Genomic DNA, 57,671 nt, shown 5'->3' with positions numbered 1-57,671 from the left:
CCTGACCTTCAACTTCATCTTGTCGGTGGAGCACGTGCTCAAGATTGACCTGCCGGCGGGCGGCAATCGCATCGAGCTGTTACCCGAAGGCGGCTGGCAAGCCTGGCTCAACCAGGGGCGGCGCCCGTCGCGGCTATGGCGTGACCAGACCTTCGCAATCTCCGCCAGCTCACGTTTCAAGATGACCCTGGAGTGCGGACTGGTGATCGGCAACACCTGTGGCCTGCGCAACAACGACGGTGACGAAGTGCCGCTTCAAGTCGCCGTGAGCCTGCCCTATGGCTTGCGTGATCAGCATGACCAGGGTGTGAACAAACTGCCCCTGCGCCTCGACGGCGTCGGCACCGAACTGTTCCAGCCGTTGCAGTACGTGAACAACCGCGAGGGCAAGTTGCATTTCGAGGTAGGCAAGGATGACGTCGCCGACATGCTCAAGAAGCCCGGCAGCACCTATTCCGGCGTGGCCACGGTGATCTGGGATTCGGAAGTCTAGGCGAGCCCGGCTCGCATATCGGCTCCCTGTGGTGGGCCGCGTTCAATCAATAAGGCGTAATCAAACATGAAACATGCAGTGTTAGGGGCTGGGCTGTTGCTGATGTCGTTGGCGGCGCAGGCCGGGCCGGCGATCAATGTCGGCGTGGTGTACGACTACCTGGAGGGCGACCGCAGTTCTTACCTCAAGCGGGTATTCAACGGCGGCACCAGCACCGCCTTTATCAAGGTCAATGTGCTGGAAATTGTCTATAACGCCGACGGCACATCCAGGGAAATCCCGGTGGCCTCCCTGACGGATGACAAGGGCGCCGCCACCAGCCGCGACGGCCTGATGGCCAGCCCGGCGCGGTTGATCGTTCCGGCGGGCGGGCGCCAGGGGACGCGCTTGCTGTACATGGGTGAGCGCGACAAGGAGCGTTACTTCCGGGTGCGCTTCATCCCGGTGGTGCCGGAGAAGGAAGACGACTTCGCCGTGACCGACGCCGAGCGCGACGAGTACAAAAAAGATCTCGCCGCCGGCGTTAACGTCATGGCCGGTTACGGCACGGTGTTTTTCGTGCGGCCCAAGGACACCCGCTTCGATACGAAGGTCGTCGAGGCCGCCGACCAGTACACCCTGCGCAACGCCGGCAACAGCGTGGTGGTGCTCGATGAGTTCCGGGACTGTTCAGCGGCGAAAAAAACCGACTGCGAAGCCACCACCAAGCACCACATTCTGCCGGGGCGCCAATGGCAGCTTGAGAAGAAGCCCGGGCGTGAATATCGCTTCCAGATGATCGAAGGCCGCGACAAAACACCGATGACGGTCAACAGCAACGGGTGATGACAATGTTCAAGCAACTGACGGTATGGGCGGGGCTGGTCGCAACGTTGTTCATCGGCGCGCCGGTACAGGCGTTTCAGGAGCGCCAGAGTTTTGATGTGTCGGTCACCATTCCGATCCACGAAGCCTATGTGCTGCCCTCCGAACCTGACTGGATGGCGCAGGACCAACTGCTGGCCTGGGACCTGGCGACCTCCAGGCTCGGGCGCCTGCGCAAGAACTTCGACGTGAAAAACCTCAATGGCGGCGTAGCTGCGCGGCTGGGGGACGTGCCCTATCTGTTGAGCGGCCGCGACCGTATTGATTTGCGCGTGCTGTTCAACCGGGTGCCCCTGACCCTGGACTCGACCCAGATACTCAGCGCTGACGAGGCGGGCATGGGCCGGCGCGTCGAGCTGGAGATTGCTCCGATCGAGCCGCAGGGTGGATACCAGGGCGGGTCCTACTACGGCACGGTGCACCTGATGTTTGATTTTCTGGCGCCTTGACCGTTTGCGCTCATTTCATCGAGCTGCTGGTACTTCAGGTCGAAGGTGTTGCCGTTGTTCCATTTGGCGGTGGGGTTCTGCTGCTCAAGGTAACGCTCCCAACCTTCTCAACCGGGCTACCAGCGTACTGCGATAGGCCAGATGAATACCGGCCTCGTCGTCCGATGTGAGCCGGTGCTGGTCCAGCTGCGTGCGGGTAGCGGGGCTCGAATAACAGGGTTGGGTAGTCTGTAAGTCAGATGACTTACCCTAATCACGTCCATGAAAGCATGGGTATCTACACAACTCTTTGGTGCTACGCCGGACTTGTGGGAGGGGGCTTGCCCCCGATGGCGGCCTGGCAGCCGGTCAGGATGTTGGATCAGATCGAGTAGTACATATCCGTTGTTTGGGTAACGGCCACTATTGGTTCCGCTTTTACAGCGGGTCACTTTTGGAAAAGAGCCCCAAAAGTAACCAAAAGGGCTCTTGCCCCACCACTCGGCACCTCGCTTAGGCTCGGTGTGCCCGTAATCCGCCAGGGATTTGGGGGGCCGCCGCCACGCGCCATCCATGGCGCGGGGCGGCTAAACCGGCATCCCTGCCGGTTTACCCCCCAAATCCCTGTCGAATTCCGGCCAGCGTGGTTTGACGGGGCGCCTAAGATCAAAAGCAGAGCAAGAGCAAGAGCAAGAGCAAGAGCAAGAGCAAGAGCAAGAGCGGCTCGCTTCGCATCGTGGTTACGGTTGGTAGTGGCTACAAAAGTTGTGTAGATACCCGTGCCCATGAAAGGCCAGGCATACATAACCACTGCATCGCACTTTGCGCTGCACGCTTATTTACCGGTGCTGCTCACACAGGCGTTCTGCTCGTTGCCTTGCAGGTATGGCATCAACAGGGGCGCCATGCCTTTGAGCACCTGCACCGGCAGCGCCGAGGTGAAGGTGAAACCCTGCGCCGAACTGCCGGGCACGAAGGCGGTGAGCGTGCCGAAGTGGCGCTCGCCGATATAAAACACGAAGGTGGCGGTGCGGTTGATTGCTTTGGAGCTGAGAATGCGCCCGCCGGCACCGATGGCTTCGATACGGTTATCGCCGGTGCCGGTCTTGCCGCCCATGGCCAACGGTGTGCCGTCGGCGTGTTTGAAACTGCCGGCGACGCGTTTGGCGGTGCCGGCATCGACCACCTGGGAGAGCGCGCCGCGCAGGGCCGTTGCCACCTCGGAAGGCATCACTCGGCGGGCGCGGTCGGGGGCGTTGATCAGGCGGGTGTCATAGGGCGTACCGGCGGCAAAGTGCAGGCTGTCGATGCGCAGCACCGGAATGCGTACGCCGTCATTGAGGATGATGCCCATCAACTCGGCCAGTGCTGCCGGGCGGTCGCCGGAGCTGCCAATCGCGGTCGCCAACGATGGCACCAGATGATCAAACGGATAGCCCACCGCCTTCCAGCGCTGATGAATCTCCAGAAACGCTTCGATCTCCAGCATGGTGCGGATACGCCCGTCGCGGGCGCTCTGATGGCGGCTTTTGAACAGCCAGCTGTAGACCTCTTGGCGCTCGAACTGACTGGCTTTGACGATCTCGCTGAACGTCGCGTCCGGATGGTTGAGCAGGTAGCCCATCAGCCACAGGTCCAGCGGGTGCACCTTGGCGATGTAGCCCTGGTCGGGCAAGTCATAGGCGCCTGGGCCGTAGCTGTCGTACAGTGTGTCGAGGCGTTTGTCGGTGAGTGTCTGCTGGCCTTTGGTTCCCGCCAGGCGCGCGCGCAGGAAGCTGTTGAAACTCTCGCGGCTGGCGTCGGGCAGCAGGTATCTGTGCACGGCAGCCAGGCGGATCGGGGTGGGGTGCAGACTGTCGAGGAAGGTTTCCAGGCGCGCCTGGGTGTCTTTTTTCTGGTACTTCTTCCAGAACTTGAGCAAAAAAGCGGTGCCTTCACGGTCGGCGAATTGCGCCAGGTATTCCTGGCGGCGGGGCTCGCTGTCGTCCTTGAGCAACTGCGCGCTGTTGTTGGCGCTGGTGTAGGTGACGTAGCGCACCAGGTCGCGCATCAGGCGGATGAACGGCAGGTTGATCGACTCGCGCAGGGCATCGCGCAGGCTCGGGTTGCGGCCGTTGTCCTGGTTGCGAAAGTTGTGGAAGCGGTGCAGGCCGCCACCGGTGAAAAAGCTCTCGCCGGGGCTGGCCGAATAGGTGCGGTCCAGGGCCGCGTCGAGCATGTCTGCCAGGGATTTTCCTGGATTTTGCAGCAGGTAGTCCACGGCCCAACGGCTGAGACGGTCCTGTTCGGCGACCTCGACTTTTTTCAACGCCGCTGGCGCCAATGCGCCGTAGCGCTCATGGAGCTCGGCGATGATTTGCAGGTAGGTGGTCAGCACGCGCAACTTGGCGGTAGAACCCAACTCAAGCTTGCTGCCCTCGTTGATGTCGAACGGCTGGTCGGTGTTGTCGGTCTGCACCCGCACGCGCGCGCTGTCGGCGGTGCGCTCGAACAAGGTAAAGCTGTAGCGCACCTGCGGTGTGCTGGTGGGGGTGAGCAAGCGCTCGCCCAGCAGCCCGATCTCTTTGGCATAGGCCGGGTCGGCCAGTTGTTTGAGGTAGGCGGTGATCTGCTCCTGCAGTTGGCCTTGCAAGGTGCTGGTGGCGGACAGGTCCAGGCGGTCGAGGTCGTACAGCGGGCGATCGAGCAGCGCGGCCAGGCGGCTGCGGGCCACGCTGATGCCTTTGTTGGCCTCGATCTTCTGGGTGGTCGGTTGTTGCTGCCAGTCGCGGTAGGTGACCTGGCTGGCCAGCGCTGCCTTTAATAATCCCGGCTCGATCACGCCCTGTTGCGCCAGCAGTCGCAGGTGGCTGTCGGTCAACTGCGCCAGCTCATCGCGGCCCTTGGTCAGGTAATGGGACGGGCGGCGCTGGGCGATCATCAGCGACAACACCTGGCGCAACGCCAGGCCACGGGCCGCCAGGCTGGGCGCGGTGTTTGTGGTGTCGGCCAGGGCCCGGTTGACCTGGTTGAAGTCGGCGCCGTACCACACCCGCAAACCTTCGGCCATGCCGTGCACTTCACCGTGGCCGGGCACTGCCGAAAGCGGCACGCTGTTGAGGTAGTCGCGCACCACGTTCTGCCGGGCGACAAGGGTGTCGGGGCCGTGCTGATAGGCGCGCACACTGGCCGAGAGCATTTGGCGCAGTTTTTCGCTGCCCGACAGGGTCAGGCCGTCCGGCGAATGGCGGTACTTTTCCAACTGCGTGGCCAGGGTGCTGCCGCCTGCCGTCTGCCCCGGCAGGTGCAACTGGCGCGCAACCTGCGACCACGCGGCCTTGGCAAAGCGCGGCCAGTCCACCGCCGGGTTGGCCTGGGCCGGCTGTGGGTCGAGCAACTCGCGGTTTTCGATAAACAGCAGGCTGCGCACCATCAACGGTGGCACGTCGCTGAACTGCGCATATAACTGCGTCGGGTAATTGAACTGATACAGCGGCGCGGCGCGGCAATCGGTGATGCTCAGCCCGGCCTGGATTTTTTCTGCGTAGGGAATAAACAGGCCGTGACGGCTGTAGTTCATCAGCGCCGCGGAGAAGCGCGCCTGGGACTCGATCACGTAATTACGCTTGAGCAGGCGCGGCAGGAAGTCGCCCAGGGCGCTGTAGCCCAGGCGCTGATCGAAGGGCCCGGCGCCGGGGTACAGGATCGCATCGCTGGCTCCGGGTTCGACGCGGTAGGTCAACTGCGCGGCCCATTGGCTGAGGGTGCGAGCTTGCCAGCGAGCGCTGTGCATCTCGCGCAACGCGGCAAAACCCAGGGCGAGCAGCACCAGCAACAGGATCAACCAGAACAGCCGGCGCCATGGCCGGGGCGGTCTGGATTTTTTCGGCAATGGGGCGGGTGACGGGCTGTCGGCTTCAGCCTGGTGCGAGTCGGTTTGCCACAGTGCGCCCATAGTCGATTGATCCATTCATACAGATTGATCGGACTTGTCTGAAGCGTAGACGCGAATTGCCTTGCCTACGAAGTTTGTCGACGGGGCAGCACACAGCGCGTCACGGCAGGCGTTAATTGTCTAGGCCAGCGGGTCGCGCGGCGGCGGTTAGCGTTTGATTTTAACTGCCCTCAGAGTGTCAACATGACCGCTTCCACCCCTCCAGCCGACTCACAGCACCTCATCACGAGCGAGCAAATCGAAACGTTGTTTCGCCTGCCGCCGTCATTGCTGGCGGTCGCGCAAGAAAGCGCCCAAGCCTACCTTGACCAGCATTTTGCTGAACACAAATGGCAGGCCGGTCTGATTTATATCGCCACGCCCGCCGACAGTGACGGTAGCCTCGTTTACCAGGCCTTGTCCGAGTGGCTGCTGCAACGCCTGGCCCTGGCCGGCCCGGTGTTGCTGGTGGCGGACTATCACGTGGTCGCCCAACGGGTGCGCGAGGTGTTTGTGGAAGGTGGCCCGAGCCTGGTTGAACTGGAACGGCTCATCAACCGCTGCGGCGCGCTGTTGTGGAGGACCTATGTGCAACGCCTGCAAGCCTGGTGGTGTGAAGAGTTGCCGGTGAACATGACGCGCTGGGGCTACCTGTCGGATGACCTGCTGACACTGCTGTATGACTCACCCAAGCCGCCGGGATACAGCGAAGAGCAATTCGCCACACTGTTCCCCAAAACCCTGCTGCATCCGATTCGCCCGGATAACGAGTGGAGCGCCCACGGCGATGCATTGCGGGTGCAGGCGGTTTACCTGGCGGGGCCGCCCGTCGAGATGCTGCCGGTGCTGGTCCTTATTCACGGGCAACAGCGCTTGCTGTTCAGCCCGGCCAGTGGCCTGCACCCGCTGCGCGACGAGGACGAAATCGCTGCGTGGTTGCCGGCTTTTGCTGAGGGCGCGCGCGTAGAGCAATGGTTTGCCAAAGACGTTGACAGCGATCCGTTCGACGCCCTGGCCGCGAGCTACCTGGCACGTCAACTGCGCGACATCGACCGGATCGACCGCAACCTGGCGCTTGCACCGGGGCAGCATCAGGCGTTGCTCGACTACATCACCGATCCGCGACGCTGGTTCGTCGCCAGCCTGGGCGCACGTCAGCAAGCGCTGCGCAGCGCCATGCCGCTGTGGCTGGCCCACGCCGACGAGCAAGACAGCATCGCCTATGCGCGCCTGCTCCAGGCGCTGGTGCTGGCCCGCGAGCAAAATGGCGGCAAACAGTTTCTCGACGGTATCGACTCGATCCGTCAGTTTGCCGATGACGCGCTCAAAACGTGCCTGCACGCTCAACCCGCGGCGCGCAAAGTGCGGCCTGCCGATGTCCGGCTGACCTTTAAACGGGTGATTGCCGCCGCAGTGCCGGTGCCGGGAGGTTTCATCGCGGGTGAAGTCGAGCTGATCACCGTAAGCCTGACCGAACTGGCGCTGGAAAACCTGGCTGGGTTCCCGCACACCGTCACCAGCATCACGTTGAACGACGCCCCGGCGCCCGGTTGGTTGACTTACGACCTGCTGAGCGGGTGTGTGCAAACGGCTGACGTCGGCCAGGCTTACCCGGCTTTGTTGAAAAGAAAGCTGTTGGATGATCCAACCGAAAACGCTCGGCGCTTGCAGTTGTTCAAGCGCCAATTGCGCGTGCAGTTGCCGATGCTGGCATTGGAACTGAAGATCAAGGCCGAGCACGGCCTGACGCTGGATGGCTTCAGGCGCGTGCAGGCTGCGCTGCAATCGCGCGTGGCCGATCGTACGGTACAGGGCCAGGCAATGGCGCTGTGGCCGCTGGCGTTCAAGGCTTCGGCGGCTGCTGAGGCCGATGAGGTCACCGCGCACTTCATCATTGGCCCACGGGCAGGGCAGGCGGGCGCGCATCTGCTGTACCGGCCATTGCTCGAACCGATGTTGCAGGAGTACGCGTCGATCCAGGCGTTGTTCGAGGCCATCAAGGCGCCAGGCCCCTTGCAAGACAGCGTGCTGACCTGGATCGCCCCGGCACGCCAGGCGGTCTACGCCAACGGCGGCTTTAATGAGCCGCATATCCGTCGCTTTTTGCCTGGCGATGAGTTCGGCGTGTATGACAAACCGCCGGCGGCGCAACTGCACAAACAGTTGGGCGCGCAAGGCCCCTGCACGCTGGTGTTCAACGGCACGGCGAAGGCTTTGGTTGCCCTGGCTGACCGGCAATCGGTATCGAACGCCGAACAACGCTGGGCCCATATGAAAGAGGTAGGTTGGCTGTTGTTTGCCAGTGTCCTGCCGTTGACCAGCGGGCCGTTGCAATTGGGCGGATGGCTGGTGCAATTGGTCGACAGCCTGCAGCAGGATATTCAGGACCTGGCCAGCGACGATGAACAGGCCAGGAACAAAGCCGTTACGGATGTACTGAGCAACCTGATGGCAATTGTTGCGCACCAGGCCACGCCCCACGTGCCCCATCAGGCGCTGCAACTGGAGCACCCCGTCTTTGCGCCGTTGGCACACGCCGAGTCCGCCGCGTCGGTGCCCGTTCGTGTGCCCGTGCCTGCGATGTTCCATACCCCGATCCGTTGGAGTAATGCGCGTAAAGACCTGAGCACCGCGCAGAATGCTCGGGCACGCCGCCTGAGCCTCAGGGTTTTCTCCGGAGAATGGAGCAACGCCGAGCAAAGCGGCCCGCGCCAGGGTTTGGTTTATGACACTTCATTTTCACCACCGCAATGGCATGCCTTGGTACGCGGGCACGTGTACCGGGTGGTGGACGAGGCCAATGCAGTGCGGGTCGTCAGCGCCGATGGCCGCGAGAAAGGTCCCTGGTTGAAACCCTTGGGTGACGGGTATTGGGATTTTGATGCGCGATTGCACTTGCCAGGGGGGAATGCCGATTCCGCGCTCGAAGCCGAGCTGCAGGCACTTGAAGTGTCCGAGCCCAGCCTTGAACAACAATACCGTAATGCCGGGCGCGCACGTGACAAGGCCGGTGCAGCCATGATCGTGGCGCGTAAGCTGGCGCGCGAATCAAAGGGCAAGGTTACCGAGGCGCAGTTGGCGCAACTTGAGGAGCGCTACCGCAAGGAAATGCAGAATAAGGTGACGTCCTCGCAACAGGAGCTGCAATTGCTGATGCGTTTGCGTGCGATCAAGCCACGGCCTCGGTATGAAGAAGAACTTTGTGAAGTGCTGGAGTCGCTGATTCTGGGCGTGCAATTACTGGATGCCGACACGCGTGAGCAGATGCTGCAGATCAATGCGCGCATCCGCCCTCTGCTCGATGTCCTGCAAGATGAGAGTGAGGACGAAGCCGGCTCCGATCTTAATCGCCAGGCCCATGCTGACCTGGACCGCAACATGCGTGAGCAAGTGGCAGCCGAGGAGGCGGCGATTCGCTGGCGCACGCTGGAAAAAACCTATATTGACCAACTCAAGGCGGTGCCGCGCCTTGGACGCAACAAGGCCCGCGAGCTGCAAAACGACTTGGCTGCGCGGCCTTCGATCCTGGATTTGCAAGCGTTGCAAGTGACCACACTGTGGGGCATCACCATTGATATCGAAGGCCCACCGCTGGAAGCGGAATTTTTTGACAGCTTGAACCAGGTGATCACGCGTGCCCGCTGGGCCAGCCGCTCCCTGGCGGACCTGCAGCATCTTTCCATCGCGCGAGAAGAACGTGTAGAAGTGCTCAAAAGCCTGGGGCGCATCTATGCGCTCACCGACGACCATATTCAGTTCTGGCGCGCCATGGCGCCGGACACCTTTGACTTGGCCAATCTGCAAAAACTCCAGACGTTGCTGTCTGGCCTGCACCGTCAGGTCGAGGAGCAACTGGCTGACCTGCTGGACCCGGCCCCCGGTGTGGTATCGGTCAGGACTGACGCGGCAGGCTCGCGGCAAAAAAAGATCATCCGCACGCGCAACCGCGATGTGTATGTGGCCCGGGTCAAAGGCCCGACCGGCACCGCAGAGCTGGTGGACGACAAGGGCAGTGTGATCGCCACCTTCACCGAGGCCGACGACGGCGTATGGGAAGCGGTGGAACCGCCGGCCAGACCCCGTACGGCCGACCCGCAACTGGGAGCGCTGGTGAACAAGGGCCAGCGGCTGTTGGCAGGCGTCGAAAACGCGATTGCGAAGGTGCAAGGCATGTCTGACAGGTGTGAGCCCGAATCCCTGCAAGCCCTGTTGGTGGCGCAAGCCAACAGTCGGCGCATGGTGGCGGCGGATATCGACAGAAAATTACGCAGCCTGGACGTCTCACGGCTGGCCGCCACCCAGCAGGCCAACGCCAGGGTGCGGGCCAGCGACTTGCGGGCCGCGGCGACGCGCCTGGAGGCAGCGGGTGTCGAGGCCCGCGTCCGGGCCAGCAAACTCAAGCTGACGCGGGCCGAAGATGTCGACTTCCTGCACGCGCTCAATGAGGTGCGCATTCAGCGACAAGGTGCCCGCGTACGCCTCAAGGGCAAAACCGTGGATTTTCTGCAAGTCTATGTTGTGCAGGATGCGCAAACGGCGCAGCCGCTGTGTTATGCGCATTTTCACTATGGAACCCGCCTGGGCCCGGACGATCACTACACCGCCGCCCACATCAAAAGCCCCGAACAGCAGCGCCTGGGGCGCCAGGCCCAGGCCGAAGCTGAAGCCCAGGCGTTCGCCCGAATACGCAGCGGCCAGACCGGGCGGGTGCAGCAAACCCTGGACATCGACCGTGCGAGCATTTCCCGGCTGCTGGCCAGACGCTTGTTTTTCAGTGTGGACTGAACGGCACGCCGGCTCCCACATTTGAGCGGCCTCGTAGTCCAAACCCGCGCCTTCATGTGCTTGCCCCCAGGTGTCCCGATCCTGACCGGTTATGCAATACTCTGCGCCGTTTTGCGCCGGGAAGGCCGATCTAGACGCTTGGTGCTTGCACCGCCCAAGCGGTTTTTCTCGGGGCTTATCGCCAAATTTCCCCGTTTATTGAGTGAAAAGACCTGACGTTAGCTTTTTATACTGCACGCCCGCTGACCTGTGCGCGTGAGACGCGCCAGGCGGATTTGCCCATGAGGCGAGTCCGGTCCAGCCGGTGTATCAGCCCATCCGCGGATACGCCCAGGCTCGGTGGCTAAATCCAATAACAAAATGAGGTTGTATTCCTATGCCTGTCGGCAAACCACTGCCCCCTGGCGAGACCGCTCAAGGCGGCCCGCTCAAACGCGAACTCGGCGAACGGCATATCCGCCTGATGGCGCTCGGCGCGTGTATCGGTGTGGGTCTGTTCCTGGGGTCGGCCAAGGCCATCGAAATGGCCGGCCCGGCGATCATGCTCTCCTACATCATTGGCGGCCTGGCGATCCTGGTGATCATGCGCGCCCTCGGAGAGATGGCCGTGCACAACCCGGTGGCCGGTTCGTTCAGCCGCTATGCGCAGGATTACCTCGGTCCATTGGCAGGCTTTCTCACCGGTTGGAACTACTGGTTCCTGTGGCTGGTGACCTGCGTCGCAGAAATTACCGCGGTGGCGGTGTACATGGGGGTCTGGTTCCCCGACACGCCACGCTGGATCTGGGCACTGGCGGCGCTGATCAGCATGGGCACCATCAACCTGATCGCGGTCAAGGCGTTCGGTGAGTTCGAGTTCTGGTTCGCGCTGATCAAGATCGTCACCATCATTGCCATGGTGATTGGTGGCGTCGGTATCATCGCCTTCGGTTTCGGCAATGACGGCGTGGCGTTGGGTATCTCCAACCTGTGGACCCATGGCGGCTTCATGCCCAATGGTGTGCAGGGCGTGTTGATGTCCCTGCAAATGGTGATGTTCGCCTACCTGGGCGTCGAGATGATCGGCCTTACCGCCGGTGAAGCGCGTAACCCGCAGAAGACCATTCCCAGCGCCATCGGCTCGGTGTTCTGGCGCATCCTGCTGTTCTACGTGGGCGCGCTGTTCGTGATCCTGTCGATCTACCCGTGGAATGAAATCGGCACCCAGGGCAGCCCGTTCGTGATGACCTTCGAGCGTCTGGGCATCAAGACTGCCGCGGGTATCATCAACTTCGTGGTGATCACCGCCGCGCTGTCGTCCTGCAACGGCGGCATCTTCAGCACCGGGCGTATGCTTTACAGCCTGGCGCAGAACGGCCAGGCGCCGGCGACGTTCGGCACCACCTCCAGTAACGGCGTGCCACGCAAGGCTTTGCTGTTGTCGATCTTTGCCTTGTTGCTGGGCGTACTGCTCAACTACCTGGTGCCGGACCAGGTGTTCGTATGGGTGACCTCCATCGCCACCTTCGGCGCGATCTGGACCTGGTTGATGATCCTGCTGGCCCAGCTCAAGTTCCGTAAGGGCTTGAGCCCGGCGGAGCAAGCGGCCCTCAAGTACCGCATGTGGCTGTACCCGGTCAGCTCCTACCTGGCGCTGGCGTTCCTGGTGCTGGTGGTGGGCCTGATGGCGTACTTCCCGGAGACCCGTGTGGCGCTGTATGTCGGGCCTGCGTTCCTGGTGCTGTTGACGGTGTTGTACTCTGTATTCAAGTTGCAACCCGCCGTCGCCAATAGCAGCGCGACCCGCTCCGTTTAAAGGTGCGGGGTTGCCTGCGATAGCGGTGGTGCAGTTAAAAATTCAGTGACTGACACTCCGCTTTCGCGGGCAAGCCCGCTCCCACAGGGGATCTGTGCCGAGCGTTGATCCTGTGAGCAATACATTACCAATGTGGCAGGCTTGCCTGCGAAAGCGGTGGTTCAGTTGCCATTCCGGTGTCCGGCGGCGTCGCTAACTATTTAGTCGCGATGACGGCGCGGCTGGCGTAGCGTTGGTCCAGGCGCTTGTTCAGGTCCAGCCATGCCGCCAATACGCCCATCAACACAGCGCCCGCCAAGGCCGTGGATAACTTGATCGCCAAGCTGTCGCCGGCCATGGCATTGAGCATGTCGGCCAGTGGCGCCAGCACCACGCCCAGGCAAAACACTTCCAGGGAGTAACGCCCCATCCGCGCCAATTGCAGGGCCAGCCACTGCTGCGTCCAGCCGACGTCGGGGAGCAATTTGGCGGTGACGTAGGCCAATGCCAGGAAGTGCAGCAGGCGTACCGGGGACAGGTCGGTCTTGCTGATGGGGTACAGCCATTCGCCAATCACGCGTGGCATCCAGGCGTCATGCACCTCGGGCCAGCGCCAAGACAAGGTGATCACACAGGTCACCAACACGTAGAGCGCAGCGGCCACGAACAAGGGTTGGCGCAGCAACGGCCGCGGTTCGGCGCGGCTGGGTGAGCGCAACGCAGCTGCGCCGCCGAGGATGAACAAGCACTGCCAGGTGATGGGGTTGAAGTACCACACCCCGCCGTTGCTCGCGGGCAAATTCCAGCCCTGCCAGGGCGCCAGCAGGTACACCGTCAGGGACGCCGCCACGGTGACTTTGGGCGCACGCAACAGCAACGGTAACGTGATGGGCAGGCTGAGAATCAGCACGATATACAACGGCAGCGGGTCGGTAAGGTTGGGTTTGAATCGCAGCAGCAGCTCATCGAGCAGGGCTTGCTGGGTGTGGGTGAGGAAGTATTCCAGGCCCATTTCCTGCACCAGGTCGCGGGTTTCGATATGGCTGTTGGCAAAAATCACCATGCCCATCAACAACGCCAACAGGAAAATGTGCACCACGTAAAGCGTCCACACCCGGCGCAGGATTTTCAGGCAGGCGATGAAGTAACCGTCGCGCTGCAGGATCTTGCCGTAGGCCAGCACCGCCGCATAGCCGGCCAGGAACACGAAAATTTCGGCGGCATCACTGAACCCGAAGTTCTGCACGGTGACATTGGCCAGGGGGTTGTGGGGCACGTGATCCCAGAAAATAAAGATCAACGCCAGGCCCCGAAAAAAATCGATGCGCGGGTCGCGTCCGTTCAGCATGGCAGCGGGCTCTTGAACAAGTTGTTGAGTGGCGATAGGTGAGCGCGCGCGTTGTCGTACGCCGCACATCGGGCGGGCGCAGGGTGGCGGTATTTGTAAGCAAATGCAAAGGCTGGGTATTACTGAATGTCTCAGTCGTAGGAGCGGGGGGCTGTCAACTCTGACAGTAGACGCAACACGAACACCGTGGCTTGCTAAAGCGTAACTGCAAAGGATGACGGTATGGCTCGGTTATGGAAAGGATTCACTCTTTATACAGTAGTCGGTGTCGCCAATACGGTGATCCATTGGCAGCTGTTTTTCATGCTGCGGGCAGGGTTTGAGCTCAGCCAGGCGCTGAGCAATCTTCTGGCATTCTGTGTGGCGGCATCCTTTTCGTTCTATGTAAATGCCCTGTTCACCTTTGACATGCCGGTTTCCCTGGGCCGCTATCTGCTGTTCATGACCTGTATGGGAGCGTTAAGCCTGGGGGTAGGTTGGCTGGGTGATCATCTGCACATGCCAGGGCTGATCACTGTGCTGGTGTTTTCACTGGTCAGCCTGCTGTTCGGGTTCCTGCTGTCGCGGTGGGTGGTGTTTCGCGAGGGTAGCCGATGAAGATCTCACTGATAGTGCCTCTGTTCAACGAGGAGCAAACGGTGGGCGTGTTTTACCTCGCGGTCCGGCAAGACCCGTTGTTGCAGGCCTACACCGTTGAAATGGTATTCATCAACGATGGTAGCAATGACCGCACCGCCCAGACCGCCGAGGTGGTGTTGGCCAAACGGCGCGATCGCTCCAGCGACGGCTACCTCAAGCGCCACAGTGCGTCGTTGTTCTACCGCCTATCAACCTGATCGTCAGACAAGCGGCGCGTATCGCTCACCTCGAAATGCGCCTGGTTGGCAGTAGTCGAATCCGGCCCGACGAAGACGGTGAAACCGCCGGCTTCGACCTTCGGTGAAAAATGCTCGTCGAGTAAGGCAAAGTCCTGTTGGCTCAGAAAAAAGCTGACGCTGCGACTTTCGCCCGGTGCCAAATGAATTTTGCGAAAACCCCGTAACCGGCGCACTGGGCGGGTGACGCTGGCAACGTCATCGCGCAGGTACAACTGGACGATTTCATCACCGGCGCGTTTGCCGGTATTGGTGACGGTGACTTCAACCTCCAGCGTTTGGGTGGAGGCCAGTCGAGTAGTGCTCAGGCGAGGTGAGGAATAGCTGAACGAGGTGTAGCTCAGGCCGAAGCCAAACGGATACAGCGGTGTCCAGGGCACATCGATGTAGGCGGATGCGAAGCTGCCATCCCCGCTGGGTGGGCGCCCGGTATTTTTATGCGCGTAGTAAATCGGTATCTGCCCCACATGGCGGGGAAAGGTCATTGGCAGCTTGCCGCTGGGGTTAATGTCACCGAACAGCACATCAGCCACGGCATTTCCGGTCTCGCTGCCCAGGAACCAGGTTTCGAGCAAGGCAGGGGCTTGCTGGACTGAAGCGTCGAGGACCAGCGGGCGGCCATTCATGAGGAGGATAACCAGTGGTTTTCCGGTGTTCAGCAGGGTGTGCAGCAGTGCGGCCTGTCCGCCTGGCAGTCCGAGTTCGGCGCGGCTGTGGGCTTCACCGCTCTGTTCAGCCGTTTCGCCAAGGACGGCGATCAGTACATCGCTACTGCGAGCGGTCTGTTCCACCTGGGTGATGTTCGGAGTGGCTGGGCTGGTGGGTGAAGCGCCAGGCAGGTAAACGATCTCGGTGCCTGGGGCAACTGCATTGCGGATGCCTTGCAAGACTGTGACGGAGTCTTCGGGATTTGCGGCCCCGGACCACGGGCCGATGGTGGCGCTGGCGTCCGAAGCGAGGCTGCCGACTACCAGAACCTTGCCCGGTTGTTTGGAAAGTGGCAGCAGCGCACTGTCGTTTTTTAATAAGACGATAGATTTCTGCGCCGCTTCCCGAGCCAGTGCACGATGCTGCGGCGTGAGTTGGCTGGCCCGCTCGCGGGCTTCATCGCTGTAACGATAGGGGTCATCGAACAGTCCCAAGCGTTGTTTGGCCTTGAGGACGCGGCGAACGGCGTCATCCACATTTTTGCGGGACACCTGGCCTTTACGCACCAACGTTGCCAAGTGTTGGCGATAGGATTGACTGGCCATCTCGATATCCACCCCGGCATTGAAAGCCAGTCGTGCTGCGTCGGCCTGCGTGCTGGCGATGCCTTGTTGGGCCAGTTCCCAGACAGCATTGAAGTCACTGACCAGCAAGCCTGCGAACCCCCACTGCTCGCGCAACAGAGCGGTCAGCAGCTTAGTATGGCTGTGCATCGGAACTGCGGCCACTTCATTGAAGGACGGCATGATTGCACCAACGCCGGCCGCAACGGCTGCCTCGAAGGGCGGCAAGTACACCTCTCTCAAGGTACGTTCCGACAGATCGGCAACGTTGTAGTCTCGACCGCCTTCGGCCGCGCCGTAGGCCACGAAATGTTTTGCCGTCGCGAGCATGGACGAGACGTCAGGGGCGCCTGCGCCCTGAAAGCCATGTACGAGGGCGGTGGCCAGCGCAGAACCCAGAAACGGATCTTCTCCTGCGCCCTCCACGACACGACCCCAGCGCGGGTCACGGGCAATATCAACCATGGGCGCGAAGGTCCAATGCACGCCACTGGCAGTGGCTTCGACGGCTGCGGCGCGTGCAGTTCGTTGCGCAAGATCCGGATCCCAGGCTGAGGCTAGTGCCAATGGCACCGGGAATACTGTGCGGAAACCGTGCAATACATCGTAGGCAAATAATAAGGGAATATGCAGCCGGGAGCCGTTGACCACCTGCTCCTGCAATTGACGCGTCTGTTGGGCCGTGTCGGCGCCAAGTACCGAGCCCAGGAGGGTCACAGGCATCTGTGTGTGCTCGCCTTGATCAATGACGGGGCCGGTAGGCGTAGATTGGATAGTCAGCTGGCTGAGCTGACCAATCTTCTCTTCAAGGGTCATTTGCGCAAGCAAGCGCTCAACCGGATCGTCTTGGGCTACCGCCAGCAGCGGCAGGCAGGCGAGCAGTAATACAGGTAGGCGCTTGGGCATCGTTCAGCCGTCCATGGGCAGGGGATATGCCTTAGTCTTTTGCATCCGAGCAAAATCATCTACTGTCAGAATTGACAGTCAGGGGCTGTTTTCAGATAGATGGGGCGCCTGTTCGGGCATCCTGGGTTCGTACCGGAACAGGGCTTATCCAAAAGCGTCCATCAACAATATCCTGCACGGCTTGGCCTGATACGCATTGATCTGCGGCACCAGCCGTTTGAAGTGCTCGGTCTGGCAGTGCGCATCCAGTGCTGCCTGATCGGGCCATTGTTCGATAAAAATAAAATGGCCCGGGTCTTTTTGATCGACAAACAGATCGTAGGCCATGCACAGCGGTTCCTGGCGGGTTTTTTCCACCAGTTCGGCGTACCACGGGCGCACGGTTTCCAGGTGCTCGGGCTTGATAAAGTCTTCAGCGATGACTTTCAACATGGCAGGCGTCCGTCAGGCTGCAGCGGTTTCGTGGGGCTCAAAACTGTCCGCCCGCGCCATCTGCCACATGCGCGAATAGAACTCGCCGTTCACGTCTCCGGTGAGCAATTCGCCGGGTTTCAAGAACACATGCAACTGCGAAAACAGTTTGATCTCGGTGGCCGACATGCGTCGCACCAAGTGCTTGGCCGACAACTGCGACGGATGATCGAGCCCGGCGGCGGCGAGCATTTCGGCCAGGGCGTGCAGCGTGTTGCGGTGGAAGTTGAACACACGCTGGGCCTTGTCCGGCACCACCAGAGCCCGTTGGCGCAGTGGGTCTTGTGTCGCTACGCCAGTCGGGCATTTGTTGGTGTGGCATGACTGGGACTGGATGCAGCCAATGGCGAACATGAAGCCGCGCGCCGAGTTGGCCCAGTCGGCGCCGATGGCCAGGACGCTGGCAATATCGAACGCGCTGACAATCTTGCCGCTGGCGCCGAGTTTGATTTTGTCGCGCAGGTTCAGGCCCACCAGGGTGTTGTGCACAAACAGCAAACCCTCACGCAGCGGCACGCCAATATGGTCGGTGAACTCCACGGGGGCTGCGCCGGTGCCACCTTCCTTGCCGTCCACCACGATAAAGTCGGGGAGGATGCCGGTTTCGAGCATGGCCTTGGCGATGCCCATAAATTCCCATGGGTGGCCCAGGCAGAACTTGAAGCCCACTGGTTTGCCGCCGGACAGTTCACGCAACTGGGCGATGAACTGCATCAGCTCAATGGGCGTGGAAAACGCACTGTGACGCGACGGCGAGATGCAGTCTTCACCCATCATGATGCCGCGGGTGTCGGCGATCTCCTGGGTGACCTTATGCTTGGGCAGGATCCCGCCATGGCCCGGCTTGGCGCCCTGGCTCATCTTGATTTCAATCATGCGTACTTGCGGGTTCTGCGCCTGCGCGGCAAAGCGTTCCGGGTCGAAACGACCGTCGCTGGTGCGGCAGCCGAAGTAGCCGCTGCCCAGTTCCCAGGTCAGGTCGCCACCGTTTTCGCGGTGATAGGGGCTGATGCTGCCTTCACCGGTGTCGTGGGCAAAGTTGCCGAGCTTGGCGCCCTGGTTGAGGGCGCGAATCGCGTTGGCGCTCAACGAGCCGAAGCTCATCGCCGAGATGTTGAACACCGACGCCGAGTAGGGTTGCGTGCACTGCGGGCCGCCGACCATCACGCGAAAGGCGCTGGGGTCGCTCAACGGTGCCGGGCGCATGGAGTGGCCGATAAATTCGAAGCCCGACTGGTATACGTCGATCAAGGTGCCGAAGGGCTTGTCTGCGGTTTCGTTCTTGGCACGCGAGTACACCAGCGAGCGCTGGGCCCGGGAGAAGGGCAGGGCGTCGCTGTCGGATTCGAGCAGGTATTGGCGGATTTCCGGGCGAATGCCTTCCACCAGGTAACGGATATTGCCCAGGATCGGGTAGTTGCGGCGCACGGCGTGGGGGCTTTGCAGCAGGTCGAAAATGCCGATCAGGCTGAGGATGCCGGTGACCAGGGTGATGGGCCACAGCCATTCATGTTCGATAAAGGGCAGGCTGGCGAGGGTGAAAATGACGCACACAGCAAAGAAGGCGTAGCGGCTTAACAAGGACAGGCTCATACGGTTTCCTTGGGTTCGGACTCTTCAGGTCGATCACCCATTCTGCGCCTCTGAGGAAACCATAGACAACCTGTGGGAATAATCAGTTTGACCTCATCACTGGGACAGACTGGCCCGCAATAGACGACTGGCGACCTGCTGGGACCTCTCGGAGGAGAACGGATCGGCCTGTAGTTATTGCAATCTGTTCTCGTTTGGCTGCATTATTAGTGTTACTGTATAACGCATGTATTGCACTCAAACGCCCCGGAGGCCTCATGAAAGCTGGTATCCATCCCGACTACCGCACCGTACTGTTCCACGACACCGCCGCTGACGTGTATTTCCTTATCGGCTCCACTGCCGACAGCGACCGCACCCACACACACAGTGACGGCAACACCTATCCCTATATCCCGTTGGACGTGTCCAGCGCATCGCACCCGGTGTACACCGGCCAGCAGCGCAAGACCCAGGCCGAAGGCCGCATCGCCGGCTTCAACAAGCGCTTTGCATCGTTTGGGTCGAACCCGAAAAAAGTCGAGGCATGAGGATGATTCGGCGGCGTGCCCTACGCCGCCGTCTGACGAATTGGCAACACCACGCGAAATGTCGTGCCCCTGCCCAGTTCGCTGCTGACGCAAATGTCCCCGCCGTGTTTCTTGACGATGCCGTAAGACAGTGACAACCCCAGCCCGGTCCCTTCGCCCACCGGCTTGGTGGTAAAGAACGGATCGAAAATCTTCGGTACGCTTTCAGGGGCAATCCCGCAGCCGTCATCGGCCACTTCCAGCCAGATATTCTCGCCTTCCACGCCATTGCTGATGGTGATGGTGCCGCGCTGGGGCCCCATGGCCTGGGCCGCATTGATCACCAGGTTCATCACGACTTGATTGAGTTGCGAGGCCAGGCATTCAATGTCCGGCAGGGGCGTGTAGTGCTTGACCACGTCGGCCTTGTACTTGAGTTCGCTGGCGACGATATTCAGGGTCGAGTCGATGCCTTGCTGCAGATTAGCCAACTGCCAGGTCTGGTCGTTGTCCACCCGTGAGAAGTTCTTCAGGTCTTTGACGATCTGCACCACGCGGCCAATGCCTTCCTGGGATTCGCGGATCAGGATCGGTATGTCTTCCTTGAGAAAGTCCAGTTCCAGGTCGGTGCGCAATACCTTCAGCAGATCGCGCTGTTCTGGCGCCGCGAGGTGTTCCTCACTGCGTTGATAGGCATCGAGCATTTGCTGCAGCTGCTTGAAGTAGCTATCGAGGGTGCTGAGGTTGGAGGAAATAAAACCCACCGGATTGTTGATTTCATGGGCGACGCCAGCGGCGAGCTGCCCAAGGGAGGCGAGCTTTTCCGACTGCACCAGTTGGCTTTCCAGGTGCTTGCGCTCGTTGATTTCCAATTGCAGCGCCTGGGTGCGTTGTTCCACCAGTTGTTCCAGGTGTGAGGTTTGCAGGGACGCACGCCGGGCCATGTCCCATTTATTGGCCAGGGTATTGGCCATTTGCTGCACTTCAATATTGTCGAACGGCTTTTTCAGGATCAGCAAGCGGTCATGGGCCTGCAGGCGAAACAGCAGGTCTTCCCAGGAGTAATCCGAGTACGCGGTGCACACCACCACTTGCAACTCGGGCGCGACCTTCCATAACGCTTCGATCGTTTTCGCACCGTCCCAGCCCTGGGGCATGCGCATGTCAACGAATGCCAGCGCATACGGACGCTGTTGCGCCATGGCGCTGGTGAGCAAGCCCAGACCCTCTTCGCCGCCATAAGCCGAATGCAGTTCGAACGCCTGGGCCTGAGGCTTGGCCGCTTCGCCAAACAGCGCCGACTCCATGTCATCCAGCGCCTGGCTGGACACAGCCTCCGGCATCAGGATCTTGCGGAAATCCTCATGAATGGACGGTGTGTCGTCGATCAGCAGGATGCGCCGGTTGGGAGGTTGGTTCATGAGCGGCTTCCGGCAAGAGTCAGGGGGATGGTCAAGGTGAATACCGCGCCCAGGCCTGGCCCGTCGCTGTGAGCGCTGAGCTGGCCGTTCATTTCCACCGCGGCGAGGGCGCAGCTGTGCAGGCCGAAGCCATGGCCTTCTTTACGCGTGGTAAAACCGTGGGTGAAGATCCGTGTCATGTTTTCAGGCGGTATGCCTTCGCCATCGTCTTTCACGCTGATCTTCAAAGTGTCCTCGCCCACCGGTTCGACCGCGAGGGTGATTTGCCGTGGCCGATCAGACAGTTTGTCCATGGCGTACTTGGCGTTGCTGATCAGGTTGACCATGATCAGCAGCAGGCGGTGCTTGTCGCCGAGGATCTGCGGGACCTGTGCGTACTCCTTGATCACCGTGACGTGGTGGCGGCTCAGCGAGCCGGCGTTCATGCGCAGGGCGTCATCCATCAAAGCGCCAATATCGATAGGCTCCAGCAACGTGGCGGCGCCGGCATAGGATTGCTGGGTCGAGACGATGTCTTTGATGTGATCGATGCTTTTACTCAGTTGCGCCAGCTCATCGCTCATGCCCTGTTGCTCCACGGCGATCGCTTCCACCAGTTGGTTGAGGTAACCCGGCAGCAATTTGCCTTTTTCATCTTCGGTGAGAAAGGTGCCCAGGTCGCTCTGGTGTGCGTTGATCAATTGCATCGCTTTGCCCAGGCCCAGGGCTTTGCTGCCGCGCAGTTTGCGGCTGACCAGCTCGGCAGAAATATTCACGCTGTTGAGCACGTTGCCGACGTTGTGCAGCACGTTGGTGGCGATCTCCGCCATGCCTGCCTGGCGGGCGCTGTCGAGCAGTTCGCTCTGGGCGTCCTTGAGTTGTTGGGTGCGCCGTTCCACCCGTTGCTCCAGGGTTTCGTTGGCCGATTGCAAGGCGCGATTGACGCGGTTGATCTCGGCAAAACTGCGCAGCAGGCGCACTGCCAGGTACAGCAACAGCACCACCAGCAGCGTCGAGAAGACCAACAGGTAGCGATGATATTGATGGTCAACCAGGTCCGAAGTCTGTTGGTCCTGGTTGAGGTGAGTGGTCAAGTCGTCGAGCCGCTCGGCCACCGGCACGGCGGCGATGCGTTCGAGCAGGCTGTTGACCAGCGGCTGTTCGCGCAGGATCAGCGAAATATGGTTGCTGAGGATATCCACCGGCGCCTGGAATTCACTGGGCAGGCTCTGTTTGTTGATCGCCAGTTTGCCCAGGCCCACCAGAATATCGGCGGCGCGTTCGTCGCTGGTGACCTGAGCAAACTCCAGGCTGCTGAGCAGCAGGTCGTAGGTGTCGGTGGCCACGTCTTGCAGTTGCAGCCGGCCTTGATCGTCAATCTGGTTGAATTGGGCCTGGATGTCGTCTTCGGCGGTCGGTAAAAACGCCAGTGAGTTGCGCAACACAGCGTTGTGAGACTTGAACTGATCCACCAGGCGGGCTTTTTCCTGGATGGCGCTCATATACGCCGCCTCGTTGGCCTGCCAACCCGCCAGGTCGGCAGGGTTGTGGTAGGTGTCGCGGCTTTGCAGTTCAGACCAGATACGGGTCATGTCCGAGAGGGGGGTGACCAGCGGATCGTAATTGTGGGTGATCGCGATCCGGGCCTTGAGCACTTCGCTGTCCCATTGAGCATTGAGCTGCTGGAGCTGGCGGATCAGGTCTCGCGACTGGGTATAAGTGGCCGTCTGGTCGCGGGAAGACTTGAGGTATAGAAATACCAGGGTGGAGGCCAGGAACAGGGTCATGACACCCAGGAGTATCTGGCCGGCACGGCGGCGCGAAAGTCGTCTCATAGCGGCTTGCCCGCCCATTCGCCGGTCAGGGTCTTGAGAAACTGAATAATCAGATCTTTGTCTTCCTCGGACGGCGTACGCCCCAACTGGTACTTGAACATCACGTCAACCGCGTCTTCCAGGGTCTTGGCCGAGGCGTCGTGGAAGTAGGGCGCAGTGACGGCCACATTGCGCAGGCTGGGCACCTTGAACACGTGGCGGTCCTCTTCATCGCCGGTCAGCAGGTAGCGGCCCAGGTTCGATTCGACCGGGTTGCCGCGTGCCTTGAAGTAATCGCCCATCACGCCGAACTTCTGGAACATATTGCCGCCGATATTCACGCCCTGGTGGCAGGCGATACAGCCATAGTCCTTGAAACGCTGGTAGCCGTATTTTTCCTTGGTCGTCAGGATCTCGGTGTTGCCCAGCAGATACTGGTCGAACCGCGAGTTGGGCGTGAGTAGCGTGCGCTCGTAGGTCGCCAGCGCGTCCTGCACATTGGCGGCGCTGACGCCATCGGGATACAGCTGTGCAAATGCGCGCTGGTATTCGGGGTGGGCTGACAGGTTGTGCACCACGGTTTTCCAGTCGCTGCCCATTTCCACCGGGCTGATCACCACGTGCTCGATCTGCGCTTGAAGGGTGTCGACCCGGCCATCCCAGAACTGTTTGAAGTTCAGGCTGGCGTTGAACACGGTGGGCGTATTAAGTGGCACCGGCTTGCCGTCGAAGCCAAGGGAGAAGGGCTTGTTGTCGGCGCCGCCGGTTTCCAGGTGATGGCAGCTGGCGCAGGACAGCGTGTTGTTGACCGACAACCGCGGCTCGTTGAACAGCCGGCGGCCCAGCTCAACTTTGGCCGGGTCCTGTGCCGCAACCGCGGGCAATGGCTTGAGTGCTTCATTCAGCGGGGCGGCGCTCGGTGGAGTGCCGATGTTCATGCACAACGCCAACATCAAGCCGAACCGGGTAGTTAAAACCTTGCTCAAGCGAGCACTCCTTGCAGGCCCTGGGCTATTCATCGGGTACCAGTGTTGCGCAATCGAAGGTGTCCGGCACAGCGATTTGCGTGCTTTTCAACCTGCTGCAAAGCATAGTTGAGTTCCCTTGATATCGACGGCCAGTTGGCGTCAAATCAACATCGCGTATGTTTGCAGGGGTTCAGTTGAGCCAAGCTTCGTTCAATTTGAAGGCAGAGTCACCATGGATGAACAACTCGCTACGAAGTCTGCCGTTTTGCTGGTCGACGATGAGGAATCGATCCTCAACAGCCTGCGCCGTCTGTTGCGCGGCCAGCCTTATGAGGTTTTATTGGCCACCAGCGGTGCTCAGGCGCTGGAGGTTCTCGCCAGTCGGCCTATCGACCTGGTGATGAGCGATGCGCGTATGCCCGGTATGGACGGGGCCACGCTCCTGGCGCAGGTTCACCGCCTGTATCCCGCCACCGGCCGCATCCTGCTCACCGGTTACGCAGACCATGACACCATCATCAAGGCCATCAACGACGGGCAGATCCACCGCTACATCAGCAAACCCTGGAATGACGCAGAGCTGATACTGGTGCTGCAGCAGTGCCTCGAACACCAGCGGCTCCAACGCCTGACCCACCAGCAGAACGAGCAGCTCAAAGCGCTCAACGCCACCCTGGAAAAACGCGTGACCGCGCGCACCGCCGAGTTGCAGCAGACCGCCGACATGCTCGACCTGGCCTACGATGAGCTCAAGCGCAGCTACGTGACCGGCACTGAAGTGTTTTCGCTGTTGGCCAACCTGCGCTTGCCCAAGAACAAGCAAACCAACCGTGCGTTGATCGAGCTGATCCGCGTGTGCTGCGCCGCCCAGTCTTTGGATGAAGCCAGCACCCGCGACCTGACCATGGCCGCCGCGCTGTACAACATCGGCAAGCTGAGCTGGAGCGACAGCATGATGGTGTCGCCGGCAGACAAACTGCACAGCACTGACCGCGCGCAGTATCGCGAGTACCCGACGCAAAGCGAATCACTGTTGATGACCCTGGAACCGATGAAGGATGCAGCGCGGATCATTCGTCATCATCAGGAGCGGTGGGACGGCTCGGGGTTTCCCGATCACCTCAAGGGCGAGACCATTCCCGCAGGTTCGCGGTTGTTGAAGCTGGCGGTGGATTTCATCGAGTTGCAAAAGGGCTTGATCCTGGAGCGGCACCTGAACAGCGACGAAGCGCTGTTGTACATTCGCAAATATGCCGGGCGCTTGTATGACCCGGCGCTGGTGGAAGACTTTGTACTGGCCTGCGCGACCTTCCTCAGCGACGTGACCCTGGGCGACCCGACGGTCAAAGTCCTCACCACCCGCGAACTTGAAGCCGGGATGGTGTTGGCACGCAACCTCAATGCCGACAACGGCATGTTGCTGCTCAACGCCGGCAAGGTGCTGAACCTGCCGCTGGTAGACAAGCTGATTGCCTTCGAAGCCATGGAGGGTGCCAAATACAGCATATTCATCAAACAACCGGACGAGACCTCGATTCCTTCATGAGCCATTCAACTATCCGCATCGCCGCCGCCGTTTTGATCGACAAAGACGGCCAAACCTTGCTGGTGCGCAAGCGCGGCACCCGGGCCTTCATGCAACCTGGCGGCAAGATCGATGCTGACGAAACCCCGCTCCAGGCGTTGGCCCGTGAGCTGCACGAAGAGCTGAACCTGCACATTAATCCGCAAGAGGCCGTGTATCTCGGCCAATTCTCGAGCCGGGCGGCCAATGAGCCGGGTTTTATGGTGCAGGCCGATATGTACCAGTTGCATATCGACGTGGCGGTAAAACCGGCGGCCGAAATTGAAGAAATATGCTGGATCGACCCCATGGGCGACGGCGGCCTGGAGTTGGCGCCGCTGACGCGTGAGTACATCCTGCCGCATTACCGCGCTTCCTTGCGCAGCGCATGATTCGCCCATTGCAGGCTGGCGATGCCCAAGCGTATCGGGCATTGATGCTTGAGGCTTATGGCGCGTATCCCCAGGCATTTACCTCCAGTGTTGCCGAGCGTGCCGCGATGCCATTGAGCTGGTGGGAAAAGCGTGTGAGCAGCGCCCTGGATCGCCTGCTTGGGGCATTCGAGGGTGATCAACTGGCGGGTATCGTCGGCCTGGCGTTCGAGCCGCGGGAGAAGGCGTGGCACAAGGCGACCTTGTTCGGTATGTACGTGAGCGCGGCTTATCAACAACGTGGATTGGGCCGGCAATTGGTAGAGGCTGCGCTGGAGCAGGCTCGTGGGCAGCCGCGGTTGAAGCTGATCCAACTGACTGTTACCGCCGGGAATGACGCGGCGTTGGCGCTTTATCAGCGTTGCGGTTTTATTCAGTACGGGTTGGAGCCGTTGGCGGTGCGGGTAGGTGAGGAGTATTTCGACAAGATCCACATGTGGCGTGAGTTAAAAGATCAGTGATATCCAATGTGGGAGGGGGCTTGCTCCCGATGGCGGCCTGAAAGCCGACGACGATCTCACTGATGCCACACGATTCAAATGTGGGAGGGGGCTTGCCCCCGATGGCGGCCTCAGGGTTGGTTGGGATGCTGGACTTTGATCGAGTACATATCCGTTATTTGGGTCACGGCTGCTATTGGTTCCGCTTTTACAGCGGCTCACTTTTGAAAAGCCGGAATGCCGGCCCAGACAAAAGTAAGCAAAACGCTCTTGCCCCACCACTCGGCACCTCGCTTAGGCTCGGTGTGCCCTCACTTCGGCCAGCGTGGTTTGACGGGGCGCTTAAAATCAAAAGCAGATCAAAGCAGATCAAGAGCAAGAGCGGCTCGCTTCGCATCGTGGTTAGCGTTGGTGGCTATGCAGTCGCTTAACGCACGGCACTCACTCCATCCAGGGTGGAAAATGAGGTGTCCTTGGCTGTCAGCAAGAAGTCGCGCATGTACGGTGCATCCAGCATGTCGGCCCGAATGCCTGCGTACAGCGTGGCGAACAGGCCTTTTTCGCCCAACCGCTTGGCCTTCACGTACCCGCGTGAACTGTACTCATGCAGTGCCCAATGGGGCATACCGCAGACGCCTCGGCCGCTGGCCACCAGTTGCATCATCATCACCGTCAGTTCCGAGGTGCGCACCTGGGCGGGTTCCACGTCGGCCGGTTCCAGGAAGCGGGTGAAGATGTCCAGGCGGTCACGTTCCACCGGATAGGTGATCAGGGTTTCTGTCAGCAGGTCTTCGGGCACGATGTATGACTTGTTCGCCAGCGCGTGCTGGTTGGCCACGGCCAACATGGCTTCGTAGGTGAACAACGGTACGTAGGTGATGCCCGGCAGTTCCAGCGGGTCGGAGGTCACCACCAGGTCCAGGTCGCCGCGGGCCAGGGCTGGCAATGGCGCGAAGGCAAAGCCGGAGGCCAGGTCGAGCTCGACTTCCGGCCAGGCATCGCGGAACTGGTCGATAGTGGGCATCAGCCACTGGAAACAGCTATGGCATTCGATAGCCATGTGCAGGCGCCCGGCGGTGCCGCCGGCCAGCCGCGCGATATCGCGTTCGGCGCCACGCAGCAAGGGCAGGGTGGCGTCCGCCAGTTGCAGCAGGCGCAGGCCGGCGCTGGTAAAGCGCACGGGCTTGGTCTTGCGGGCGAACAACGGCATGCCCAAGCGCTCTTCCAGCTCCTTGAATTGATGGGAGAGTGCGGACTGGGTCAGGTGCAGGCGCTCGGCGGCCTCCACCAGGCTGTCGGCTTCACGCAGGGCGTGCAGGGTCTTGAGATGACGGATTTCGAGCACGGGCGCACCATGAGAACAATTTGCAAGAATATTGAATGACGTGAGTTTGTCTCATGTTTAAAGGCGTGTCGACCATGACCGCCTGGCACTCTTCATCAAACTGTCATCGAACTGTGGCAGCGCGCTTGAACAAACTTCATCAGACTCGCGCTCTACTGGGGTTCTGCGTTTCGGTGTTTTTCATGCGCGTGTTGCTTTTATTGGCCGCTCTGTTGTTCGGCCTGCCGTCTTTTGCGGCGTCTCGATGTGATGTCAATGTCCCGACCCAAACGGTCGACCTGGAAAAGGTGAGCATCGCCTACCAGAGTATCGGGCGTGCGTCGGACCCTGCCTTGCTGCTGGTGATGGGGCTGGGTGGGCAGTTGATCCATTGGCCGGATGAAGTGGTGGTCGCCCTGTGCGAGCAAGGGTTTCGGGTGATCCGCTACGACAACCGAGACGTCGGCCTGTCGACCTGGCGTCAGGCGCCGGCCAGTGCCAACCTGACCTTCGAAGTGCTGCGCTACAAGCTCGGCCTGCCGGTGGCGGCGCCCTATACGTTGACCGACATGGCCGACGACGCGCTGGGCTTGATGGATGCGTTGCAGGTGCAGCAATTTCATGTTCTCGGCGCGAGCATGGGCGGCATGATCGCCCAGCACATGGCGGCCATGGCGCCGCAACGGGTCGAGAGCCTGACTCTGATCATGACCAGCTCCGGCGCCGAGGGCCTGCCCGCTCCGAACGCGGCTCTGGTGCAATTGCTGTCGCGGCGCAGCGCGCCCAATCGCGAAGTGGCCCTGGAGCAGCAAGCCGATTTGCTCGCAGCGCTGGGCAGCCCGAACGTAAAGGATGATCGTCAGGCATTGCTGCACCAGGCGGCGCAGTCCTACGACCGCGCCTTCAACCCCGAAGGCGTCAAGCGCCAGATCATGGCGATCCTCGCCGAGCCCAGCCGTGTACCGTTGCTCAACCAACTGCGCGTGCCGACCCTGGTTGTGCACGGCACGGCTGATCCGTTGCTGCCGGTGATGCACGGTGTGCACCTGGCCGCGCATATCCAGGGCAGCCAGCTGAAATTGATCCCGGGTCTGGCCCACCGTTTTCAGGAGGCGTTCAAGGCGCCGCTGCTGGCGGCGGTGCTGCCGTACCTGCAAGCCCATCGCCAGGATACGGCGCACTGGGCGCAGATTGACCAGGGCGCGCCGTCGAAGCTGCTGTAGAGGTGGTGTATCGTGTAGCTTTGCGGCGCACTAATGCCAGCGAGGTTGCCTACCATGAGTACTCCCCTGAAAATCGATTTCGTCAGCGACGTGTCTTGCCCCTGGTGCATCATCGGCCTGCGCGGCCTGACCGAAGCCCTCGACCAGCTTGGCGCCGAGGTGCAGGCCGAGATTCATTTCCAGCCGTTCGAGCTGAACCCGAACATGCCCGCCATCGGGCAGAACATCGTCGAGCACATCACCGAAAAATACGGCTCCACCGCCGAAGAATCCCAGGCCAATCGGGCGCGTATCCGCGACATGGGCGCAGCGCTGGGCTTTGCCTTTCGCACCGACGGCCAGAGCCGCATTTACAACACCTTCGATGCGCACCGCCTGTTGCATTGGGCCGGGCTGGAGGGCTTGCAGTACAACCTCAAGGAAGCCCTGTTCAAGGCGTACTTCAGCGATGGCCAGGACCCGTCCGATCATGCGACGCTGGCGATCATTGCCGAAAGCGTCGGTCTGGACTTGAAACGCGCCGCCCAGATTCTCGCCTCCGATGAATACGCCGCCGAAGTTCGCGAGCAGGAAAAGCTGTGGATCACCCGCGGAGTGACCTCGGTGCCGACCATCGTGTTCAACGACCAGTACGCGGTCAGCGGCGGTCAGCCGGCTGAAGCCTTTGTGGGCGCGATTCGCCAGATCATTGCCGACGCGCGATCCTGACGCCGCTCTAATGTGGGAGCTGGCTTGCCTGCGATAGCGGTGGGTCAGTCGGCACCTGTTTAACCGTGGCACCGCCATCGCAGGCAAGCCAGCTCCCACACTTGATACTCATTGTTTTCAAAAACGGCGCTCATCCAAACGCTGGCCCATCCCTTGCATTAACCCCCTAAAGCCCAGCCGGCCTGCGGTTGGGCGCTGCCATTAGGGGTGAAACACTACCTTGAACATACTTGACCTCGACCACAGCCTCACCGGCCAGGCGCCCATTGCCCGGCGGTTGGCCAGCGGCCGGGCCACGCGTCTGGACCTGCTCGACCTGGGGCCGAAACTGCGCCTGTGGTCCACTGAAAAAACCTGGAAACGTTTCACCGAGCGCCTGGCCCAACGGCCTAGGCCCAGGGATGCGCGCCCGGAAATCCTGTTTGTCGGCTCCGGCGACTACCACCACCTCACGCCGGCCTTTTTGGCTGACCTTAAGGAGCCTGTCAGCCTGATCCACTTCGACAACCACCCCGACTGGGTGCGCTTTGCACCCAGGCGCCACTGTGGTTCGTGGGTCAACCGTGCACTGAAGATGCCGGCGATCAAACGTATCGTCACCCTCGGCCCGTGCAGCGATGACCTGCATAACCCGCAATTGCGTGGCGGCAACCTTGGGGCACTCAAGCGCGGGCAATTGCAGCTGTTTCCGTGGCAGCACCCGCCGTCCAAGGTCTGGGGCCGGGTCGGCGATGGGGCGGGCCACCAGCAGCAGGAAAACCACCTGCACTGGCGCAACCTCGCTGAGCTGGATTGGGCGAAATTTCTCGACCAGATGATCGCCAGCCTGCCCACCGAGGCGATCTGGATCACCATCGACAAGGATGTGCTGGCCAGTGAAGACGCCGCCACCAACTGGGACCAGGGCGGTATGCGCCTGACCCATCTACTCCAGGCCCTGCGGGCGTTGGCGGCGCATAAACGCATCATTGGTATCGACGTGTGCGGTGAGTTCGCCACGCCGGTGTTCAGCAACGCGTTCAAGCGCTGGGAAGCCAAGTCCGACCAGCCGCCACCGCAGCGCTGGAGCGCGCAAGACTTGCAGCGCAATGTCGCGACCAATGAAGCCCTGATCAACCTGTTTGAGGAGCTGTTCCCGTGACCCTGACCGTGGTGTTGTTGCTGGCGTTTTCCATTGTCCTCGATGTGATTGGCCAGCTGTGTTTCAAACTCGGTGTGGACCGCTTACCGCAACTCGATGGCGGGTTCAGCCTGCGCGCCTTTTGGGGCCAGGTGTTCAATGCGCCGCTGCTCTGGGCGGGCGTCGGCGCCTATGTCGTCGAGTTTTTCGTCTGGCTGGAAGCCTTGTCCCGCGCGCCATTGAGCCTGCTGTTCCCGCTGGCGGCATTGGCCTATTGCCTGGTGGTTCTGGCGGGCAGGGTGGTGCTCAAGGAAAGGGTCAGCCCAAGGCGTTGGCTGGGCACGCTGGTGATTACCCTGGGTGTGATGTTGGTAGCGATTGCGGGGAGCCAGGCATGACGACGCAAACAGTCGATAGCGGTTGGTTACATGGGCGTCTGGGCACCCTGGTGTTGTGGGCACTGTTGATCGCCACCGAAAGCGCCGGGCAATTGTTTACCAAGGTGGCCGGTGATCAATTGGGGCAGATGGATTTTACCTGGCAGTGGCTGGCCGACGTGGCGCGTAACCCGGGGATACTGGCCGCCATTGCCAGTTATCTGGGGGCGTTTTTTGTGTGGATGCTGATCCTGCGGCGCAGCAGTTTGTCTTTGGCGTTTCCGCTGAGTTCACTGGTGTTTGTGGCTGTGCTGGCGGGGTCGTGGTTGGGGCTGGGCGAGCACATCAGCCTGCTGCACTGGGTGGGGGTGGGGGTGATTATCGGTGGTATCGCGCTGTTGGCTGAGGGCGAAGAACACTGAAAATTTTGCTGCCAAGCACAGGCAAAATGTGGGAGGGGGCTTGCCCCCGATGGCGGCGGGTCAGTCAATCAATCAGTTGGCTGACACCCTGTTATCGGGGGCAAGCCCCCTCCCACATTTGGATCTGCTGACTTAAGGCAGAACTGCGTCGGGTTCTAATCGAAGGTGTAGCTGATCGCCGTCTGCACCTGCCCCTGGTTCACGTCACCAGCCTGTTTGACGATGCTGCTCCGGGCCGCCGAGCCCACCAAATGCACCCAGCTTGCACTGGTCAACAGCGACCAATGGGGCGCCAGAGGAAAGGCGAAGCTCTGGCTCAGCGTCACATTCTGGAAGCCACCGCTGGCGTTGTAGGGCCGAAACCCGGTGGCGGCGGCTTCGTTGTTATCCACGCCAAAGAAGGTATTGGCTTGGCGCGCATCGGCAAAATGCGCCACCAGGCCACTGCTGCCGATAATCCCGCCGCCTAGCGGGTAGCCCAGTTCGCCGCCGATTTTACCCAGGGTGCCGCTCTGGGAGTGCCCACCGCCCACCGCCTGGCCCAGTTGCGCGTAGACCCGCCAGAAATTGGCCGGGGCGTACTGGATAAAACCACCGACCTCAGCCATGTCCGACACATTGCGCAAGCCCTGCAACTCGCCGTTGGAGGTGCGCCCCGACAGGTAGTTGATATAGGGGCCGGCGGTGATGCCGTGGGTGTTCAGCGCGCTCCAGGTCAGGCCGTCGTCGGTGCTCAGGCTGACGTCGCCCCAATCCAGGTCCAGGTAAGGCACGGGCCGGGTTTCGTAGCGGCTGCCGGTGGGGTCATGGGGCTGATAGCTCAAGCCCGCGCCCACGTCGCCGCTGATGCCGTCTGCCCAGACGGCGCTGGAGCAGCCCCACAGGCCGAGCAAGCCTGCGAATACGGCAGAAGTGATGTTGGTCATGGCGTACGTTCCTGAGGTGGACAGGCGCGCATGAACGCGCAAACCCTCGCGCCTGTGCAAGCACTCATGTTGTTTGTAGCAAGCTACAAAAATTGTAGCTTGCGCCACACAAATCCCCTGGCGTATCCCGCCAAACCCCCAGCCCCACTGGGTTCTGTCCAGTTGGCACAGTCCCTGCTCTATCCCTTGGCAAGCGCATACAGCGCACTCTCCCAGGCCCTTTACCTAAAGGAAAGGCAGATGATCCACTGGCATATCGTGTGTGACTTCGATGGGACCATTACCCCCACGGATGTCATCGACAACGTCCTCCAACGCTTCGCCGGCCCCGAGTGGGAAACCATTGAACAGCAATGGCTGGACGGGCATATCGGTTCACGCGAATGCCTGAGCCGCCAACTGGCGCTGATCAAGGCCACCCCAAGTGAATTGCTGGCGTATTTCGACAGCGTCGAGATCGACCCGGACTTTCCGGATTTCGTCGATCACGTCATGGACCTGGGCGCGACCATTGAGGTGGTCAGCGACGGCATCGAGCAGGGTATCGCGCGCATCCTGTCGCGCAATTACGTGACCTTGTTGCCGATCCTCGCCAACCGCCTGCGCCAGGTCGATCAGAACAGCTGGCGTATCGACTTCCCTTACGCCAGCGATGCTTGCCGCGCCGCTTCCGGCAACTGCAAGTGCAAATCCACCCCGCGCAACAAGCGCGTGCTGGTGATCGGCGACGGCAAGTCCGACATGTGCGTGGCTTCCACCGCCGACTTTGTATTCGCCAAGGGCAGCCTCGCCGAGTACTGCGTCGCCAACCACATTCCTCACGCGCGCTTCGACACCTTTGCGCAAGTGACCGCACTGCTGGCCAAGCTGCCTCAAGGCATCGCTGCCAACGCCACCACCTTCAACACCTCTTCTGACAATCAGGAACTCTTCCATCATGTCTGATATCCGTATCGCTACCGCCGAAGACCAGATTCTTCTGGATAAAGAAGCCAAGTATTGCTCCTACGGCGACACCGTTCATTACATCGAGCCGCCGCGCATTTTCAGCCGTTGCGAAGGCTCCTATGTGTGGGACACCGAAGACCAGGCCTACCTCGACCTGCAAATGTGGTACTCGGCCGTCAACTTCGGCTACGCCAACCCGCGTCTGAACAATGCGCTGAAGCAACAGATCGACACCCTGCCGCAGATCGCCAGCCAGTACCTGCACAAAGGCAAGATCGAGCTGTCGGAAATGATCGCGGTCGACGCCAAGAAAAAATTCGGTCTCGACGGTCGCGTGCACTTCAACGTCGGCGGCTCGCAGTCCATTGAGGACTCCCTCAAGGTGGTGCGCAACGCCAGCAACGGCAAAAGCCTGATGTTCGCCTTCGAAGGCGGCTACCACGGCCGCACCCTCGGCGCCTCGTCGATCACCTCCAGCTTTCGCTATCGTCGTCGCTACGGCCACTTTGGTGAACGCGCCAATTTCATCCCATTCCCTTACCACTTCCGTGGCCCGAAGGGCATGACCAAGGAAGAGTACGGCAGCCATTGCGTGCAGCAGTTCGCGCGCTTGTTCGAGACCGAATACAACGGCGTGTGGGACCCTAAAACCAACCAGTGCGAATACGCGGCCTTCTACGTCGAGCCGATCCAGGGCACCGGCGGCTACGTGATCCCGCCGATGAACTTCTACCGCGAACTCAAGCACGTCCTGGATCAGCACGGCATCCTGATGGTGTCCGATGAAATCCAGATGGGCTTCTACCGCACCGGTAAACTCTGGTCGATCGAGCACTTCGATGTGCAGCCGGACGTGATCGTGTTCGGCAAGGCCCTGACCAATGGCCTCAACCCGTTGGGCGGTATCTGGGCCCGTGAAGAGTTGATCAACCCGAAGGTGTTCCCGCCAGGTTCGACGCACTCCACCTTCGCCTCCAACCCGCTGGGCACTGCCGTGGGCCTGGAAATGTTCAAGATGACCAGCGAAGTCGATTACGGCGCGATGGTCATGGCCAAGGGCAAGTTCTTTTTGGAAGGCTTGCAGGACCTGCAAAAACGCTTCCCGATCATCGGCGATGTCGACGGCCTGGGCCTGGCGCTGCGCTGCGAAATCTGCGGCCCGGATGGCTTCACCCCCGACAAGGCGACCCTGGATTACATGGTCGAGGAAGGCATGAAAGGCGACATGGTGGTGGACGGCCAGAAACTCGGCCTGATCCTCGACGTGGGCGGTTACTACAAGAACGTCATCACCCTGGCACCGTCCCTGGAAATCAGCTACCCGGAAATCGAACTGGGGCTCAAGCTGCTTGAGCAACTGTTGGTGCGAGCGACTAATCGGTGAATGCGCAAGGGATCGACCTCGGTGAAGGTACTGCCGGTTTCGTTCTCGGTGATGGTCCGGTCGGGATCCTGTTGATCCACGGCCTGACCGGCACACCGACCGAGTTGCGCCAGGTCGCCAAGGGCTTGGCCAAGGCAGGTAATTGCACCGTGTATGTGCCCACGTTGGCCGGGCACTGCGGTGATAACAGCGACCTGCAGGCCACCGGCTGGCGTGACTGGTACGAAGGTGTGCGCAAGACCTTCGTGCAGGTCAAGCAACGCCACGGGCAGGTGTTTGTCGGCGGTTTGTCCATGGGCGCGGTGATGTCCATGTACGTGGCCGCCGAACACCCGGGCCAGGTCGCCGGGCTGCTGATGTATTCCACCACCTTGAAGTACGACGGCTGGAGCATCAACAAGCTGGCGTTCCTCACGCCGCTGCTGATGAAGATTCCATTCGGTGTGCACATTTGCAGCTTCGAAGAGAAACCGCCCTACGGCATCAAGAACGAGCGCTTGCGGGCCATCGTCGAGCGGCAGATGAAGGAAGGCGAAAGCAGCGAGGCCGGTTTGCTGACGATGGAGGGCATTACCGTGCGCGAATTGCACCGCATGAACGCGGTGGTCAAAAAGCGTATGCCCGACATCAAGGTGCCGGCGCTGGTGCTGCATTCCATTGAGGATGACATCACCAGCCGCTGGAACGCCGACTACGTGGAACGCCACCTCGGCGGGCCGGTGACCAAGATTTTGCTGGATAACTGCTACCACATGATCACGGTCGATTTGCAGTACCGACGGGTGATCGAGTTGAGTGCCGAGTTTGTCGAGCAGCATTCGGTGCAACTCAATCGTGTTGCGTGATGAGTTACTTGTAGGAGCGAGCTTGCTCGCGAAGGTCGTTAACGATAACGCGTACTACCAGTTTGAACGCGGTGTCTGTTCGGTTTTCGCGAGCAAGCTCGCTCCTACAGTAGGGCGGCGTTGATAAGGAAAAACTGTGATAACTACCCAAGCCTTCCCGACCATCCGGGCGATCCAGCGTGATGCCTGGAATGACTGTTTTCCCGGTGCCCTGGAGGATTGGGACTATTACCTGGCCGTGGAAAACGCTGCGATTGATGATTTTCAGTGGCGCTACCTGGCAGTCTACGAAGATGAAACGCTGGTGGCCGTGGCTGCTGCGTTCATCACCCACTATCGCCTCGACACCACGGTGTCGGGGGCCGGCAAGCGTTTGACCGAGCGCCTGAATCGCCTGTGGCCGCAGGCTTTGCAATTGGCGCTGTACGCCCTGGGTTCGCCGGTGGCTGAGCGCTGTGATGCGGGCGTCGCCAGCCATATCCCCAAGGCCCGTCGCGCAGTGTTGTTGCAGCAGTTACTGGCCGCTGCGCGGCGTGATGCCGATCACTTCGGTATCGGCCTGGTGGCGGTCAAGGACGCGCCGACCAACGACCCGCATTGGGCCGACAGTTGCCGCGCGGCCGGCTTTCAGACCATGCCGAGCTTGCCGACCGGGGTGTTGCCGTTGCCCTATGGGTCGGTGGATGCGTACCTGGGCTCGCTGGGCAAATCCACGCGCAAGGACCTGCGCCGCAAACTGCGGGCGCCCGGGCCGCGCATCGAGTGGCGGCACAACGTCGATGATGTGCTGCCCGAGATCATGCGCCTGTATGAGGCCACGCTTGCACGCGCGGATTTACAGTTCGAGCGTTTGCCTGCCGGTTACTTCACCGGCGTGCTCGAACACCTTCACGAGCGGGCGGTCTGTGTTCTTTACTGGGTGGACGAACGCCTGGTGGCGTTCAACCTGATCCTGCTGGATGAGCAGCGGCTGGTGGACAAGTTCTTTGGTCACGACATCGAGTTCAGCCGTGAGTACAACCTGTACTTTCGCAGTTGGCTGACCAATGTCGACTATTGTATTGAACACAATATCCCGGTGTACGAGTGCGGCCAGGCCGGGTATGCCAGTAAACTGCGGCTGGGGTGCGAGTTCGAGGGCAACAGCCTGTTCTTCCGCCATCGCAACCGGCTGGTCAACAGCCTGCTCAAACTTGTAAAACTGTTTATTCGACCGGATCGTTCCGACCCTGCCATGGCTGCTGCGATAAGCGAAACCTGATGATCACCAAGACCCGCCAGAAAGCTCGCCCCTTTGCCATTTCGCGTTGGAGCGTCCAGCGCAAGCTGGTGCTGGCGTTCTGGCTGGTCAGCGTGATTCCAACCATGATTGCCGCTGAGCTGGCGGCCACTACGCTGTCGCAGATTTTCGACAGTAACGTGCGCATCTGGCTGCAAGAGTCGACCAAGATCGTCAAGGATGAGATCGGTGACATCCTTCATGACAACGCGCGCATGGCCAAGCTGTTCCTGCGCTATACCAGCCCGCCGTCGTCCAAAAATGCCGAGAAGCATGACCGGCTCACCGCCGACATTGCCGATGCCACCGATATCGATGTAGTCGCGCTGATTCGCACCAGCGACCGTAAAGTGGTGTTCAGCACGGCCTCCGATGACATCGTCAGGCAGATCAACCTGACCAGCAACGCCGTGCTGCAGACTGTGCAAGTCGCTGGGGTGAGCACGGGGCTGGTGGTGTCGACCTTCGAGACCAGCCGCGATGGCGTTGACTACCTGTTGTTGGTGGCGACCTACCTGGACAGCAGTTTCCTGACCAGCGTAGCCGATGTGCACTCCCTGGACCTGCGTTTGTACCTGGCCAACCCGGCGGGTTTTTCCGAGATATTTTCCACCCAGCGTTTCGAGAATCACCCTTCGCGCATTCCGAAAAATGTCGAGGCTGCGCTGCGCAGCACCAAGCAGCCCAGCGAGCAATTCACCAACCAGTACAGCGGTTTGTATTGGCCGATCTTCAATGATGCCGGTGAACTGCAGGGCGTGATATTCAGCGGCCTGTTGCGTCATACCAGCCTGGTCGGGCTGGTGAATCAGAGCAACCTGTTCGTGCTGATCTTCCTGGTCAGCTCGGCGCTGTCCCTGGCGGCCGGGTTGCTGGTGTCGCGACGCCTGACCAAGCCCCTGCGCGATTTGTCCCAGGGAGTGGATGCGGTGATCTCGGGCAGTTATGCGCACCGCGTGGTGGTCAGTGGCGGCGATGAACTGGCGCAACTGAGCAGCACCTTCAACCACATGACCGAGCGCCTGGGCGAACTGCACCACCTCGAAGCCCAACTGCGCCGACGTGATCGCCTGCATGCCCTGGGTGAGGTCGCCATGGGCCTGGCCCACGAAATCCGCAACCCGCTGGGCATCATCAAGACTGCCACCCAACTGTTGCATCGGCGTGCCGACCTGGCAGACACCGATAAGCGTCACCTGGAATACGTCATCAGCGAGGTCAGCCGCATCAACGAACTGATTACCGAGTTCCTCGATTTCGCCAAGCCCAACCCACCGATTCGCGTGCTGCAACCGGCACGCGCCCTGGTGGAAGAAATCCTCGGTTTCTGCGGCCCGGAGCTGAGCACCCATACTATCGATGCACAGATTGACGATCAGGCGCCCGACGCCACGATCTACGCCGACGCCAAGCAGCTCAAGCAGGCTTGCCTGAACTTGATACTCAACGCCATCGACGCGATGCCCGAAGGCGGGCGCCTGACGCTGGGCATTCGCAGCGTGGACGACAACACGGTGATCAGCATCGCCGACACGGGCCAGGGGATCCCGGCGGATATGGTCGAGCGTATCTTCACGCCGTTTGTCACCACCAAGGCCTCAGGCACCGGGTTGGGCCTGGCCAAAGTCTATTCGATCATGGAAAGTCACGACGGCAGCATCGAATGCGCCAGTGAGAAAGATGCCGGCGCCACCTTCAGCCTGTACATTCCGGCTAACGGTGAAGACGACGGCGAGGATGAGGACGGGCATGACGCATAACGTATTGGTGGTCGACGACGAGCCCAAGCTCTGTGATCTGTTGACCCAGGCCCTGAGCCAGAACGGTATTGAGGTGTTCAGCGCGGGCAACGGCCTGCATGCGCTCAAGGTGCTGGGCGAGGAGGACATCGACCTGGTGATCAGCGACTGGCGTATGCCGGGCATGGACGGGCCGGCGCTGTTGGCCGAGATCAAGGTGCGCTATCCGCATGTGCCGGTGATCGTGATGACCGCCTACAGCACAGTCAAAAATGCCGTGCAATCGATGCGCAACGGCGCCTATGACTACATCGCCAAGCCGTTTGATATCGACGAGCTGGACATCACGGTAGCCAAGGCCCTGCAATTTCGCGACATCATGCGCGATAACGCGCGGATGCGCGCCGAGCTGGACGAACACGCGCAGTTCGACAGCCTGGTGGGCGACAGCCCGGCGTTTCGCCAGGTGCTGCAAGCCGTGGACTCGGTGCGTGACAGCAGCGCGACCATCCTGCTGACCGGCGAAAGCGGCACCGGCAAGGAAATGGTCGCCCGCGCCATTCACAAGCATGGCAGCCGCGCCGACAAACCCTTTGTGGCCGTCAACTGTGCGGCGATTCCCGAAGGCTTGCTGGAAAGCGAGATGTTCGGCCATCGCAAAGGCGCTTTCACCGGGGCCGTGGCCGACCGGGTAGGGCGCTTCATGCAGGCCGACAAAGGCACGTTGTTCCTCGATGAGGTGGGGGATATGCCCCTGGCGTTGCAGGCCAAGATTTTGCGCGCCTTGCAGGAGCGGGTGATCGAGCCGGTGGGGGACCCACGCGAGCGCAAGGTGGACGTGCGGGTGATTGCCGCCACCAACAAGAACCTGCTGGATGCGGTGGCGAATAAAGAGTTTCGCGAAGACCTGTACTACCGCCTCAACGTCTTCCCGATTCCATTGCCGGCTCTGCGCGAGCGCGTGGAAGACATTGCGCCCCTGGCCCGGCATTTCGCCCAGACCTTGAGTGCCACCGCGGGCAAACGCATTACCGGTTTCAGCCCCGAGGCGTTGCAGGCGATGGCGGCGTATCACTGGCCGGGCAATATCCGCGAGCTGCAAAACTGTGTGGAGCGCGCGACCATCGTGGCGGCGTCGCCGGTGATCGAGGATATAGATTTGCCGGGGTATCTGTTTGCTTCGAAACCAAGCGAGGGCGATGTGACGGCGATCCTCAGCGACGGCCCGGGCGTGCCGCAGGATCTGGATGCGGCGCTGGCCGAGGTGGAGAAAGCCTACATTCTGGCGGCGTTGCAGGAGAGCAATGGGGTGCAGGCTGCGGCGGCGCAGCGCATCGGGATTTCCGAACGCAGTTTCTGGTATCGCCTGAAAAAACTGGGCATTCAGGTAGACAAAATAGTCCGCTGACACGCTGTGATTAAACATGTTGTAGGAGCGAGCTTGCTCGCGAAAAACGTCAACGATAACGCGTGCTTCCTGAGTAAACGCGGCGCCTGTGAGTTTCTCGCGAGCAAGCTCGCTCCTACAAAGGGCGATCCCACCTGTTTAACCGCGTTGCGTCAGGTGTGGAGGCGTACCCACACGCTGACCAACACCGTCGCAGCCATCAACCAGGCCACGGCGGCGACTGCCAGCGATGCCTCCAACCGCATCCGATCCACCATCACATACAAGGTCGCCAGGTACACGAAGTACGGAATGATCGACCACATCCCGAACACGATGGTGGTCTTCAAATCCGCAACCGTTCGCCCTTTGCCGACGATGTAATGAGCGATCAGCGCGAAGGTCGGAAACAGCGGCACCAAGCCTGCGATGTAATAGTTTTTGGTCTTGGCCAGTGCCGCCAGGATCAGCACCACCGCCGCGCCGAGTGCGGCCTTCAGGAACAGATCCATCAGTGGCTCAACCCGTATTTCTTGACCTTGTCGAACAGGGTGGTCTTGGCCATCCCCAGTTCCTGGCTGGCCTGGGTCAGGTTTCCGCCGCTGCGCTGCAAGGCGTCCACCAGCAGGTTGCGCTCAAAGGCTTCCACCGCCTCGGTAAAAGCAACCCCTTGGTTGCCGTTGCCGGCGCCGCTTTTCTTGAAGGCGGGCAGGCCCAGGGCAAAGCGTTCGGCGACGTTGCGCAGTTCGCGCACGTTGCCCGGCCAGTCGTGGCTCATCAGGCTCGACAAGGTCTGGTTGTCCAGCTCCGGCACCGCCCGGTCGAAGCGTAGCGACGATTGCTGCAGGAAGTGTTCGAACAGTTGCAGGATGTCTTCACGCCGCTCGCGCAACGGCGGCAGTTCCAGGGTGACCACGTTGAGGCGGTAGTACAGGTCGCTGCGGAACTGGTTGGCGCGGCTCAGTTCGTCGAGGTCGGACTTGGTGGCGGCGATTACCCGGCAATCCACGGCCACGCTCTGGTTCGAACCCAGGCGTTCCAGGGTACGCTCCTGCAGCACCCGCAACAGTTTGATCTGCAGGTTGATCGGCATACTTTCCACTTCATCGAGGAACAGCGTGCCCTGGTGGGCGTGCTCGATCTTGCCGATGCGGCGTTTTCCGGCGCCGGTAAAGGCATTGGCCTCGTGGCCGAAAATTTCGCTTTCGAACAGGTTTTCCGGCAGGCCCCCGCAGTTCAAGGCAACGAACTGATGGGCGTGGCGGCGGCTGAAATCATGCAGGCAACGCGCGACCAATTCCTTGCCGGTACCGGTCTCGCCTTCGATCAGCACGTTGGCTGACGTGTCGGCGACGTTGGCGATCAGTTCGCGCAGGTTTTGCATCGCTGGCGAGCGGCCGATGATGCGGCCTTCCAGCGAATCACGCTCGGCCAGCTGGCGGCGCAGTGACCAGACCTCTCGCGCCAGCCCGCGCTGCTCCAGGGCGCGACGGGCAACATCGACCAGGCGCTCGGGAGAGAAGGGTTTTTCCATGAAGTCGTAAGCGCCGTTGCGCATGGCGCCGACGGCCATGGAGATATCGCCGTGCCCGGTAATCAGTACCACCGGCAGGCTTTTATCCAGGGCCTTGAGGCGGGTCAGCAGCTCCAGGCCGTCGATGCCCGGCAGGCGAATATCACTGATGACAATGCCGGCAAAGTTCTCGCCGATGCGCTTGAGCGCTTCTTCGGCGCTGCCCACGCCGACGCTGGGGATGTCTTCCAGCGCCAGGGCCTGCTGGCAACCGAGCAGCACATGGGGGTCATCTTCGACAATCAGCACGGTCAGGTCTTGGGATTCAATATTCATGTCGACTCAACTTTTTCAGAACCCGCCAGCGGCAGGTTCAGGACAAAGGCAGTACCACCATTGGCCGGGTGTTCCACGGCCAGGCTGCCACCGGTCGCGGCCGCAAGGCTCGCGGACAGCGTCAGGCCCAGCCCAAGGCCTTGTTCGCCGGGCTTGGTGGTGAAGAAGGGTTCGAACAAATGCTTGCGCGCCTCCGGGTCGATGCCGTGACCATTGTCGCGCACCAGCAGACGATATTTGCCCTCGGCACTCTGGCCCTCCAGCCACAATTGCGGCGCCGGTTGCGCCTGCATCGCATCCAGCGCATTACCGATCAGGTTGACCAGGATCTGTTCCAGGCGCGTCTGATCAATCTGCAACTGGGCGGGAGCGAAGTCGCGGTGCAAGGTCAGTGGCAAACCGTCCAGGCGCGCGCCCAGCACCTGAAACGCAGCGTCCACGGCCTTGCCCAGGCTGGCTTCGCCCTGGTCATCGCCGCGCCGGGCGAACGAGCGCAGGCTGGCGGTGATACGGCCCATGCGGTCGATCAGTTCGTTGATGGTCTTGAGGTTGGTGCTGGCGGTGTCCAGGGCGCCGCGCTCAAGAAAGCGCACGGTGTTGCCGGATAGGGTGCGCAGCGCGGCCAGCGGCTGGTTCAACTCGTGGGCGATGCTGGTGGACATCTGGCCGATGGCGGCGAGTTTGCCGGCCTGCACCAATTCGTCCTGGGCGCGGCGCAGGGTTTCTTCAGCCTGGCGCCGTTCGCGAATCTGGCCCTTGAGCCGTTCGTTGCTGGCGCGCAGGTCGGCGGTGCGTTCGGCGATCCGCCGCTCCAGTTGGCTGTTGGCTTCCTGCAAGGCTTCCCGAGCGGCGAGGCGGGTGGCGATGACCTTGCGTCGTTCGTTCCAGGCAATCAGCAGGAAGGCCACGAGGCCAAAGGCAACGGCCACCAGAATGCCCTGATTGATGGCGGCGCGGCGCAAGTCATTGAGCGGGGTAAGCAGGGTGAAATTCCACGGCGTGTCGTTGAGCGGTCGGGTTTGCGCCAGGTAGCTGACGGCGTGCTGGTCATTGACCACTTCCGAATTGGCCGGGAAGGTCAGCTTCTCGGTGCCTTCGTTCAGGCGCTCGCGGGCCAGGGGTTGCAGTTCATTGAGCGTTGCCCAGTAATATTGCAGGCTGTGAGCCAGGCGATCCTTGGTGTCATCGCTCAGCGGACGTACAGCCTTGAGGCGACGCGCCGGGTCACTGGACAAAATGATGATGCCGTTCTCGTCGCTCACGAATGCCTCAAGACGGGCGCGTTGCCAGCGCTCTTCAAGGGCTTCGAGGCGCACTTTGACCACGGCGACGCCGATGATCTTGCCGTGCTCTTCCAGGCCATGGGCCAGGTAATAGCCGGGTTCGCCGTTGGTGCTGCCGATACCGTAGAAACGGCCGGGCTGGCCACGTACGGCATTCTGGAAATAGGCGCGAAAAGACAGGTCTTCACCCTGGTAACTGTCGGCATCGCGCCAGTTACTGGTGGCCAGCACGCGGCCGGTGGTGTCCATCACGTAGATGGCTCGGCTGCGACTGCGACGGTTCAGGCCTTCAAGGTAGTCATTGACTGTTTTGCGGGTTTCCTGGTTCGGCTCGGCCAGCAATTGCGACACGCTGGACTCCAGCTCCAGCAGGCTGGGCAGGTAGGTGTATTTGCTCAGTTCACTTTCGACGGTGCGGGCGTGCAGCTCCAACTGGCGTTCGCCGTTGTCGCTGAGGGTGCGGATGCCATAGTACTCGCTGACCCAGAAGCCGATATAACCCAGACCGATCATCAGGGCGATGATCAGCGGCGGCAGGAACAGTTGGCGTATCAGACGAGGCTTCACGGCAAGTGATGGCGGCGCGGCGCGATATTGATTGGGGTCGCATTTCATCACAGATGCCTTGGGTCAGCTACTTTTCGCCAGTGTAAGAGCGGGCTTGTGTGGGAGCCGGGCTTGCCCGCGATGCAGGCGCCTCGGTGTAACAGTTGCACCGAGGCGATGCCATCGCAGGCAAGCCAGCTCCCACACAAGCCCGGCTCCTACAGGACGAACGGTGTTGCTTTTAGTGCTGCAGGATTTTCTCAAGGAAGTGCTGCGCGCGTTCGGAGCGTGCGCTGATGTCGCCGAAGAACTCTTCTTTCGGGCAGTCTTCGATGATCTTGCCGGCGTCCATGAAGATCACACGGTCGGCCACTTTGCGCGCAAAGCCCATTTCGTGGGTCACGCACATCATGGTCATGCCTTCGTGGGCCAGTTGCACCATCACGTCGAGCACTTCGTTGACCATTTCAGGGTCCAGCGCCGAGGTCGGTTCGTCGAACAGCATGACGATCGGGTCCATGGCCAGGGCGCGGGCAATCGCCACACGTTGCTGCTGACCGCCGGAGAGCTGGCCAGGATGCTTGTGGGCGTGTGCCGACAAGCCCACGCGTTCGAGCAGTTGCAGGCCCTTCTTGGTGGCTTCTTCCTTGCTGCGGCCCAGCACCTTGATCTGCGCGATGGTCAGGTTTTCGGTGATGGTCAGGTGCGGGAACAGTTCGAAGTGCTGGAACACCATGCCCACGCGTGAGCGCAGTTTCGGCAGGTTGGTCTTCGGGTCGGCGATGGAGGTGCCATCGACCACAATGTCGCCCTTCTGGAACGGCTCCAGCGCGTTGACGCACTTGATCAGGGTGGATTTGCCCGAGCCGGAGGGCCCGCACACCACGATCACTTCGCCTTTTTTAACCTCGGTGCTGCAATCGGTCAGCACCTGGAAGTCGCCATACCACTTGTTGATGTTCTTGATAGAGATCATACGGCAAACCTTTTTTGCAGACGCTTGACCAGCAGCGAGGCGGAAAAGCTGATGATGAAGTAGACGACACCGGCAAAGATCAGGAACTCATTGGAGCGGCCGATGATGTCGCCGTTGGAACGGGCGGAGTTGAGGAAGTCCACCAGGCCCACGGTGTAGACCAGGGAGGTGTCCTGAAACAGGATGATCGACTGTTGCAGCAGCAACGGCGTCATCTTGCGGAACGCCTGGGGCAGGATGATCAGGCGCATGGTCTGACCATAGGTCATGCCCATGGCTTGTGCTGCCGCCATCTGGCCCTTGGGGATCGACTGCACGCCGGCCCGCACGATTTCGCAGAAGTACGCAGCCTCGAACATCATGAACGCCACGACGCAGGAGGTGAACGCACCGATCGGCGTGTCTTCGCCGGTGATCCAGCGCAGCACGAACGGCACCGCCAGGTAGAACCAGGTGATCACCAGCAGCAGCGGGATCGAGCGGAAGTAGTTCACATAGGCGCCGGCCACGCGGGACAGCAGTTTATTGGACGACAAGCGCATCAAGGCCAGAATGGTCCCGATGATGATGCCGCCGACCACACCCATGACCATCAGCTTCAAGGTCATGACCATGCCGTTCCACAGGCCCGGGATGGCGGGGATGATGCCGCTGAAATCGAAGTCCATTATTTACCCCCCACAGAGATCAGGCCGGGCACTGCGACTTTCTTCTCCACGACGCGCATCAGCAGCATCAGGCTCATGTTCAGGGTGAAGTAGATCAGCGTGGCCAGGGTGAAGGCTTCAAACAGGTTGGCCGAAAACTCGGCGGTCTGTTTGGTTTGTGCCAGCAGTTCCATCAAGCCGATCAAGGACGCCACGGAGGAGTTCTTGAACACGTTGAGGAATTCGGAGGTGAGCGGTGGAATGATGATGCGATACGCCTGGGGCAGCAGCACGTTCCAGTAGATCTGCGGCAGCTTGAAGCCCATGGCGCGGGCGGCGGATTCCTGGCCGCGTGGCAGCGCCTGAATGCCTGTACGTACTTGCTCACACACACGGGCGGCGGTGAACAGGCCCAGGCACACCACGACGCTCAGGTAGGCTGAGGTGGTCGGGTTCAGGTCTTGTTTGTACCAGTCCTGCAGGTTTTGCGGCAGCATGTCCGGTACCAGGAAGTACCAGATGAACAGCTGAACCAGCAGCGGCACGTTACGAAACAGTTCCACGTAGCAGGTCGCAATGCCCGACACGAGGCGGTTTGGCACCGTGCGCATGACCCCCAGAATGGAGCCCAGCAGCAAGGCGATAATCCATGCCACGATGGCGATGGCGATGGTCCAGCCCAGCCCGGAGAGGTACCAGTCGAGATAAGTCTCGCTGCCCACGCCGGTGGACTTGAAGAATACGCCCCAGTCCCAGTTGTAATTCATTAGGGTCTCCCCTCGAAATCGATCGATGTACAAGCACCCGCTTGGGGAAGATCCTTTCCCGCCTGACAATGAATGCCAGGCACACGCGATCGGCTCGAAAACCGCCAGGTCGAGTGTTCCAAGTTAAAGCCAGCAGGTAATTACAGGCGCCTGAGGGAGGTTGGCTCCCTCAGGAGATAAGCTTAGTCAGGTATCAGATTTTTACTTCTGGCGCTGGTTTGTCGCTTGGGTTGGCGATCAGCTCCTTGACCTTGTCGCTCATCGGGAAGTTCAGGTTCAGGCCTTTCGGTGGGATCGGGCTTTCGAACCATTTGGCGTAGATCTTGTTGATCTCGCCGGACTTGTACAGGGCGACAATGGCGTCATCCACGGCTTTCTTGAAGTCCGGGTCGCCTTTGCGAACCATGCACGCATAGGCTTCGAAGGACTGCGGAGTACCGGTGATAACCCAGTCGTCCGGCTTCTTGGCCTTGGCTTCTTCACCGGCCAGCAGCGCGTCGTCCATCATGAACGCAACGGCACGGCCGCTTTCGAGCATCTGGAAGGATTCGCCGTGGTCTTTGGCGGAGATAACGTTCATGCCCATCTGCTTGTCGGCGTTCATCGCTTTGATGATGCGCTCGGACGTGGTGCCGGCGGTGGTCACGACGTTTTTGCCTTTGAGGTCGGCAAAGTCAGCGTAGGACGGCTTGCCTTCCTTGTCTTTCTTGACCAGCAGACGGGTGCCGATTTCGAAGATGTTGACGGTGAAGTCGACTTGCTGGGCGCGTTCGGCGTTATTGGTGGTGGAACCGCATTCCAGGTCCGCGGTGCCGTTCTGGATCAACGGGATACGGGTTTGCGAGGTCACCAGGTTGTACTTGGCTTTCAGGTCGGGTTTGTTCAGGTCTTTTTTCAGTTGTTCAACGACGGCCAACTGAATGTCGTGGGAGTAGCCCACGGGTTTGCCCGAACCATCCGCAATGTAGGAAAACGGAATAGAGCTGTCGCGGTGAGCGAGAGTGATGGTGCCGGAGTCGTTGATTTTCTTCAGCGTGCCGGTGAGTTCTGCGGCGAAAACTGGAGTGCTGATCAGAGCAGCAGCGATAGCTGCGCCCAGGATATGGGGAACGATGCGCATCAATACTTCCTCGACATTTGTTTTTTTTATGAAGCCAGCTTGAACGGCTCTCTTGTACAGCGAATGCCCGTGACGGCTCCTAAGGCGCCTCAGGTAATCGTCAAAGAGTGTAGAGCATGAGTCGTGCCATACCGAAAATAAAAGGTTAAGCGCATGATTTATATAGAAATTAATTTTTTGTTTCGGCGATATTTTCAGTCTTCGATCCGGCAAACCGAATAGAGCAGAGGGGCGTGTTCGGAAAACCGAATAGTCCGTAGGCGCGTGCTTGCTCGCCAAAAACGCAAAAACGCCGCGTTTATTCTGGATAAACGCGGCGCTCTCAGGTTTTTCGCGAGTAAGCTCGCTCCTATAGTAGGGCGGTCAGGCGGCTTCGATCTTACTGCGGCTCTGCTCGACCTTGGACAGGTAATGCTGCAGGTTTTCCTGCTCCTGCGGTGTGGTGAACAGGCCGAGCTTGGTGCGGCGCCACAGCACGTCCTGCGGTTGGGTCACCCATTCCTCGGCGCACAGGTAGTCGACTTCGCGGGTATACAGGCCGCCACCCAGGTGATCACCGAGGTCGGCCAGCGACTGCACGCCTTCAAGCAGGCGCCAGGTGCGGCTGCCATACGTGGTGGACCAGCGACGGGCGATCTCGCTCGGCACCCAGTCGAACTTGTTGCGGATGGCTTCGGCCAGCGCTTCAGGCGTGCTCATGTCTTCGCCGCCGGGCAGGCTTGCGGTGGCGGTCCAGCTTGGGCGCATCTGGGTAAAGTACGGCGCCAGTTGGGCCATGGCCGATTCGGCCAGCTTGCGATAGGTGGTCAGCTTGCCGCCGAATACCGACAGGATCGGCGCTTCGCCGGTGCCGCCGGACAGCGACAGGGTGTAGTCCCGTGTAATTGCCGACGGGTTGTCCGACTCGTCATTGCACAGTGGGCGCACGCCGGAGTAGGTGTGGACAATATCGTCGCGGCTCAGCTGTCTCTTGAAGTGTGCGTTGACCACCTTGAGCATGTAGTCGGTTTCACCTTCGGTAATCGCGACTTTTGCCGGATCGCCGGTGTATTCGCGGTCGGTGGTGCCGATGATGGTCAGGTGGTTCAGGTACGGAATGGTGAAGACGATGCGTTGGTCTTCGTTTTGCAGAATATGCGCGTGAGCACCCTCGTACAGTCTCGGCACGATCAGGTGGCTGCCCTGGATCAGACGAATGCCGTACGGTGAATCCAGCTTCAGGTCATCGCGGATGAATTTGGCCACCCATGGGCCGGCGGCATTCACCAGGGCGCGGGCGCGGATCGAGAACAGGCTGCCGTCGGCACGTTCCATGTTCATTTCCCACATACCGTTGCTGCGCTTGGCGCTGACGCAACGGGTCTGGGTGTGGATGTGCGCGCCTTTCTCACGGGCAGCCATGGCGTTGAGTACCACCAGGCGGGCATCGTCGACCCAGCAGTCGGAGTATTCAAAGCCTTTGGTGATTTCGCTTTTGAGCGGGCTGTCGGCGCCGAACTTAAGGCTTTTGGAACCCGCGAGCTTTTCGCGCTTGCCCAAGTGGTCATAAAGGAACAGACCAGCACGAATCATCCAGGCCGGGCGCAGGTGCGGGCGGTGCGGCAGTACGAAGCGCATTTGCTTGACGATGTGCGGTGCCTTGGCCAGCAGAACTTCGCGTTCGGCCAATGCTTCACGCACCAGACGGAATTCGTAATGCTCCAGGTAACGCAGGCCACCGTGGATCAGCTTGCTGCTGGCCGAAGAAGTGTGGCTGGCCAAGTCATCCTTTTCACAAAGGAATACCGACAACCCGCGACCGGCTGCGTCTGCTGCAATGCCGACGCCGTTGATCCCGCCACCAATTACGGCAACGTCATAGACTTCGGCAAGCGGTGGAGCAGGCAAGGTGGAAGGGTTCATCGGCTAGCCTCGCGATCTTTTCGTCTTGGAATTCGAACATTAATGTTCATTTGCGAAAATGGTAGCTGATAAATGCGGGCACAGCCAGCTGACTTCGATTGAAAAAACTCATCGAAGGGCGGAGAAAGGAAGAATTATGAACAAAGGTGAATGTATGGGTGTTAGTGAGGCCGTCATCGCGGGCAAGCCCGGCTCCCACATTTGATCGCATTTCAAACTGTGGGAGTCGGGCTTGCCCGCGATGACGCCTGAACAGGCGCTAAACGACTTCCAGCCGCACCTTGTGCTCATTCAGCACTTGCACCAACGCCGGAACCGGCTGCTGGTCAGTCACCAGGCAGTCCACCAGGCTGATCGGCCCCAGGCGAATCATGGCATTGCGCCCGAATTTGCTGGAGTCCGCCGCCAAAATCACCTGCCGCGCATTGGCGATGATGGCCTGGGAAACCCGCACTTCCTGGTAATCGAAGTCCAGCAGGCTGCCGTCCTCGTCGATCCCGCTGATACCCACCAGGGCAAAGTCGACCTTGAACTGATTGATGAAATCGACACTGGCCTGGCCCACCACGCCGCCATCGCGGCGCACGTTGCCGCCGGTCAGCAACACATCGAAGTCGTCCTTGGCACTGAGCATGGTGGCGACGTTGAGGTTGTTGGTGATGATTTTCAGGTGGTTGTGATTGAGCAGCGCACGGGCGATGGATTCGGTGGTGGTGCCGATGTTGATGAACAGCGAGGCATGATCGGGAATCTGCGCAGCGATGGCTTCACCGATGCGTTGCTTCTCGTCACGCATCTGATCGGCCCGCATGGCGTACGCGGTGTTCTCGACACTGGAGTCATAGGCCGCGCCGCCGTGGTAGCGGCGCAACAGGTTGGCATCCGCCAGTTGGTTGATATCGCGGCGGATGGTTTGCGGGGTGACAACGAATAGCTGCGCCATTTCCTCGATACTGACGTACCCGCGTTCGCGGACCAGTTCGAGGATTTGTTGTTGGCGGGGAGGCAGATTCATGGGGCGTCCTTTGGGCTGCCATACAAAAGTGGCCCATGATGACGCAGGAATCCGCTCCCTGCCAGTTACAACCTCAAGGGAAACCGGCGCTTGGCTTATTCGGCGCCTTCGTGCGGCTCCCAATCGCGGGTGCGACTCACCGCTTTTTGCCAGCCGGCATAGAGTTTCTCTTTGGCGGCTTCGTCCAGTTGTGGTTCGAATTCGCGCTCGATCACCGCCTTGCCACGCAACTCATCCAGGCTGCCCCAGAAGCCACACGCCAGGCCGGCCAGGTAGGCGGCGCCGAGGGCTGTGGTCTCGCGCATTTGCGGGCGCTCGACCTGAGTGCCGAGGATGTCGGCCTGAAATTGCATCAGGAAGTTGTTGGCCACCGCACCACCGTCCACACGCAGGGCCTTGAGGCGTTCGCCCGAGTCCTGCTGCATGGCGTCGAGTACGTCGCGGGTCTGGTAGGCAATCGACTCCAGCGCCGCACGAATAATATGATCGACGCGTACGCCTCGTGTCAGGCCGAACAGCGCGCCACGGGCATACGGGTCCCAGTAAGGAGCGCCCAGACCGGTAAAGGCGGGTACCAGGTACACACCGTTGCTGTCCTTGACCTTGCCGGCGAAGTATTCGGTGTCGTGGGCGTCGTTGATGATTTTCAGCTCGTCACGCAGCCATTGCACGGTGGAGCCGCCGTTGAATACGGCGCCTTCCAGGGCGTAGGCCACTTCGCCGCGGGGGCCGCAGGCGATGGTGGTGAGCATGCCGTGCTTGGATTTCACCGCCTTGTCGCCGGTGTTCATCAGCAGGAAGCAACCGGTGCCGTAGGTGTTCTTGGCCTGGCCGGCTTCGACACACATCTGGCCAAACAGCGCGGCTTGCTGGTCACCGGCAATACCGCCAATGGCGATGCCACTTTTGGTGCGGCCGTAGATTTCGGAGGACGACTTCACTTCGGGGAGCATTTCCCGCGGGATGTCGAGAATCTCCAGCATCTTCGCGTCCCACTCCAGCGTGTGGATGTTGAAGAGCATGGTGCGCGACGCGTTGGTGTAGTCGGTGACGTGGGTTTTGCCGCCGGTAAATTTCCAGATCAACCAACTGTCGACGGTGCCGAACAACAGTTCGCCATTGCGTGCACGCTCGCGGCTGCCTTCGACGTTGTCGAGGATCCACTTGAGCTTGGTGCCGGAGAAGTAGGGGTCGGTGACCAGGCCAGTGGTGTCGCTGATGTATTGCTCATGGCCGTCGCGTTTGAGTTGCTGGCAAATTTCAGTGCTGCGTCGGCACTGCCACACGATCGCGTTGTAGATCGGGCGGCCGGTGATTTTGTCCCAGACCACGGTGGTTTCACGCTGGTTGGTGATACCGATGGCGGCAACCTGGTCATGGTGCAAGCCGGCCTGGGCCAGCGCCTCTACCATCACCGCGCTTTGGGTGGCGAAGATTTCCATCGGGTCATGCTCTACCCAGCCGGCCTGCGGGTAGTGTTGAACGAATTCACGTTGCGCGGTGCACACCACGTTGGCGTCACGATCGAAGATGATCGCCCGCGAACTGGTGGTGCCCTGATCGAGGGCAATGATGTAGTTCTTATTCTGAAGGTCGGTCATGTCAATTGCCTTGAACGAAATAAGGAAGTCAGAAATCAGCCTGGGCCGCGAAGGGCAGGGGCCAGGCTGGCGCTTTCAGGAAATACGGGTCTTGCCGTCGACAGCCGTGTCAGGTGTTTCAGCTATAGCAGGTGCTGCGCTCGGCAGGTGGCGGGCGATCAGCCCGCGATAGGCCGCAGCACCGAGGCAAGCACCAACAATCGGGGCGAAAATCGGTACCAGGAAGTAAGGAATATCGCGACCGCCAGTAAAGGCCATTTCACCCCAACCGGCAAAAAAGGTCATCAGCTTGGGCCCGAAGTCCCGCGCCGGGTTCATCGCAAAGCCGGTCAGCGGGCCCATCGCGCTACCAATCACCGCGATCAACAAGCCGATCAGCAGCGGGGCCAGCGGGCCGCGAGGCAGGCCGTTGTTGTCGTCGGTGAGGGCCATGATCACGCCCATCAAAATCGCGGTGATGACCATTTCTACCAGGAATGCCTGGGCCGTGCTCAGCAGTGCATGAGGGTAGGTGGAGAACACCGACGCCAGTTCCAGGCTGGCTTGGGAGCCGCGGACCATCTGGTGGGTTTGTTCGTAATCGAAAAACAGATTGCTGTAGAGGGTGTACACCAGGGCGGCGGAGCAGAATGCGCCAGCGACCTGGGCGAGAATATAGAAGGGCAGTTTGCGCTTTTCGAAATCGGCAAAAAGGCACAGGGCGATACTCACCGCCGGGTTGAGGTGAGCCCCGGAAATACCGGCACTCAGGTAGATCGCCATGCTGACGCCGACCCCCCAGATGATGCTGATTTCCCATAAGCCAAAGCTCGCACCCGCGACCTTGAGCGCAGCGACGCAGCCGGTACCGAAGAAAATCAGCAGCGCAGTGCCCAGGAACTCGGCCATGCATTGGCTCGAAAGTGAAGGCTGTTGAAGAGCAGTTGTCATGGAAAACCTCAGTTGTTGTTCTTGTCTGGCGCACTGCCTCAACGGGCGGTTGCGCGATTTTCACCGTGACGAGGATCCCCATCCTTAGCCGCGGCTTACTGCTGGAGCACTGATGGACTATTCCTACAGTATTCGGAAACGAAAAAATATAGACAAGAATGACCGCTGTCAAAGGTCGAAAGTGAACCATTGGTCACTTTCGAACTATTGGTCTGATGAATGATCACGCCCTGTATACCGGAGCTCTGGGCCAGCAGCGCTTGAACTAGAGCGTTTTGCCGGCGCTTGGCCTAGAATTGGGTACCTGATTTCCCTGCCGGAGACGCCATGACGCCCGCACTGGATTTGTTGAAAAAAGTTCGCGCCGAACATCGCATTCACAGTTATGAACATGACCCCAAGGCGGCGTCATATGGTCTGGAAGCTGCGGAGAAATTGGGCCTCGACCCGGCGCAGGTGTTCAAGACGCTCTTGGCGAGTAGCGAGAAGGGCGAATTGTTGGTGGCCGTGGTGCCGGTCGTCGGAAGTCTGGACTTGAAGGCGCTGGCCCATGCGGCCGGCGTAAAAAAGGTCGAAATGGCGGACCCGGCGGCAGCGCAGCGGTCCACTGGCTATCTTTTGGGCGGCATCAGCCCACTGGGGCAGAAGAAGCGCTTGCGCACGTTTATCGATGAAACGGCGCAACCCTTTGCAACGATTTTTGTCAGCGCGGGCAGAAGAGGATTGGAAGTCGAATTGCCAGCGGCGGTGTTGGCTGAACACACCCAGGCCAAATTCGCACCGATCGGGCGGGCCTGATAATTATTCTTTGAAGTCTATGAGGATCAAATGTGGGCTTGCCTGCGATAGCATCAACGCGGTGTAACAGATAACCCGAGTTGTCTGCATCGCAGGCAAGCCAGCTCCCACAGTTTGATCCGGTTTCGTCAGTGAGCGACGCTGTGGCGGCGCACGCCTGACTCAACAGCGGGAATCTGCGCCGCTGTGCTGCCGGATGCCTGGAACACCACCAAATGTTCAGCCGCCACACGAATCCCCACCTCTGCACCCACTTGGTGATCGGCATGGCTGGGGAAAATCGACTCCAACTGAGCGCCGGTCGGCAGCTGTAACCGATACAGCGTTGAGGCGCCGAGGAAGGTCTTGCCGACGATCCGGGCTTTCAACGCGCTGTCCGGCGCATACACGATATCGTCCGGGCGCAGCAGCACGTCCACCGCAGCGCCGGTCGGCAAGGTATAGGCGCGATTGCCGCGCAAGTCACCCAGTTCAGTACTCACTGACTCCGGTGAGTTCAAGCGGCCTCGAATGAAGTAACCCTGGCCGATAAAGCTGGCGACATAGGGCGTCAGTGGTTCGTGGTAAAGGTTGTAGGGCGTGTCCCATTGCTCAAGACGACCCTCCTTGAACACGCCGACATGGTCGCTGACCGCGAAGGCCTCTTCCTGATCATGGGTTACCAGGATCGCGCTGGTGCCGCGAGCCTTGAGGATGTCGCGCACTTCATGGCTGAGCTTGCGGCGCAGTTCCCCATCGAGGTTGGAAAAGGGTTCATCCAGCAACAGCAGTTGCGGTTCCGGCGCGAGGGCGCGGGCGAGGGCGACACGTTGTTGCTGACCACCGGACAGCTCATGGGGGAAGCGCTTGCCCAGGTTCTTGAGGTTGACCAGCTCCAGCAGCTCGGCGACCACGCGATCTTTTTGCTCATGCTTGCGAATGCCGAAGGCGATGTTGTCCGCCACGCTCAAGTGCGGGAACAGTGCGTAGTCCTGAAACACCATGCCGATACGCCGTTTTTCCGGTGCCAGGGTGAAACCGGCACTGGAGATGACTTCGCCCGCCAGGCTGATTTCGCCTTCGTGTACCGGTTCAAAGCCGGCAATGGCGCGCAAGGTGGTGGTCTTGCCGCAACCGGATGAACCAAGCAGGCAACCGATGTCGCCGGCGTTGAGGTGCAGGTTGAGGTTCTGCACCACGCGTTGATGTTGATAGCCGCATGCCAGATTGCGCAGATTCAGCAGTAATGGCTGGCTCATGCGTGGTGGTACGACGGCGGGACGAGAAACTCTAGCAAGGCTTTTTGCGCGTGCAGGCGGTTTTCAGCCTGGTCCCAGGCGACAGAGCGCGGGTCATCGAGCAGGTCGAGGCTGATTTCCTCACCACGGTGAGCAGGCAGGCAATGCATGAACAGGACGTCCGGCGCTGCGGTATCGAGCAGCGCGCGTGTCACCTGGAACGGCGCGAACTGTGCCAGGCGCTTGGCGGTCTCGTCTTCCTGGCCCATGGAGGTCCAGACGTCGGTACTGACCAAGTGTGCGCCGACCACCGCATCCTTCGGATCACGCAGCAGCTGCACGCGGCCATCGGCCTTGGCCATGAACTCGGCGCTCGGCTCGTAGCCTTCAGGGCAAGCGATGCGCAGGTGGAAGTCGAACTGGATCGCCGCTTCTATATAGCTGTTGCACATGTTGTTGCCGTCACCGATCCAGGCCACGGTCTTGCCCTGGATTGAGCCACGGTGTTCGAGGAACGTTTGCATGTCGGCCAGCAACTGGCAGGGGTGCAGGTCGTCGGACAGGCCGTTGATCACCGGCACGCGGGAGTTGGCGGCAAATTCGGTCAGGGTGCTGTGGGCGAAGGTACGGATCATCACGGCATCGAGCATCCGCGACATGACGATGGCGCAATCGCTGATCGGCTCGCCACGGCCCAGTTGGGTATCACGCGGGGACAGGAAGATTGCCTGGCCACCCAGCTGGATCATGCCGGCTTCGAAAGACAGGCGTGTGCGCGTCGAGGACTTCTCGAAGATCATCCCCAGTACACGGTTTTTCAAGGGCTCAAACAGTACGCCGCGGTTACGCAGGTCTTTAAGCTCAATGCCTCGACGGATCACGCTGACCAGCTCTTCGGGCGTGCAATCCATCAGGGAGAGAAAGTGCCTTGCGCTCATCATTAACTACCTTTTTGCAACAGACCGCAGATACTCAAAGCCTTGTTTATTGTGACAACGGGCGAGACCTGCGGCGAAAGCCGCACGGGGCGACGAAATAGGGGAAGGCGCGATATTGACATTAAATGTCGCGTCTTACCAATAGGGCTACGGTTTTTAAGAGTGTTCAAGCAGGGCGCTAACGCGCGTTTGAAGACGATTTCCCGACAGCAGTGAGCCATTTGTACACTGGCGTCCAGACGTTTTGCAATGCGCGGGGGCGGGCCCAGGCCAGGTTGCGTCGCTTTTGGTCGGTATGCGCAAGGCTTCTGAAACATTTGCTCATGGTTAGCCATGCCTTTGCCTATGCCCGTCGATTCACAGCACGAAGGTTGCTGGTGCCCTGAGCGGTCGCGGGCCATAGTTGGGCCAAAGCCCTTATAAAAAGCCCTTATAAAGAGACTGGCCATGACCAAGACTCTCCATCACCGTGCCTGCCACCTGTGCGAAGCCATCTGCGGCCTGACCCTGGAAACGACACAAGCCGAAGACGGTCGCCTGGCGATCACCTCGATCAAGGGCGACCCCCTGGACAGTTTCAGCCGTGGGCACATCTGCCCCAAGGCCGTAGCGCTGCAGGATATTCAGAATGACCCGGACCGCCTGCACCAGCCCATGCTGCGGGTTGGCAGCGAATGGCAGCCGATCCCATGGGAAGATGCCTTCGCACTTGTAGCCGAACGCCTTGCCGGCATCCAGGCCCGGCATGGCCAGAACGCGGTGGCGGTGTACCAGGGCAATCCGAGCGTGCACAACTATGGGTTGATGACGCACAGTAATTATTTTCTCGGCCTTTTGAAGACGCGCAACCGGTTCTCCGCGACCTCCGTCGACCAATTACCCCATCATTTGACCAGTCACCTGATGTACGGCCATGGCTTGCTGCTGCCGATCCCGGACATCGACCACACCGACTTCATGCTGATTCTGGGCGGTAACCCGCTGGCGTCCAACGGCAGCATCATGACCGTGCCCGATGTGGAGAAACGCCTTAAAGCCATTCAGGCAAGGGGCGGTAAAGTGGTGGTGGTCGACCCGCGGCGCAGCGAGACGGCGGCGATTGCCGATCAGCATCTGTTCGTACGCCCCGGTGGTGATGCGGCGTTGTTGTTCGGGGTGCTCAACACCTTGTTTACGGAAGGGCTGACCCGCGCCAGCCATTTACCGGTTGAGGGCCTGGACGACGTACGCCATGCGATCGCCAGCTTTACCGCCGAGGCCATGAGCCGCCAATGTGCAGTGCCTGCCGAGCAGATCCGTCAATTGGCGCGAGACTTTGCGGCCGCCGATAAAGCGGTGTGCTACGGACGCATGGGCGTCTCGACCCAGGCATTCGGCACGTTGTGCCATTGGCTGGTGCAATTGATCAACCTGGTGACCGGCAACCTGGATCGGGTGGGAGGTGCGTTGTGCACCACACCGGCGGTGGACCTGGTGGCCTCGACCGGAGGCGGACATTTCAATCGCTGGCAGAGCCGTGTGTCCGGGCGTCCCGAGTACGGGGGCGAATTGCCGGTATCGGCCTTGGCTGAAGAAATACTCACCGAAGGCGAAGGGCAAATACGCGCCCTGGTGACAGTGGCCGGCAACCCGGTTCTGTCCACGCCCAATGGCCGTCAACTGGAGCAGGCGCTGGATGGGTTGGAGTTCATGGTCAGTGTGGATCTCTACATCAACGAAACCACGCGTTATGCCGACCTGATCCTGCCGTCCACGTCGGCATTGGAAAATGACCACTACGACACCACTTTCAACATGTTCGCAGTGCGCAACCTCACGCGCTTCAATCGCGCGATCCTGCCCAAGCCTGCAGGCGCGCTGCACGATTGGGAAATTTTCGTCGGCTTGGCCAAAGCCTTTGCAGCGCAGACCGGCGTATCACTCAAACCGACAATGCCGCCGGCGCAGATGATTGATTTCGGGCTGCGTGCCGGTACTTATGGGGATGCGTCTGCACACAAGTTGTCGGTGGCGATGCTGGCCGATCACCCTCACGGCGTGGACCTGGGCCCACTCAAGCCAAACCTGGGCGCCCGGCTGAAAACCGCCGATGGCAAGGTGCAGGCGGCACCGTCGGTGATCCTGGCGGACCTTGCGCGTTTTGCCGCGCAGCCCGTGCCTGTGGCCGACGAGCTGTTGCTGATCGGTCGGCGCCATGTGCGCAGCAATAATTCGTGGATGCATAACTATCACCGGTTGGTGAAGGGCAAGCCGCGTCATCAACTGTTGATGCACCCGGATGATATGACCACTCGGCAGTTGAGCGATGGGCAGCGGGTGCAAGTGAGTTCGCGCATTGGCATGATCGAAGTGGAAGTTGTGGCCAGCGCGGACATGATGCCGGGTGTGGTCAGCCTGCCTCACGGTTGGGGGCACGATCGTCCGGGCGTACAGATGAGCATTGCAAGCGGCCAGCCGGGTGCGAGTGCGAATGACTTGACCGACGAGCGGCAATTGGATGAGTTGTCGGGTAATGCGGCGCTCAATGGGGTACCGGTGAAGGTGGCGGCGGCC

The 57,671-nt window shown here is 60.5% G+C and carries 46 protein-coding genes and 1 pseudogene (2 of these 47 running past the window's edge); 24 read left to right on the top strand and 23 right to left on the bottom strand.

Annotated elements, in window-relative coordinates; all coding sequences use genetic code 11:
• The 3 genes from JFT63_RS07180 to JFT63_RS07170 form a co-directional block, all read left to right on the top strand.
• On the top strand, positions 1 to 493 hold the 3' end of the coding sequence (locus JFT63_RS07180; protein ID WP_054897685.1) for a hypothetical protein. 755 nt of this gene lie to the left of the window's left edge; only the last 493 of its 1,248 coding nucleotides appear in the window; its start codon lies beyond the left edge, outside the window; it ends in the stop codon at positions 491 to 493.
• Between the two features lie 66 nt (positions 494 to 559).
• Positions 560 to 1,318, top strand: a complete 759-nt coding sequence (locus tag JFT63_RS07175) for a molecular chaperone (protein WP_198843666.1) — start codon at positions 560 to 562, stop codon at positions 1,316 to 1,318.
• Between the two features lie 5 nt (positions 1,319 to 1,323).
• Positions 1,324 to 1,806, top strand: coding sequence for a CS1 type fimbrial major subunit (locus tag JFT63_RS07170; protein WP_034127990.1), 483 nt, complete (start codon positions 1,324 to 1,326; stop codon positions 1,804 to 1,806).
• An 814-nt stretch (positions 1,807 to 2,620) separates the two neighbouring features.
• Here the strand turns inward: JFT63_RS07170 and JFT63_RS07165 are convergent.
• On the bottom strand, positions 2,621 to 5,719 hold the full coding sequence (locus JFT63_RS07165) for a transglycosylase domain-containing protein (RefSeq protein WP_198843665.1): 3,099 nt from the start codon (positions 5,717 to 5,719) through the stop codon (positions 2,621 to 2,623).
• A gap of 183 nt (positions 5,720 to 5,902) precedes the next feature.
• Here JFT63_RS07165 and JFT63_RS07160 point away from each other — a divergent pair, with 183 nt between their 5' ends.
• Positions 5,903 to 10,483: a hypothetical protein gene (locus tag JFT63_RS07160; protein ID WP_198843664.1), complete on the top strand. Its 4,581-nt coding sequence runs from the start codon at positions 5,903 to 5,905 to the stop codon at positions 10,481 to 10,483.
• A 376-nt stretch (positions 10,484 to 10,859) separates the two neighbouring features.
• Complete coding sequence (locus JFT63_RS07155) at positions 10,860 to 12,278, top strand: amino acid permease (protein ID WP_057701435.1); 1,419 nt, start codon at positions 10,860 to 10,862, stop codon at positions 12,276 to 12,278.
• A gap of 196 nt (positions 12,279 to 12,474) precedes the next feature.
• On the opposite strand, the gene JFT63_RS07150 is transcribed toward JFT63_RS07155, so the two are convergent.
• Positions 12,475 to 13,605 carry an OpgC family protein gene (locus JFT63_RS07150; protein ID WP_057701434.1) on the bottom strand — a complete coding sequence of 377 codons (1,131 nt, stop codon included), beginning with the start codon at positions 13,603 to 13,605 and terminating at the stop codon, positions 12,475 to 12,477.
• A gap of 222 nt (positions 13,606 to 13,827) precedes the next feature.
• On the opposite strand from JFT63_RS07150, the gene JFT63_RS07145 reads away from it, so the two are divergent.
• Both JFT63_RS07145 and JFT63_RS07140 read left to right on the top strand, forming a co-directional pair.
• On the top strand, positions 13,828 to 14,202 hold the full coding sequence (locus tag JFT63_RS07145; protein WP_057701433.1) for a GtrA family protein: 375 nt from the start codon (positions 13,828 to 13,830) through the stop codon (positions 14,200 to 14,202).
• Positions 14,199 to 14,432, top strand: a pseudogene (locus JFT63_RS07140) (glycosyltransferase); the annotation flags it as partial. The gene JFT63_RS07145 and the pseudogene JFT63_RS07140, both read left to right, overlap by 4 nt.
• Here JFT63_RS07140 and bglX read toward each other — a convergent pair.
• The 3 genes from bglX to JFT63_RS07125 form a co-directional block, all read right to left on the bottom strand.
• Positions 14,423 to 16,657 (bottom strand): beta-glucosidase BglX, encoded by a 2,235-nt coding sequence (gene bglX / locus JFT63_RS07135; protein WP_233102233.1) that lies wholly within the window; start codon positions 16,655 to 16,657, stop codon positions 14,423 to 14,425. The pseudogene JFT63_RS07140 and the gene bglX sit on opposite strands and share 10 nt — an antisense overlap.
• A 144-nt stretch (positions 16,658 to 16,801) precedes the next feature.
• Positions 16,802 to 17,089, bottom strand: a complete 288-nt coding sequence (locus JFT63_RS07130; protein WP_186563377.1) for a putative quinol monooxygenase — start codon at positions 17,087 to 17,089, stop codon at positions 16,802 to 16,804.
• A 12-nt stretch (positions 17,090 to 17,101) separates the two neighbouring features.
• Positions 17,102 to 18,721: an FMN-binding glutamate synthase family protein gene (locus tag JFT63_RS07125; RefSeq protein WP_005785200.1), complete on the bottom strand. Its 1,620-nt coding sequence runs from the start codon at positions 18,719 to 18,721 to the stop codon at positions 17,102 to 17,104.
• A gap of 257 nt (positions 18,722 to 18,978) precedes the next feature.
• Here JFT63_RS07125 and JFT63_RS07120 point away from each other — a divergent pair, with 257 nt between their 5' ends.
• Positions 18,979 to 19,251 (top strand): type B 50S ribosomal protein L31, encoded by a 273-nt coding sequence (locus JFT63_RS07120; RefSeq protein ID WP_057701430.1) that lies wholly within the window; start codon positions 18,979 to 18,981, stop codon positions 19,249 to 19,251.
• A 20-nt stretch (positions 19,252 to 19,271) separates the two neighbouring features.
• Here the strand turns inward: JFT63_RS07120 and JFT63_RS07115 are convergent, their stop codons facing one another.
• From JFT63_RS07115 to JFT63_RS07105, 3 genes are read right to left on the bottom strand one after another with little or no spacing between them, the layout of a single operon-like run.
• Entirely contained in the window at positions 19,272 to 20,651 is a 1,380-nt protein-coding gene (locus tag JFT63_RS07115; RefSeq protein ID WP_198843663.1) for an ATP-binding protein, read from the bottom strand.
• Positions 20,648 to 22,465, bottom strand: coding sequence for a DAHL domain-containing protein (locus tag JFT63_RS07110; protein WP_186563373.1), 1,818 nt, complete (start codon positions 22,463 to 22,465; stop codon positions 20,648 to 20,650). The genes JFT63_RS07115 and JFT63_RS07110 overlap by 4 nt, the downstream gene beginning before the upstream one ends.
• The gene (locus JFT63_RS07105) at positions 22,462 to 23,397 is read right to left on the bottom strand and encodes a cytochrome-c peroxidase (protein WP_442963707.1); all 936 of its coding nucleotides are present in this window, start codon (positions 23,395 to 23,397) and stop codon (positions 22,462 to 22,464) included. Before JFT63_RS07105 ends, JFT63_RS07110 begins: the two co-directional genes overlap by 4 nt.
• A gap of 247 nt (positions 23,398 to 23,644) precedes the next feature.
• Between JFT63_RS07105 and JFT63_RS07100 the strand changes: the two genes are divergently transcribed.
• From JFT63_RS07100 to JFT63_RS07090, 3 genes are read left to right on the top strand one after another with little or no spacing between them, the layout of a single operon-like run.
• Complete coding sequence (locus JFT63_RS07100; protein ID WP_186563369.1) at positions 23,645 to 24,958, top strand: HD domain-containing phosphohydrolase; 1,314 nt, start codon at positions 23,645 to 23,647, stop codon at positions 24,956 to 24,958.
• Positions 24,955 to 25,368, top strand: coding sequence for an NUDIX hydrolase (locus tag JFT63_RS07095; RefSeq protein WP_057701426.1), 414 nt, complete (start codon positions 24,955 to 24,957; stop codon positions 25,366 to 25,368). The genes JFT63_RS07100 and JFT63_RS07095 overlap by 4 nt, the downstream gene beginning before the upstream one ends.
• Positions 25,365 to 25,868, top strand: a complete 504-nt coding sequence (locus JFT63_RS07090) for a GNAT family N-acetyltransferase (protein ID WP_057701425.1) — start codon at positions 25,365 to 25,367, stop codon at positions 25,866 to 25,868. The genes JFT63_RS07095 and JFT63_RS07090 overlap by 4 nt, the downstream gene beginning before the upstream one ends.
• A 406-nt stretch (positions 25,869 to 26,274) precedes the next feature.
• Here the strand turns inward: JFT63_RS07090 and metR are convergent, their stop codons facing one another.
• Positions 26,275 to 27,192: a transcriptional regulator MetR gene (gene metR / locus JFT63_RS07085; protein ID WP_057701424.1), complete on the bottom strand. Its 918-nt coding sequence runs from the start codon at positions 27,190 to 27,192 to the stop codon at positions 26,275 to 26,277.
• Positions 27,193 to 27,374: 182 nt separating this feature from the next.
• Between metR and JFT63_RS07080 the strand changes: the two genes are divergently transcribed.
• The 5 genes from JFT63_RS07080 (at position 27,375) to JFT63_RS07060 (ending at position 31,021) form a co-directional block, all read left to right on the top strand.
• Entirely contained in the window at positions 27,375 to 28,394 is a 1,020-nt protein-coding gene (locus JFT63_RS07080) for an alpha/beta fold hydrolase (RefSeq protein ID WP_057701423.1), read from the top strand.
• Between the two features lie 54 nt (positions 28,395 to 28,448).
• On the top strand, positions 28,449 to 29,102 hold the full coding sequence (locus JFT63_RS07075) for a DsbA family oxidoreductase (RefSeq protein WP_057701422.1): 654 nt from the start codon (positions 28,449 to 28,451) through the stop codon (positions 29,100 to 29,102).
• Positions 29,103 to 29,322: 220 nt separating this feature from the next.
• Positions 29,323 to 30,243, top strand: coding sequence for an arginase family protein (locus tag JFT63_RS07070; protein ID WP_198843661.1), 921 nt, complete (start codon positions 29,323 to 29,325; stop codon positions 30,241 to 30,243).
• The gene (locus tag JFT63_RS07065; protein WP_057701420.1) at positions 30,240 to 30,620 is read left to right on the top strand and encodes an EamA family transporter; all 381 of its coding nucleotides are present in this window, start codon (positions 30,240 to 30,242) and stop codon (positions 30,618 to 30,620) included. The genes JFT63_RS07070 and JFT63_RS07065 overlap by 4 nt, the downstream gene beginning before the upstream one ends.
• Positions 30,617 to 31,021, top strand: coding sequence for an EamA family transporter (locus JFT63_RS07060; RefSeq protein ID WP_057701419.1), 405 nt, complete (start codon positions 30,617 to 30,619; stop codon positions 31,019 to 31,021). Before JFT63_RS07065 ends, JFT63_RS07060 begins: the two co-directional genes overlap by 4 nt.
• A gap of 155 nt (positions 31,022 to 31,176) precedes the next feature.
• On the opposite strand, the gene JFT63_RS07055 is transcribed toward JFT63_RS07060, so the two are convergent.
• Complete coding sequence (locus JFT63_RS07055) at positions 31,177 to 31,947, bottom strand: MipA/OmpV family protein (RefSeq protein ID WP_057701418.1); 771 nt, start codon at positions 31,945 to 31,947, stop codon at positions 31,177 to 31,179.
• Between the two features lie 240 nt (positions 31,948 to 32,187).
• On the opposite strand from JFT63_RS07055, the gene JFT63_RS07050 reads away from it, so the two are divergent.
• The 6 genes from JFT63_RS07050 to JFT63_RS07025 all read left to right on the top strand — a co-directional run bounded on the left by JFT63_RS07050 (position 32,188) and on the right by JFT63_RS07025 (position 39,550).
• Positions 32,188 to 32,892: an MtnX-like HAD-IB family phosphatase gene (locus JFT63_RS07050; RefSeq protein WP_057701417.1), complete on the top strand. Its 705-nt coding sequence runs from the start codon at positions 32,188 to 32,190 to the stop codon at positions 32,890 to 32,892.
• Complete coding sequence (locus JFT63_RS07045) at positions 32,885 to 34,279, top strand: aspartate aminotransferase family protein (protein WP_057701416.1); 1,395 nt, start codon at positions 32,885 to 32,887, stop codon at positions 34,277 to 34,279. The genes JFT63_RS07050 and JFT63_RS07045 overlap by 8 nt, the downstream gene beginning before the upstream one ends.
• Positions 34,276 to 35,124, top strand: a complete 849-nt coding sequence (locus tag JFT63_RS07040; RefSeq protein WP_057701415.1) for an alpha/beta hydrolase — start codon at positions 34,276 to 34,278, stop codon at positions 35,122 to 35,124. The genes JFT63_RS07045 and JFT63_RS07040 overlap by 4 nt, the downstream gene beginning before the upstream one ends.
• A gap of 136 nt (positions 35,125 to 35,260) precedes the next feature.
• Positions 35,261 to 36,385: a GNAT family N-acetyltransferase gene (locus JFT63_RS07035; RefSeq protein ID WP_198843660.1), complete on the top strand. Its 1,125-nt coding sequence runs from the start codon at positions 35,261 to 35,263 to the stop codon at positions 36,383 to 36,385.
• Entirely contained in the window at positions 36,385 to 38,163 is a 1,779-nt protein-coding gene (locus JFT63_RS07030) for a sensor histidine kinase (RefSeq protein ID WP_198843659.1), read from the top strand. Before JFT63_RS07035 ends, JFT63_RS07030 begins: the two co-directional genes overlap by 1 nt.
• A complete protein-coding gene (locus tag JFT63_RS07025; protein ID WP_186559814.1) occupies positions 38,153 to 39,550 on the top strand; it encodes a sigma-54-dependent transcriptional regulator in 1,398 nt (465 codons plus the stop codon). The genes JFT63_RS07030 and JFT63_RS07025 overlap by 11 nt, the downstream gene beginning before the upstream one ends.
• A gap of 152 nt (positions 39,551 to 39,702) precedes the next feature.
• On the opposite strand, the gene JFT63_RS07020 is transcribed toward JFT63_RS07025, so the two are convergent.
• The 11 genes from JFT63_RS07020 to JFT63_RS06970 all read right to left on the bottom strand — a co-directional run bounded on the left by JFT63_RS07020 (position 39,703) and on the right by JFT63_RS06970 (position 52,165).
• Positions 39,703 to 40,041, bottom strand: a complete 339-nt coding sequence (locus JFT63_RS07020; RefSeq protein ID WP_057701411.1) for a GlpM family protein — start codon at positions 40,039 to 40,041, stop codon at positions 39,703 to 39,705.
• Positions 40,041 to 41,378: a sigma-54-dependent transcriptional regulator gene (locus JFT63_RS07015; RefSeq protein WP_057701410.1), complete on the bottom strand. Its 1,338-nt coding sequence runs from the start codon at positions 41,376 to 41,378 to the stop codon at positions 40,041 to 40,043. Before JFT63_RS07015 ends, JFT63_RS07020 begins: the two co-directional genes overlap by 1 nt.
• On the bottom strand, positions 41,375 to 43,276 hold the full coding sequence (locus tag JFT63_RS07010; protein ID WP_057701409.1) for a sensor histidine kinase: 1,902 nt from the start codon (positions 43,274 to 43,276) through the stop codon (positions 41,375 to 41,377). Before JFT63_RS07010 ends, JFT63_RS07015 begins: the two co-directional genes overlap by 4 nt.
• A gap of 172 nt (positions 43,277 to 43,448) precedes the next feature.
• Positions 43,449 to 44,183, bottom strand: coding sequence for an amino acid ABC transporter ATP-binding protein (locus tag JFT63_RS07005; protein WP_007916729.1), 735 nt, complete (start codon positions 44,181 to 44,183; stop codon positions 43,449 to 43,451).
• A complete protein-coding gene (locus tag JFT63_RS07000) occupies positions 44,180 to 44,851 on the bottom strand; it encodes an amino acid ABC transporter permease (protein ID WP_003188954.1) in 672 nt (223 codons plus the stop codon). Before JFT63_RS07000 ends, JFT63_RS07005 begins: the two co-directional genes overlap by 4 nt.
• A complete protein-coding gene (locus JFT63_RS06995) occupies positions 44,851 to 45,597 on the bottom strand; it encodes an amino acid ABC transporter permease (RefSeq protein ID WP_003188956.1) in 747 nt (248 codons plus the stop codon). Before JFT63_RS06995 ends, JFT63_RS07000 begins: the two co-directional genes overlap by 1 nt.
• Positions 45,598 to 45,790: 193 nt before the next feature.
• The gene (locus tag JFT63_RS06990; RefSeq protein WP_005785249.1) at positions 45,791 to 46,717 is read right to left on the bottom strand and encodes a glutamate/aspartate ABC transporter substrate-binding protein; all 927 of its coding nucleotides are present in this window, start codon (positions 46,715 to 46,717) and stop codon (positions 45,791 to 45,793) included.
• Between the two features lie 363 nt (positions 46,718 to 47,080).
• Positions 47,081 to 48,619 carry a glycerol-3-phosphate dehydrogenase gene (glpD, locus tag JFT63_RS06985; RefSeq protein ID WP_057701408.1) on the bottom strand — a complete coding sequence of 513 codons (1,539 nt, stop codon included), beginning with the start codon at positions 48,617 to 48,619 and terminating at the stop codon, positions 47,081 to 47,083.
• Positions 48,620 to 48,878: 259 nt separating this feature from the next.
• The gene (locus tag JFT63_RS06980) at positions 48,879 to 49,634 is read right to left on the bottom strand and encodes a DeoR/GlpR family transcriptional regulator (protein WP_014717134.1); all 756 of its coding nucleotides are present in this window, start codon (positions 49,632 to 49,634) and stop codon (positions 48,879 to 48,881) included.
• 95 nt (positions 49,635 to 49,729) lie between these two features.
• Entirely contained in the window at positions 49,730 to 51,235 is a 1,506-nt protein-coding gene (gene glpK / locus JFT63_RS06975; RefSeq protein WP_032893327.1) for a glycerol kinase GlpK, read from the bottom strand.
• A 75-nt stretch (positions 51,236 to 51,310) separates the two neighbouring features.
• Entirely contained in the window at positions 51,311 to 52,165 is an 855-nt protein-coding gene (locus JFT63_RS06970; RefSeq protein WP_198843658.1) for an MIP/aquaporin family protein, read from the bottom strand.
• 327 nt (positions 52,166 to 52,492) lie between these two features.
• On the opposite strand from JFT63_RS06970, the gene ybaK reads away from it, so the two are divergent.
• The gene (gene ybaK / locus JFT63_RS06965) at positions 52,493 to 52,963 is read left to right on the top strand and encodes a Cys-tRNA(Pro) deacylase (RefSeq protein WP_057021816.1); all 471 of its coding nucleotides are present in this window, start codon (positions 52,493 to 52,495) and stop codon (positions 52,961 to 52,963) included.
• Positions 52,964 to 53,091: 128 nt separating this feature from the next.
• Here the strand turns inward: ybaK and JFT63_RS06960 are convergent, their stop codons facing one another.
• On the bottom strand, positions 53,092 to 54,201 hold the full coding sequence (locus tag JFT63_RS06960) for an ABC transporter ATP-binding protein (protein ID WP_198708418.1): 1,110 nt from the start codon (positions 54,199 to 54,201) through the stop codon (positions 53,092 to 53,094).
• Positions 54,198 to 55,118, bottom strand: a complete 921-nt coding sequence (gene argF / locus JFT63_RS06955) for an ornithine carbamoyltransferase (protein ID WP_057701405.1) — start codon at positions 55,116 to 55,118, stop codon at positions 54,198 to 54,200. The genes JFT63_RS06960 and argF overlap by 4 nt, the downstream gene beginning before the upstream one ends.
• A gap of 447 nt (positions 55,119 to 55,565) precedes the next feature.
• Here argF and JFT63_RS06950 point away from each other — a divergent pair, with 447 nt between their 5' ends.
• A protein-coding gene (locus tag JFT63_RS06950) for a molybdopterin oxidoreductase family protein (protein ID WP_198843657.1) crosses the window boundary here: on the top strand, positions 55,566 to 57,671 show its 5' portion. Its footprint extends 3 nt past the window's final position; only the first 2,106 of its 2,109 coding nucleotides appear in the window; it begins with the start codon at positions 55,566 to 55,568; its stop codon lies beyond the right edge, outside the window.

The sequence above is a fragment of the Pseudomonas sp. MF7453 genome, from assembly GCF_016405455.1.
Taxonomy (GTDB): domain Bacteria; phylum Pseudomonadota; class Gammaproteobacteria; order Pseudomonadales; family Pseudomonadaceae; genus Aquipseudomonas; species Aquipseudomonas paralactis.
The sequence above is the reverse complement of the archived record's forward strand: the minus strand, read 5'-3'. Positions and strand labels throughout refer to the sequence as shown.

Coding starts and splice junctions, on each gene's coding strand:
- JFT63_RS07175 (WP_198843666.1), top strand. CDS start 560: ATGAAACATGCAGTGTTAGGGGCTGGGCTGTTGCTGATGTCGTTGGCG.
- JFT63_RS07170 (WP_034127990.1), top strand. CDS start 1,324: ATGTTCAAGCAACTGACGGTATGGGCGGGGCTGGTCGCAACGTTGTTC.
- JFT63_RS07165 (WP_198843665.1), bottom strand. CDS start 5,719: ATGGGCGCACTGTGGCAAACCGACTCGCACCAGGCTGAAGCCGACAGC.
- JFT63_RS07160 (WP_198843664.1), top strand. CDS start 5,903: ATGACCGCTTCCACCCCTCCAGCCGACTCACAGCACCTCATCACGAGC.
- JFT63_RS07155 (WP_057701435.1), top strand. CDS start 10,860: ATGCCTGTCGGCAAACCACTGCCCCCTGGCGAGACCGCTCAAGGCGGC.
- JFT63_RS07150 (WP_057701434.1), bottom strand. CDS start 13,605: ATGCTGAACGGACGCGACCCGCGCATCGATTTTTTTCGGGGCCTGGCG.
- JFT63_RS07145 (WP_057701433.1), top strand. CDS start 13,828: ATGGCTCGGTTATGGAAAGGATTCACTCTTTATACAGTAGTCGGTGTC.
- bglX (WP_233102233.1), bottom strand. CDS start 16,657: ATGCCCAAGCGCCTACCTGTATTACTGCTCGCCTGCCTGCCGCTGCTG.
- JFT63_RS07130 (WP_186563377.1), bottom strand. CDS start 17,089: ATGTTGAAAGTCATCGCTGAAGACTTTATCAAGCCCGAGCACCTGGAA.
- JFT63_RS07125 (WP_005785200.1), bottom strand. CDS start 18,721: ATGAGCCTGTCCTTGTTAAGCCGCTACGCCTTCTTTGCTGTGTGCGTC.
- JFT63_RS07120 (WP_057701430.1), top strand. CDS start 18,979: ATGAAAGCTGGTATCCATCCCGACTACCGCACCGTACTGTTCCACGAC.
- JFT63_RS07115 (WP_198843663.1), bottom strand. CDS start 20,651: ATGAACCAACCTCCCAACCGGCGCATCCTGCTGATCGACGACACACCG.
- JFT63_RS07110 (WP_186563373.1), bottom strand. CDS start 22,465: ATGAGACGACTTTCGCGCCGCCGTGCCGGCCAGATACTCCTGGGTGTC.
- JFT63_RS07105 (WP_442963707.1), bottom strand. CDS start 23,397: ATGTTGGCGTTGTGCATGAACATCGGCACTCCACCGAGCGCCGCCCCG.
- JFT63_RS07100 (WP_186563369.1), top strand. CDS start 23,645: ATGGATGAACAACTCGCTACGAAGTCTGCCGTTTTGCTGGTCGACGAT.
- JFT63_RS07095 (WP_057701426.1), top strand. CDS start 24,955: ATGAGCCATTCAACTATCCGCATCGCCGCCGCCGTTTTGATCGACAAA.
- JFT63_RS07090 (WP_057701425.1), top strand. CDS start 25,365: ATGATTCGCCCATTGCAGGCTGGCGATGCCCAAGCGTATCGGGCATTG.
- JFT63_RS07080 (WP_057701423.1), top strand. CDS start 27,375: ATGCGCGTGTTGCTTTTATTGGCCGCTCTGTTGTTCGGCCTGCCGTCT.
- JFT63_RS07075 (WP_057701422.1), top strand. CDS start 28,449: ATGAGTACTCCCCTGAAAATCGATTTCGTCAGCGACGTGTCTTGCCCC.
- JFT63_RS07060 (WP_057701419.1), top strand. CDS start 30,617: ATGACGACGCAAACAGTCGATAGCGGTTGGTTACATGGGCGTCTGGGC.
- JFT63_RS07055 (WP_057701418.1), bottom strand. CDS start 31,947: ATGACCAACATCACTTCTGCCGTATTCGCAGGCTTGCTCGGCCTGTGG.
- JFT63_RS07050 (WP_057701417.1), top strand. CDS start 32,188: ATGATCCACTGGCATATCGTGTGTGACTTCGATGGGACCATTACCCCC.
- JFT63_RS07045 (WP_057701416.1), top strand. CDS start 32,885: ATGTCTGATATCCGTATCGCTACCGCCGAAGACCAGATTCTTCTGGAT.
- JFT63_RS07030 (WP_198843659.1), top strand. CDS start 36,385: ATGATCACCAAGACCCGCCAGAAAGCTCGCCCCTTTGCCATTTCGCGT.
- JFT63_RS07025 (WP_186559814.1), top strand. CDS start 38,153: ATGACGCATAACGTATTGGTGGTCGACGACGAGCCCAAGCTCTGTGAT.
- JFT63_RS07020 (WP_057701411.1), bottom strand. CDS start 40,041: ATGGATCTGTTCCTGAAGGCCGCACTCGGCGCGGCGGTGGTGCTGATC.
- JFT63_RS07015 (WP_057701410.1), bottom strand. CDS start 41,378: ATGAATATTGAATCCCAAGACCTGACCGTGCTGATTGTCGAAGATGAC.
- JFT63_RS07010 (WP_057701409.1), bottom strand. CDS start 43,276: ATGAAATGCGACCCCAATCAATATCGCGCCGCGCCGCCATCACTTGCC.
- JFT63_RS07005 (WP_007916729.1), bottom strand. CDS start 44,183: ATGATCTCTATCAAGAACATCAACAAGTGGTATGGCGACTTCCAGGTG.
- JFT63_RS07000 (WP_003188954.1), bottom strand. CDS start 44,851: ATGGACTTCGATTTCAGCGGCATCATCCCCGCCATCCCGGGCCTGTGG.
- JFT63_RS06995 (WP_003188956.1), bottom strand. CDS start 45,597: ATGAATTACAACTGGGACTGGGGCGTATTCTTCAAGTCCACCGGCGTG.
- JFT63_RS06990 (WP_005785249.1), bottom strand. CDS start 46,717: ATGCGCATCGTTCCCCATATCCTGGGCGCAGCTATCGCTGCTGCTCTG.
- glpD (WP_057701408.1), bottom strand. CDS start 48,619: ATGAACCCTTCCACCTTGCCTGCTCCACCGCTTGCCGAAGTCTATGAC.
- JFT63_RS06980 (WP_014717134.1), bottom strand. CDS start 49,634: ATGAATCTGCCTCCCCGCCAACAACAAATCCTCGAACTGGTCCGCGAA.
- glpK (WP_032893327.1), bottom strand. CDS start 51,235: ATGACCGACCTTCAGAATAAGAACTACATCATTGCCCTCGATCAGGGC.
- JFT63_RS06970 (WP_198843658.1), bottom strand. CDS start 52,165: ATGACAACTGCTCTTCAACAGCCTTCACTTTCGAGCCAATGCATGGCC.
- ybaK (WP_057021816.1), top strand. CDS start 52,493: ATGACGCCCGCACTGGATTTGTTGAAAAAAGTTCGCGCCGAACATCGC.
- JFT63_RS06960 (WP_198708418.1), bottom strand. CDS start 54,201: ATGAGCCAGCCATTACTGCTGAATCTGCGCAATCTGGCATGCGGCTAT.
- argF (WP_057701405.1), bottom strand. CDS start 55,118: ATGAGCGCAAGGCACTTTCTCTCCCTGATGGATTGCACGCCCGAAGAG.